Origin of the sequence: Streptomyces sp. NPDC051104 (assembly GCF_040682835.1) — a bacterium.
GTDB classification, from domain to species: Bacteria; Actinomycetota; Actinomycetes; order Streptomycetales; family Streptomycetaceae; genus Streptomyces; species Streptomyces cynarae.
Genome location: NZ_JBFBBS010000015.1, coordinates 57,672 through 115,342, shown reverse-complemented (window position 1 = coordinate 115,342; position 57,671 = coordinate 57,672). Strand labels below are relative to the sequence as shown.

48 protein-coding genes, 1 tRNA gene and 1 pseudogene (2 of these 50 cut by a window edge) are annotated in these 57,671 nt (G+C 70.1%); 27 read left to right on the top strand and 23 right to left on the bottom strand.

The features are described from left to right. The 3 genes from AB0N14_RS21935 to AB0N14_RS21925 form a co-directional block, all read left to right on the top strand. Window positions 1–1,436, top strand: the final stretch of a protein-coding gene (locus tag AB0N14_RS21935; RefSeq protein WP_366027377.1) for a type I restriction endonuclease subunit R. The gene continues 1,831 nt to the left of window position 1, outside the view; only the last 1,436 of its 3,267 coding nucleotides appear in the window; its start codon lies off the left edge, out of view; it ends in the stop codon at window positions 1,434–1,436. A 248-nt stretch (window positions 1,437–1,684) separates the two neighbouring features. Further along, on the top strand, window positions 1,685–2,908 hold the full coding sequence (locus AB0N14_RS21930) for a hypothetical protein (RefSeq protein WP_366027376.1): 1,224 nt from the start codon (window positions 1,685–1,687) through the stop codon (window positions 2,906–2,908). A gap of 249 nt (window positions 2,909–3,157) precedes the next feature. Next, complete coding sequence (locus AB0N14_RS21925) at window positions 3,158–6,679, top strand: helicase-related protein (protein ID WP_366027375.1); 3,522 nt, start codon at window positions 3,158–3,160, stop codon at window positions 6,677–6,679. A gap of 17 nt (window positions 6,680–6,696) precedes the next feature. Here the strand turns inward: AB0N14_RS21925 and AB0N14_RS21920 are convergent, their stop codons facing one another. The 6 genes from AB0N14_RS21920 to AB0N14_RS21895 form a co-directional block, all read right to left on the bottom strand. Continuing rightward, entirely contained in the window at window positions 6,697–8,367 is a 1,671-nt protein-coding gene (locus AB0N14_RS21920; RefSeq protein WP_366027374.1) for an Hsp70 family protein, read from the bottom strand. 68 nt (window positions 8,368–8,435) lie between these two features. After that, window positions 8,436–10,541, bottom strand: coding sequence for a hypothetical protein (locus AB0N14_RS21915; RefSeq protein WP_366027373.1), 2,106 nt, complete (start codon window positions 10,539–10,541; stop codon window positions 8,436–8,438). A gap of 149 nt (window positions 10,542–10,690) precedes the next feature. Then, complete coding sequence (locus AB0N14_RS21910) at window positions 10,691–11,011, bottom strand: helix-turn-helix transcriptional regulator (RefSeq protein WP_366027372.1); 321 nt, start codon at window positions 11,009–11,011, stop codon at window positions 10,691–10,693. Window positions 11,012–11,178: 167 nt separating this feature from the next. Continuing rightward, window positions 11,179–11,643, bottom strand: a complete 465-nt coding sequence (locus AB0N14_RS21905) for a hypothetical protein (protein WP_366027371.1) — start codon at window positions 11,641–11,643, stop codon at window positions 11,179–11,181. A gap of 84 nt (window positions 11,644–11,727) precedes the next feature. Next, window positions 11,728–12,189, bottom strand: coding sequence for a hypothetical protein (locus tag AB0N14_RS21900; protein ID WP_366027370.1), 462 nt, complete (start codon window positions 12,187–12,189; stop codon window positions 11,728–11,730). A gap of 601 nt (window positions 12,190–12,790) precedes the next feature. After that, complete coding sequence (locus AB0N14_RS21895; RefSeq protein WP_366027369.1) at window positions 12,791–14,563, bottom strand: acyl-CoA dehydrogenase; 1,773 nt, start codon at window positions 14,561–14,563, stop codon at window positions 12,791–12,793. 315 nt (window positions 14,564–14,878) lie between these two features. On the opposite strand from AB0N14_RS21895, the gene AB0N14_RS21890 reads away from it, so the two are divergent. From AB0N14_RS21890 to AB0N14_RS21880, 3 genes are all read left to right on the top strand, one after another. Next, complete coding sequence (locus AB0N14_RS21890) at window positions 14,879–15,580, top strand: ScbR family autoregulator-binding transcription factor (protein WP_366027368.1); 702 nt, start codon at window positions 14,879–14,881, stop codon at window positions 15,578–15,580. Window positions 15,581–15,651: 71 nt separating this feature from the next. After that, window positions 15,652–16,884 carry a cytochrome P450 gene (locus AB0N14_RS21885; RefSeq protein ID WP_366027367.1) on the top strand — a complete coding sequence of 411 codons (1,233 nt, stop codon included), beginning with the start codon at window positions 15,652–15,654 and terminating at the stop codon, window positions 16,882–16,884. A 118-nt stretch (window positions 16,885–17,002) separates the two neighbouring features. Further along, entirely contained in the window at window positions 17,003–17,635 is a 633-nt protein-coding gene (locus AB0N14_RS21880; protein ID WP_366027366.1) for a ScbR family autoregulator-binding transcription factor, read from the top strand. Between the two features lie 75 nt (window positions 17,636–17,710). On the opposite strand, the gene AB0N14_RS21875 is transcribed toward AB0N14_RS21880, so the two are convergent. Next, the gene (locus tag AB0N14_RS21875) at window positions 17,711–19,375 is read right to left on the bottom strand and encodes an IclR family transcriptional regulator C-terminal domain-containing protein (RefSeq protein WP_366027365.1); all 1,665 of its coding nucleotides are present in this window, start codon (window positions 19,373–19,375) and stop codon (window positions 17,711–17,713) included. A 101-nt stretch (window positions 19,376–19,476) separates the two neighbouring features. Further along, window positions 19,477–20,751: a M6 family metalloprotease domain-containing protein gene (locus AB0N14_RS21870; protein ID WP_366027364.1), complete on the bottom strand. Its 1,275-nt coding sequence runs from the start codon at window positions 20,749–20,751 to the stop codon at window positions 19,477–19,479. Window positions 20,752–21,059: 308 nt separating this feature from the next. Between AB0N14_RS21870 and AB0N14_RS21865 the strand changes: the two genes are divergently transcribed. Together AB0N14_RS21865 and AB0N14_RS21860 are read left to right on the top strand one after the other, a co-directional pair. Further along, complete coding sequence (locus tag AB0N14_RS21865) at window positions 21,060–21,704, top strand: TetR/AcrR family transcriptional regulator (protein WP_366027363.1); 645 nt, start codon at window positions 21,060–21,062, stop codon at window positions 21,702–21,704. A 141-nt stretch (window positions 21,705–21,845) separates the two neighbouring features. After that, window positions 21,846–23,378 (top strand): MFS transporter, encoded by a 1,533-nt coding sequence (locus tag AB0N14_RS21860; protein ID WP_366027362.1) that lies wholly within the window; start codon window positions 21,846–21,848, stop codon window positions 23,376–23,378. Window positions 23,379–23,582: 204 nt separating this feature from the next. Here the strand turns inward: AB0N14_RS21860 and AB0N14_RS21855 are convergent, their stop codons facing one another. Then, the gene (locus AB0N14_RS21855) at window positions 23,583–24,086 is read right to left on the bottom strand and encodes a MarR family transcriptional regulator (RefSeq protein WP_366027361.1); all 504 of its coding nucleotides are present in this window, start codon (window positions 24,084–24,086) and stop codon (window positions 23,583–23,585) included. A 136-nt stretch (window positions 24,087–24,222) separates the two neighbouring features. On the opposite strand from AB0N14_RS21855, the gene AB0N14_RS21850 reads away from it, so the two are divergent. Beyond that, window positions 24,223–25,029, top strand: a complete 807-nt coding sequence (locus tag AB0N14_RS21850; RefSeq protein ID WP_366027360.1) for a class III extradiol ring-cleavage dioxygenase — start codon at window positions 24,223–24,225, stop codon at window positions 25,027–25,029. A 13-nt stretch (window positions 25,030–25,042) separates the two neighbouring features. Here the strand turns inward: AB0N14_RS21850 and AB0N14_RS21845 are convergent. Then, a pseudogene (locus AB0N14_RS21845) lies at window positions 25,043–25,581 on the bottom strand (N-acetyltransferase family protein). A 174-nt stretch (window positions 25,582–25,755) separates the two neighbouring features. Here AB0N14_RS21845 and AB0N14_RS21840 point away from each other — a divergent pair. Beyond that, the gene (locus tag AB0N14_RS21840) at window positions 25,756–26,757 is read left to right on the top strand and encodes a sigma-70 family RNA polymerase sigma factor (RefSeq protein ID WP_366027359.1); all 1,002 of its coding nucleotides are present in this window, start codon (window positions 25,756–25,758) and stop codon (window positions 26,755–26,757) included. A gap of 362 nt (window positions 26,758–27,119) precedes the next feature. Beyond that, window positions 27,120–27,719 (top strand): TetR family transcriptional regulator, encoded by a 600-nt coding sequence (locus AB0N14_RS21835; RefSeq protein ID WP_366027415.1) that lies wholly within the window; start codon window positions 27,120–27,122, stop codon window positions 27,717–27,719. A 50-nt stretch (window positions 27,720–27,769) separates the two neighbouring features. Here the strand turns inward: AB0N14_RS21835 and AB0N14_RS21830 are convergent, their stop codons facing one another. Then, complete coding sequence (locus AB0N14_RS21830; RefSeq protein ID WP_366027358.1) at window positions 27,770–28,732, bottom strand: YafY family protein; 963 nt, start codon at window positions 28,730–28,732, stop codon at window positions 27,770–27,772. A 61-nt stretch (window positions 28,733–28,793) separates the two neighbouring features. Between AB0N14_RS21830 and AB0N14_RS21825 the strand changes: the two genes are divergently transcribed. The 5 genes from AB0N14_RS21825 (at window position 28,794) to AB0N14_RS21805 (ending at window position 34,874) form a co-directional block, all read left to right on the top strand. Further along, entirely contained in the window at window positions 28,794–30,353 is a 1,560-nt protein-coding gene (locus AB0N14_RS21825) for an MFS transporter (RefSeq protein ID WP_366027357.1), read from the top strand. Between the two features lie 137 nt (window positions 30,354–30,490). Then, window positions 30,491–31,252 (top strand): DeoR/GlpR family DNA-binding transcription regulator, encoded by a 762-nt coding sequence (locus AB0N14_RS21820; RefSeq protein ID WP_366027356.1) that lies wholly within the window; start codon window positions 30,491–30,493, stop codon window positions 31,250–31,252. Further along, on the top strand, window positions 31,249–32,202 hold the full coding sequence (pfkB, locus tag AB0N14_RS21815; protein ID WP_366027354.1) for a 1-phosphofructokinase: 954 nt from the start codon (window positions 31,249–31,251) through the stop codon (window positions 32,200–32,202). Before AB0N14_RS21820 ends, pfkB begins: the two co-directional genes overlap by 4 nt. 175 nt (window positions 32,203–32,377) lie before the next feature. Beyond that, window positions 32,378–34,408 carry a fructose-specific PTS transporter subunit EIIC gene (locus AB0N14_RS21810; RefSeq protein ID WP_366027353.1) on the top strand — a complete coding sequence of 677 codons (2,031 nt, stop codon included), beginning with the start codon at window positions 32,378–32,380 and terminating at the stop codon, window positions 34,406–34,408. A 199-nt stretch (window positions 34,409–34,607) separates the two neighbouring features. Then, window positions 34,608–34,874, top strand: coding sequence for a hypothetical protein (locus tag AB0N14_RS21805; RefSeq protein ID WP_366027352.1), 267 nt, complete (start codon window positions 34,608–34,610; stop codon window positions 34,872–34,874). Between the two features lie 19 nt (window positions 34,875–34,893). On the opposite strand, the gene AB0N14_RS21800 is transcribed toward AB0N14_RS21805, so the two are convergent. The 3 genes from AB0N14_RS21800 to AB0N14_RS21790 all read right to left on the bottom strand — a co-directional run bounded on the left by AB0N14_RS21800 (window position 34,894) and on the right by AB0N14_RS21790 (window position 38,283). Continuing rightward, window positions 34,894–35,667 carry a DUF6227 family protein gene (locus AB0N14_RS21800; RefSeq protein ID WP_366027351.1) on the bottom strand — a complete coding sequence of 258 codons (774 nt, stop codon included), beginning with the start codon at window positions 35,665–35,667 and terminating at the stop codon, window positions 34,894–34,896. A 191-nt stretch (window positions 35,668–35,858) separates the two neighbouring features. Next, complete coding sequence (locus AB0N14_RS21795; protein WP_366027350.1) at window positions 35,859–37,070, bottom strand: Ig-like domain-containing protein; 1,212 nt, start codon at window positions 37,068–37,070, stop codon at window positions 35,859–35,861. Between the two features lie 175 nt (window positions 37,071–37,245). Next, on the bottom strand, window positions 37,246–38,283 hold the full coding sequence (locus tag AB0N14_RS21790; RefSeq protein ID WP_366027349.1) for a P1 family peptidase: 1,038 nt from the start codon (window positions 38,281–38,283) through the stop codon (window positions 37,246–37,248). A 141-nt stretch (window positions 38,284–38,424) separates the two neighbouring features. Here AB0N14_RS21790 and AB0N14_RS21785 point away from each other — a divergent pair, with 141 nt between their 5' ends. Further along, on the top strand, window positions 38,425–38,631 hold the full coding sequence (locus tag AB0N14_RS21785) for a hypothetical protein (protein ID WP_366027348.1): 207 nt from the start codon (window positions 38,425–38,427) through the stop codon (window positions 38,629–38,631). A 100-nt stretch (window positions 38,632–38,731) separates the two neighbouring features. On the opposite strand, the gene mscL is transcribed toward AB0N14_RS21785, so the two are convergent. The 6 genes from mscL to AB0N14_RS21755 all read right to left on the bottom strand — a co-directional run bounded on the left by mscL (window position 38,732) and on the right by AB0N14_RS21755 (window position 44,573). Beyond that, window positions 38,732–39,202, bottom strand: coding sequence for a large conductance mechanosensitive channel protein MscL (gene mscL / locus AB0N14_RS21780; RefSeq protein WP_366027347.1), 471 nt, complete (start codon window positions 39,200–39,202; stop codon window positions 38,732–38,734). Between the two features lie 150 nt (window positions 39,203–39,352). Then, on the bottom strand, window positions 39,353–39,928 hold the full coding sequence (locus AB0N14_RS21775) for a hypothetical protein (RefSeq protein ID WP_366027346.1): 576 nt from the start codon (window positions 39,926–39,928) through the stop codon (window positions 39,353–39,355). 193 nt (window positions 39,929–40,121) lie between these two features. Next, window positions 40,122–40,955 carry an S-methyl-5'-thioadenosine phosphorylase gene (locus tag AB0N14_RS21770; protein WP_366027345.1) on the bottom strand — a complete coding sequence of 278 codons (834 nt, stop codon included), beginning with the start codon at window positions 40,953–40,955 and terminating at the stop codon, window positions 40,122–40,124. A gap of 130 nt (window positions 40,956–41,085) precedes the next feature. Next, window positions 41,086–41,394: an FmdB family zinc ribbon protein gene (locus tag AB0N14_RS21765; RefSeq protein WP_366027344.1), complete on the bottom strand. Its 309-nt coding sequence runs from the start codon at window positions 41,392–41,394 to the stop codon at window positions 41,086–41,088. 68 nt (window positions 41,395–41,462) lie between these two features. Beyond that, window positions 41,463–42,734, bottom strand: a complete 1,272-nt coding sequence (locus tag AB0N14_RS21760) for an MFS transporter (protein WP_366027343.1) — start codon at window positions 42,732–42,734, stop codon at window positions 41,463–41,465. A gap of 276 nt (window positions 42,735–43,010) precedes the next feature. Beyond that, complete coding sequence (locus tag AB0N14_RS21755; RefSeq protein WP_366027342.1) at window positions 43,011–44,573, bottom strand: potassium/proton antiporter; 1,563 nt, start codon at window positions 44,571–44,573, stop codon at window positions 43,011–43,013. A 220-nt stretch (window positions 44,574–44,793) separates the two neighbouring features. Between AB0N14_RS21755 and AB0N14_RS21750 the strand changes: the two genes are divergently transcribed. Further along, window positions 44,794–47,595 (top strand): penicillin acylase family protein, encoded by a 2,802-nt coding sequence (locus AB0N14_RS21750; RefSeq protein WP_366027341.1) that lies wholly within the window; start codon window positions 44,794–44,796, stop codon window positions 47,593–47,595. Between the two features lie 67 nt (window positions 47,596–47,662). Here AB0N14_RS21750 and AB0N14_RS21745 read toward each other — a convergent pair whose 3' ends face one another. Further along, a complete protein-coding gene (locus tag AB0N14_RS21745) occupies window positions 47,663–48,247 on the bottom strand; it encodes a 5-formyltetrahydrofolate cyclo-ligase (protein WP_366027340.1) in 585 nt (194 codons plus the stop codon). Between the two features lie 134 nt (window positions 48,248–48,381). Here AB0N14_RS21745 and galU point away from each other — a divergent pair, with 134 nt between their 5' ends. From galU to AB0N14_RS21710, 7 genes are all read left to right on the top strand, one after another. Further along, window positions 48,382–49,284, top strand: coding sequence for a UTP--glucose-1-phosphate uridylyltransferase GalU (gene galU, locus AB0N14_RS21740; RefSeq protein WP_366027339.1), 903 nt, complete (start codon window positions 48,382–48,384; stop codon window positions 49,282–49,284). Window positions 49,285–49,288: 4 nt separating this feature from the next. Beyond that, window positions 49,289–50,611 carry a gephyrin-like molybdotransferase Glp gene (gene glp, locus AB0N14_RS21735; RefSeq protein ID WP_366027338.1) on the top strand — a complete coding sequence of 441 codons (1,323 nt, stop codon included), beginning with the start codon at window positions 49,289–49,291 and terminating at the stop codon, window positions 50,609–50,611. 184 nt (window positions 50,612–50,795) lie between these two features. Beyond that, the gene (moaC, locus tag AB0N14_RS21730; protein WP_200420720.1) at window positions 50,796–51,275 is read left to right on the top strand and encodes a cyclic pyranopterin monophosphate synthase MoaC; all 480 of its coding nucleotides are present in this window, start codon (window positions 50,796–50,798) and stop codon (window positions 51,273–51,275) included. After that, window positions 51,272–51,853: a MogA/MoaB family molybdenum cofactor biosynthesis protein gene (locus AB0N14_RS21725; protein WP_366027337.1), complete on the top strand. Its 582-nt coding sequence runs from the start codon at window positions 51,272–51,274 to the stop codon at window positions 51,851–51,853. The genes moaC and AB0N14_RS21725 overlap by 4 nt, the downstream gene beginning before the upstream one ends. Window positions 51,854–51,879: 26 nt before the next feature. Further along, entirely contained in the window at window positions 51,880–52,488 is a 609-nt protein-coding gene (locus AB0N14_RS21720) for a GNAT family protein (RefSeq protein ID WP_366027336.1), read from the top strand. 184 nt (window positions 52,489–52,672) lie between these two features. Further along, complete coding sequence (gene glpR / locus AB0N14_RS21715; protein WP_366027335.1) at window positions 52,673–53,854, top strand: gephyrin-like molybdotransferase receptor GlpR; 1,182 nt, start codon at window positions 52,673–52,675, stop codon at window positions 53,852–53,854. A 218-nt stretch (window positions 53,855–54,072) separates the two neighbouring features. Beyond that, window positions 54,073–54,146, top strand: a tRNA-Ala gene (locus AB0N14_RS21710). 91 nt (window positions 54,147–54,237) lie between these two features. Here the strand turns inward: AB0N14_RS21710 and AB0N14_RS21705 are convergent. Both AB0N14_RS21705 and AB0N14_RS21700 read right to left on the bottom strand, forming a co-directional pair. Beyond that, complete coding sequence (locus AB0N14_RS21705; protein WP_366027334.1) at window positions 54,238–55,167, bottom strand: NAD-dependent epimerase/dehydratase family protein; 930 nt, start codon at window positions 55,165–55,167, stop codon at window positions 54,238–54,240. A gap of 37 nt (window positions 55,168–55,204) precedes the next feature. Further along, the gene (locus AB0N14_RS21700; RefSeq protein ID WP_366027333.1) at window positions 55,205–56,167 is read right to left on the bottom strand and encodes a ScbA/BarX family gamma-butyrolactone biosynthesis protein; all 963 of its coding nucleotides are present in this window, start codon (window positions 56,165–56,167) and stop codon (window positions 55,205–55,207) included. 413 nt (window positions 56,168–56,580) lie between these two features. Here AB0N14_RS21700 and AB0N14_RS21695 point away from each other — a divergent pair, with 413 nt between their 5' ends. Continuing rightward, entirely contained in the window at window positions 56,581–57,360 is a 780-nt protein-coding gene (locus AB0N14_RS21695; protein ID WP_366027332.1) for a response regulator transcription factor, read from the top strand. 95 nt (window positions 57,361–57,455) lie between these two features. Next, window positions 57,456–57,671 carry the 5' portion of a ScbR family autoregulator-binding transcription factor gene (locus AB0N14_RS21690; RefSeq protein ID WP_366027331.1) on the top strand. It continues 432 nt past the right edge of the window, so the window shows 216 of its 648 coding nt (coding positions 1–216); the start codon lies at window positions 57,456–57,458; its stop codon lies off the right edge, out of view.

Genomic DNA, 57,671 nt, shown 5'->3' with positions numbered 1-57,671 from the left:
CCATGAAGATCGTCTTCTCGTCGAACTCGCGCAAGGATCCCAAGCACTACCTCCCCCATGTCCTGAGCGACAGCCGCCGCAAGGCGGTCATCAATCGAGCCAAGGACCCCAACGACGAGCTGCAGCTCCTCATCGTCAACAACATGCTCCTGACCGGCTTCGACGCCCCGCCGGTCCACACGATGTACCTGGACCGGCCGCTCAAGGGCGCCAACCTCATGCAGGCCCTGGCCCGCGTGAACCGCCGCTTCCGTGGCAAGGAGGACGGTCTCCTCGTCGGATACGCCCCGCTCACCGAGAACCTCCAGCGGGCGATCGCCGAGTACACCGACGCCGACCAGGACGACCGGACGCTCGGCGACGACCTGGACCGGGCGCTGGATGAGCTGCGCAATGAGTACGACATCCTCAATGACATGCTGCGCGGACTCGACTGGCGGGCGCGGCTGTCTCAGCCGACGAAGACCGCCTTCATCGACGCGGCGCGCAAGGCCACCGCGTACCTGAGGGACCCGCGCACCCCGGGCAACGACCCCGACAAACTCGACGACTCCCGCCAAACGCTCGGCCGCCGCTACCGCGAGCACGCCCACCGCCTGGAGCGCTTCTACGCGCTCTCCGCGAGCGCCAAGAACATCGCTGAACGCTTCCCCGACACCCCGACCTGGCGCCGGGACATCCAGTTCTTCGTCGAGGTCCGTGCCTACATGGCGAAGTACGACGCGATGGAGCGGGAGGCCCGCGGTCTGCCCATCGCCCGCGACGTCGAGCTGTACCTCGCCCAGCTGACGTCCTCGGTCGTCGAGACCGGCGGCGTCACGGACCTGTTCGCCGAGGCCGGCCTGGAGACCGCCGACCTGACCCATCTCAACGACGCGCTCGTCGCGCAGCTCCAGAACAGTGAGACCCCGCACCTGGCGGCAGAGGCACTGAGGCGGCTCATCGAGCGGAAGATGCGCGAGGTGACGCGTCACAACGTCGTCCGCCGCACCACGTTCTCCGAACGGCTTCAGGACCTCATGGTGCGGTACATGCGACAGCAGTACACCAGTGCCGAACTCATCGCCAAGCTGGTCGAGATGGCGAAGGAGGTCATGGAGGACGCTCGGCGTGGCGAGAAGTTCAACCCGCCGCTGGACTGGCGCGAGCTAGCCTTCTACGACGCCGTCGCCGACCACGGCACCGCACGGGAGCTGATGGGCGACGAGGTACTGGCCGGCATCGCCCGTGAGCTGGTCGCGGAGGTCCGCAGCAAGCTGAAGCCGGACTGGATCGCCCGCGAACCGGTGCGCGCCCGTCTCCGCAGCGCCATCAAGCGCCTTCTGGTCCGCAACAACTACCCGCCGGACAGGGAGAAGGCGGCCATCGACCTGGTCATCAAGCAGATGGAGTACTTCGCCAACGAGTGGTCTGCAAAAGGCTCTTCGGGTGCCTGATTCGGGTTGGCTGTCAGGGTGTCCGATTGCTTCGACGGCAAGGTTTGCCGAGCCGAAGAGGCCAAGGGTTCGAATCCCTGACAGGTGTTGGGTTTCAACGGCTCTTCGCATTTGAGGGTGTAGCCGCAGGACGTGTGGTGCGCGCGTCGGTGGCCGGGGTGGAAGAGCGACGCCTTCCGATGATGGAAGCTCTTGCACCGCTCACCCCACCTATCTTCAACTGCGAGGAGTCACTACAGGAGTGAGCGATGGATAACGAGATTCAGCTGATCAGTGACGGCGATGGACTTGCGGTCATCGGGGACCCGGCGGATGTCGAGCGCTTCCTCGCATCAGAGGGACTGTTGTCGTTGTCGAAGGACCTCGCATTGCGACGGCTCGGCCCTCTCCTCCGTGCCGCGGCTGGAGTCGCACAGGCGGGTTCTGACATTGCCGCCAACTCAGGTCGCTGGCTGAAGCTGACCGAGGAGTCCGCGCGTCTTTACAAGAAGCACGGACTGATGGAAACCAAGACGCCTGGCATCAGCTACGCGATGGTGGGGAAACGAGGCTCAATCGAGTCATGGCTCCAGGTGGTGGAGCGGTCAGGCTCACTCCTGACCAACCCGGCGATTCTTGCTGGTGCCGCAGGGATCATGGCGCAGCTCGCGAGGCAGCATGAGATGAACGAGATCAAGAGCTATCTCGCGACGATCGACAAGAAGGTCGACGACGTGATCCGCGCCCAGAAGAACGTCGAGCTGGGGAAGGTGTTCGGAGCGGGCCTCGACATTGAGTCTGCCATGACCGTTCTGGACCGGGAGGGCCAGGTCGACGACGATACGTGGTCGACCGTTCAGGCCAGGACCCATACGATCACGGACGCCTTGGGGTGGGCGCTGGGTCGACTCGACGCACTCGCGGAGAGGGTGGAGAGCACGACCAAGATCGGTGATCTCGCCAAGATGGCCAAGGAAGCAGAGTCCCAGGTTCAGGAATTGCTCGCCGTTGTGGCTCGTTGCTTCGAACTGCAAGACGCGCTCGACGTGCTGCGACTGCAGCGGGTACTGGACGAGTCTCCGGACAAGCTGGACGGGCGTCGGCTAGCGCTGAAGGATGACCGGCAGAAGCGGCGGGAACTCATCTCGCAGAAGATTGAGCACCTGATGGCACGCATGGATGCGGCTGCCGGCACGGCCAATTCCAAAGTGCTGTTGCACTTGCCCGCGCACCGGACTGTGGTGGGCTCGATTAACCATGTCGGCAGCGCCGTCGATGAATTCCACAGGCCGCTCGGAATCGAGTCTGGCCGACGTTCATTGGAGGCGAAACGATGGTGGGACGCGGCCCGGGACCCAATGCAATTGAAGAACGCGGCCGCAGAGGCTGGGCGTGTAGCGGCCGTAGGAGTGGGTGTGGCGGTCATGGGGGTTGCGGGGGTCTGGGCGAGCCGTGCCGCCCTCACCAGCAAAGATGACGGCGACGAGGAGTAAGCGAGGCCGTCAGCCGTGGGGGCTTTTGGGCTGGACTGGGCAGCGAGTACACCATGGGTTGAGACCCCCATTGGTGGTCCCGCTACCCCGGTTGGTAAGTCACCGGTTGCAAGGTCCCAACGGGGCCTGGTCGTTACTGTATTGCTCTACTGCTGAAGGCAGGCACGGCGGGGGTGGGACGTGAACGGATCTTCGGAATCCGGTGGCGGGGACTCGGTGGCGTCGGATGGTGTACCGATCGACGACGACATGGCGAGACTTCAGTACAGCCCCTGGGGAGACACGAGCGTCCACCGGGAGTCGCTGGGGCGGGCCACCGAGATCTTCTACGACGCGCCGGAAGCCGCTGACCGGCTCGGACTGCCTCACATGCGGCCCATCCCCTTGGGTTCGGCGGGCCACAGTCTGCCGTCCGGGCTGTATCTCTTCGAGTCACGCCGGTCGGTCGGCTGCGTCGCGGCCCTCGCCCTGATCGGAGGGGCACCTCCGGTGCCCGCCCAGCGCAAACGGCTTCGTGATGTCGAGGACGGGCACCCGCTGCACCGCGCCCTCCTGCTGTACCGGCAGTGGCGGGCATGGCGGGAGCCCGAGGTCGCGCCGACCAAGGCCCTGTACTCCGTCGGCGATGTCGTCCGGGTCGTAGGACGGGGCGGTACCTGCACCGTCACCCGTGTGCGTCGCGTCGGCGATATCGGATTCCAGTACACGCTGCAGGGCGCCGACGGGCGGCCCATCAAGGTCTTCGAGGAGGACCTCGAACCCGTCGCCGCCGTGTGTGACGACCCCGAGCAGTGGATTCTCGGTGTCCCCGCCCCGGCGGCCGAGACCGCGCTGACGCTGACCCTGGCCAAGCTCAGCACGCCGCTCACGGACACCGTGTACTCCTTCCAATCGAGCCGGACGGTGTTCCGGCCGTACCAGTTCCGCCCAGTTCTCAAGCTGATGAACTCGGACCGGCAGAGGTTGCTGATCGCGGACGAGGTCGGCCTGGGAAAGACCATCGAGGCGGGCCTCATCTGGAACGAGCTGGAGCAGCGCACCCACCTGCGGCGGGCCGCGGCGCGGCTCGGTGGGACGCACTTTCGGGGCCTGGTCGTCTGCCCGGCCGCACTGGTGCACAAGTGGCAGAACGAGATGGACCAACGCTTTGACCGCAAACTGCGTGTCCTCGATAACGACGGCATGGAGGAACTCCTCAAGCTGCTGCGCCGAGGGGACAACGAGCAGCCCTTCGCGGGCGTGATCTCCCTGGAGCGTCTGCGGCGGGAGGGGCAACTGACCGAACTCGCGGAACTGCAGCCCCGTTTCGACCTGGTGATCGTCGACGAGGCCCACTACGTGAGGAACGCGGCCACCCGGAGCCACGCGGCGGTAAGTCAACTGGCTGACTGGGCCGACGCCCTGGTCCTCCTCTCGGCGACGCCGCTCAACCTCGGCAACCAGGATCTCTACAATTTGGTCCACCTGCTTGACCCCGGCTCGTTTCCCGATCCTCGTGTCTTCGAGAGCCAACTGGAGCCGAACCGGCATCTGAACACCGTCGCGGCCCGGCTGGCCGACGGCACAGGACGCACCCCAGGGGGCGCGCGTGGCCTCCTGCCGACACTGGACCGGGTGCCCGGCTCCAGGTTCGGGCAGTTGGTGGCGCAAAGGCACGAATACAAGCGCCTGCGGCAGATCCTGAACCACCCGGACGTCTTGTCGGCGCACCAGCTCTCTGAAGCCAGGCGGTGCATTGCCGATCTCAACGCTCTGGCCGGCATCGTCAGCCGCACCCGGAAGGCCGACACTCCTGATGCCAAGGCCCTGCGCGTGCCAGAGGATGTGAGGGTCACGTGGACCAGGGCCGAGCGCGAGTTCTACGAGAAGTTGCATGCCTGGTGCCTACGGCGTGCCGCACGCAGTGGGACCGCTGCCGGTTTCGCCGCACAGATGTGGCTACGCCAGGCCGCGAGTTGCATCCCCGCCATGCAGCAGCGGCTGCGGGAGCGCTTCTCCGGGGCCGTCACGACACGCACTCCCGACAGCCGGACGGATGCCATGGATGGGGAAGCTTTCGTCCGCGACGAGGAGATCGTCCCGGACGAGGACACCGAGGGCGAGTTCTCACCGGAGGATGTCGCGCAGGTGTCGGACCACGACGCCGAGGAACTGGCACAGCTCCCCGAACTCCTGCGGCCGCTGCCGCGTGACACCAAGTTCGAAGCTTTTGTCGGCATGCTCCGCGACGCCAGCGCCAAGGGGCTCCGCCAGGCCATGGTGTTCTCCTTCTTCACCCGCACCCTGGAGTACCTGGAGAGCAGGCTCACCGACGAGTTCCGGGTCCGGGTCATGCACGGCGGCGTACCGCAGCAGGAGCGCACTCGCATCATGGCGGACTTCCGGGCGGGGGAGTTCGACCTCCTCCTGGTGAGCGAGGTCGGAAGCGAGGGCCTGGACTTCGAGTTCTGCAACGTTCTGGTCAACTACGACCTGCCGTGGAATCCCATGCGCGTCGAGCAGCGCATCGGCCGGCTGGACCGGTTCGGACAGAAGCACGAGAAGGTCTTCGTCTTCAACATGCAGGTCCCCGGCACCATCGAGACCGACATCTTCCAGCGTCTCTACCAGCGCATCGGTGTCTTCCAGGACTCCATCGGAGAGCTGGAGCCGATCTTGCGCGGCCGCCTCCGCGAACTTCATCGAGTCGTACTGGATCCCCGCCTGAGCGAGGAGGAGCGCCGACGTCAGGTTGACCGCATCGGCGTCGCCCGTGTGGACCGGGACAAGGACATCGCATCCCTGGAAAAGGCCCGGGAAGTCCTCACGGGTCTCGACGACCTGCTCATCGAGGGCTTCGACCAGCACAGTCCCGGCCGAGGCCGCTACCTGGGGCCACGGGAGATCCGTGGACTGGTGGGGGCCTTCCTCCGGCAAGCCGGTCACGGACGGATGGAACCCGTCCCCGGTACCGACGACATGGTGGACATTACCGGCAGTCGCCGGCTGCGCCAGACCATGGCCGAGGCCATGTATGCGGGAGCCTTTTCCGCCCCCGGAGGCAGTGACCTGCTGGCGAGGCTCGGAGGCGTGTACCAGCCGCTGCGTGCCTGTTTCACCGCCCAAACCTCCACGGAGACCGGTGCTCCGCTGCTCAGCGTGCGGCATCCGCTCGTGCGCGCTGCCCACTGGTGGTTCATGGAGCAAGCCGAGACGCTCGGCCGCTACGGCCGGGTACGGGTGCCCGGACTCCCGCCAGGATCCCGCTACCTGGTGGAGGTCAGGCTCGCTCAGGTGGACGGCGCGCGTCCGCGCCGGGAGCTGTGGACCACGGCTGTCGACACGGCCACTCTCAAGGAAGTGCCGGAGGTGGGCACCGCGCTGTTGACCTCGCTCGCCGGCGGCGACCTCGCGGACCCGCCGCAGCCCCTTCCGGACAGGATCTCGGCGTCTCTCCCGGAGATCCTCGAGATCGTGCACGATCTGGCGGCCGAGAGGGAGTACGTGGCCAAGCGCAGCTACCAGGCGGAGAACTCGACACTCGCGGCCGGGCGGCGCGCGACGGTGGAGGACACGTTCCGCCACAAGATCGAGCAGGCGCGCCGACTCGCTCAAGAGGTGGACAGCACGTCGATCAGGCGTCTGCACACCGCCCGGGTGGGACACTTGGAGACTCAGCGCGACGCCCGCCTCGCCCAGATGGACCGCGACTCCCGCTTCAGTCTCTCCACCGAGACGGTGGCCCTCGTACTGGTTGAGGGCGGAGCCAGGAGCGCGGTGTCCGTCCGGTGACGGATACCGGTTCTCTGTCACTGATGCGGATGCGAGTAGAAGTCGGTGAACGTCGTGCTCCGTTGTATCGGGAACCCGTTGCGTACGGTGCTGAGACTCACGGAGTTCCGCTCTCCCCCTCGCAGGATCGGCCAGCGCTCCACACGGAAGCGCGCCTCCTGGTAGGCACAGTCCCTTACGTAGATGTCCCCAGAGACCTTCAGCTGGAACGTGAAGTTCGTGAACCGCCGCAGCCTTACCGGCAGGTGAGGTATCGGACGGCCGTCCACCACGAAGTCGAGCGGCTTGCCGTCCACGGAGACGGCGCGCAGCGCGGCCGTGGCATCCCCGGTGAGCCCAGGGACCTGGGCGTCGTACCGGTGCCCGAGGCTCCCTTCCCGACGGAAGACCTGGTCCGCCGTGAAAAGCGGCTGGAAGGCGGGGTAGAGCAACTCACGACATGTACGACCGTCCCGGTCCTGCCATTCCAGCACGAGGTCGAATCCCGGCCGTGGGAGGGAGAGCCGGTGGTAGCGGTCGGAACGCACCACGAGGCCGGTCGCCACGGATTCCTCCGGTGTTTCCAGCGACTGGTCGTACTCCACCCGAGCATGGGGAAAGAGGCGCAGGAACTCCTCACGCACCAGGGGTATCTGTGACATCCCACCCGCCAGAAGCACGTACTCGACGTCTCTCGCCAGCTCCTCGATGGGCATGCGTGCGAGAGATTCAAGGTCGGGCGTAGTCCGGCGGCGCAGTCGGGCCTCGCACAAGGCCGCTCGCACATGTTGAAGGGCGCGGTCCAGCTGAGGGGAGAAGGCTTCTTCCAGGCGCTGTCGCGTGTACTCCAGCATGGTGGTGTGGCCGCCGCCGAGCGGCACACTCTGTGTGTCGAAACGGGTGTCCGACAGCAGGACCTTGAGGCGGCGGGCAGCCGACAGCAGGAGGGATCGCACCGTTCGCGGGGAGGGCATGCGATCGACGTCGAGGCCGGCGGCTCGCATATCGCGTTCCAGGTCCTGTGCGATCCGTAGGTCCAACGCGTCGCCGGCTTCCGCGACGCCCCGGGCCGAGAACACCGTGAGCTCCGGTTCCAAATCGTCCAGATCCTCGCCCACTGACATGAGGGCGATGTCCAGCGTGCCCCCGCCGTAGTCGAAGACCAGGACGGTGCCCTCGGGGGGTTCGCCGTCGCGGTCGTGACAGCCTTCCGACCAGGCCAGCCCGGCCGCGATCGGTTCGTCGACGATGTCGGCGACCGTGACGGGGATTCCGGCCTCATTGGCGAGGGAAGCCAGTCGCTTGCGGCGCGGTCCGTCCCAGATCGCCGGGCAGGCGAGGCGGAAGGCGGCGTCGTCGGTCTCTGCCTCGTTGGCCTTCGCCAGCAGCACCACATGCCGCAGCAGGGCCACGATCAGCCGGTCCGGCGTGAACATCTGCGTACCGCGATGTGCCCCGAGCGAGAGTGGCGCGTATCTGTCCGCGGTGATGTACTGCTTGACGGAGCGCACCGCGCCGGGATCGCCAATCGCCTCGGCCGCCTCTCCGAATACGAGATCGCCCTGTGGTGAGGCGGCGACGGTACTGGGGAGCCAGGCTGTGCTGATGCCGATCGGCACGGTTTCGGCGTAGCTGTAGGGAAGTCGCTGGGTCACCAGCGTGGTCGCCGTGCCGAAGTCGATGCCCACCAGGGGTCTTTCCTCATCCACTCATGTCCTCCTCCAAGGGAGGGTCGCCCGAGGACGGCGAGCCTCTGATCGACCTAGACGATGTTCCTTCACTCGTGTTCTGCCGGCCGAACCAGCGCCGGTACCAGGACGACTTCCTGCGCGGTTCCGGCCTGCCACGCGAAACCCGGTCGTTCCACGACCACCCGAGCGGCCGAACCGGTCCGTGACTGGTGGCGCAGGGGGTCGAAGTCCACCTCCTCGTCGACGGTGCCGATGTCCGCGAGATCGGCCACGGATGCCTGCGCTAGGACCCGTCGGTAGAGAGCATGAGCGGAGGAGGACTCGTCCGGTGTCGTGTGCATCGCCTGGTCGGCGACCTCGGCCAGTACGGTCGCGAGCACCCTGAGCCCGTCGATCCGGGCCTGTCGCAGTTGGGACTGCGAAGCGGCGCGCCCCGCCTGGCGGCCCTGCCGCAGCTCGTCCTCCTGCCGTTGCGCCTTTCGGTTTAGGGCCTCGGCGCGCCGGGCGACGTCCGCGAGCTCTGCGGAGGCGTTGCCAAGCTGCTCACGCAACGTGCTGATCTCCTCGTCGGCTCGGTCGTACCGACTCTGTAGGGTGGCCAACTTCTGCCTCAAGTCATCCCGTTCACCTCGTAGCGCCCACGCCACGGCACGTTCCTGGTCCAGGGCGGCCTCATACCGGGCGCGCTCCTCCTGAGGGAACAACTGGGCGAGCCCAGCTGATTCAGGGGTGTCTGCACCGCCGTCGCTCGTATCGGTTTCCCGTACTGAACTTGCAGCGGGAGCCGGAGCAGGTGATGACTGGTCTTCTGGCTCAATGGCTTGCCCGGGCTCTTGGTCAGGTGTCTCACGGCCGCCACCGGTACCGGCTTCGGGTGTTTGCGCGGAATCCCCCAGAGTCTGGACGGCTGGGTCGGCCCCATCCGGCAGGGCCGAGAGAGAGGTCATGAGACGTGTGGCTCGCTTTCGGCCACCGTTCGGACGGGCGGGCAGCGTCTCCAACGCCGCCTTCAGGTCGTCGCTCACGGTCGTGGCGATGACGTGCTGGACTACGTGATCGGGTACCGCAGCGAGTACCAGATCGACCCACTCGTACAGAGGGCCCTGAGGCTGCGCCAGCTCTGCCGGTCGCAGCAGGAGACGCAGAGCCCGTGAGCAGAGCTCTTCCTCGAACGCATCACGCTGCTCGGCAGTTACCAGGGAGTTCTCGGCCACTGCCCACTTCAGAAGCGCAGCGCCACGACGCAGAAGGTGCTCACTGCCAGCAGGATGATCTGTCTCGTCGACCCTGGCCATGACTGCCATGACGCATTCCTGTGCGGCGAGACCACGTGGCAACTTTGCTGCCTGATCCGCTGCGGCGCTTTCTACCGGGATCGTCACTAGACCCACCAGGAGGGGCGTGACGGCATGGGGTGATGGAGCACCCGGTTTGCTCAGCTTTGATGACGGGTCGGCCACCGGGTTCTTGGCGCGGCGCTGGCCTGTCGTCACCTCGGCAAGGAACTCCACAACCGCTGCTAGCACTTTCTCGGAAACGCCCTGCGCTGTGAACGCCGTCTCGTCGAACGGCCATGACCGTAGAGCCACCCCGAGTGCGTGGGCGGCGACATGCTCGTACGCGCTCAGCTCCGATGCTCCCGATGCGACCGCTTTGCGCAGAGCCTGCTGGCGTCCCTGCACCCGCTTGGTGGCAGGCGTCGCCAAAGCCTCCAACGCCTCCTGCGCCGACAGCGCTCGTTCTTCGACGAACGGATCAGCCGACTCATCGAGAAGCTTGAGGGGTGCTCCCGGCTTGGCTTCCGCGACCCGCGGATGCGCGAGCAGCCGCTTTCGCATACGGCCCCACCAGGTGCTGTTGTGCTCGCCCGCCAGCCCTAGGTTGCGTGCCTGGCTGTGCAGCTCCTTGAGAGACGCTTCCCCACCCATCTCACCAAGAAGCTTAATCAGGACGGAAACGGGCGACTCCGCGAACTCTTTTCGCAGCGCTGAGGCATCGCGTAGTGAGCGATACCGCAGTGAGTCGACCGGCACCACCGTGATGTCGGAAGGAACGGGCAACGGAATCCGGGTTCGCAGGCCTCCTGGCCACTGGACGACCGCATTGTCGTCTTCGACCTGACAGACCGTCCCGATGCAGTCATCGCCCTTGCTGTTGCCTTGGCGGCGTATGACCAGGTATCCGCTCTCCACGGCGGCACACTACCGGTCCGGCGCCGCACTGGGCAGTCCGATCCGGTGCCAGCCGTTCGGCTGCCCGGCGCTGGGAGGGGAGTCCCAGGGCAGGACGATCTGTGGGTGGGGCGCTGAAACGCGAAGCTCACGGCATCGGTCTGTCTCCGTCAGGAGAGTTGGCGTTTGGTCCACGCCGCCAGGCCTGGCCACAGGCTGGTACCCAGCGCCACCTCAAGGCGGGCGAGGGTTCCCATGTCGGGTAGGACCATGCCTCGTAGCAGTCGGCTGATGGTCGCGTGTGATACCCCCGCTTTGTCACCCAGTGCCCTCAACCCGACCTCGGAGGTCTCCATCGCCTCTGCCAGGTTTCGCGCGAACGCCTGCCCATAGTGCGCGCTGACAGGAGCCTCCTCGACGAGCCGGGCATACGGCCAATTGCCGGACGCGACGTAGGTCGCAGGCAGCTGGTCGTTGTTGCTCCGGGGCATGCCGAGATGATCCCACGTCCCCATGGGTCCCGTCCCTCCGTGCCGAGTGAGTCGGCACACGCCTCCGTGGTGGTGCAAGTACACACCAGCCTAGAGGATGGAGGGCTCGGCTGTGTTGCAGTAATAGCTCTTCAGGCGCTCGTGTCGGCTGCCGGCGTGGATAGAACTCAGGGTGACGGGGGAGAACCTTCCGTTCCTTCCCAGTGGTCATGTAGCTCGGCCAGCATCCGCTTGAGGTCCGCGGCCAGAGTCGTCGGTGTGGAAGCCTGGCCGGCGTGGACGGACAGAGCGCCGAGGGCGTCCGCGGGACGGGTCTCTACCAGGTACCCAACTTCCGACAGAATGCCGAACAGGGCGGCGTGCAAGTGACGTCGAGCGGCTTCATGTGCGCGGTCCGCCGGGGCCATGGGCAAGCCCCGCATCTGCTCATCGGCGGCGGTGCGGCGCAGGCTGCGAGAAACGAACCACTCCACGCGGACCGATTCACCGAGATCTGTCACTACAACACCGTGCGCGCGATAACGGTCGCTGTCGTCTGCTTCAGGTAGGCCGACGGCTGCCAGAAGCGTCTGAATTTCCAATCCCAGCGGACCGCGATGCGGCGGTCGTCGTCGGTGCTGAGAACTTGTCACTGGCCTGCTCCTCGGTGAGGGAAGGGCAACTATCCGCGGCGGGCTCTGCTCTCGATTCCTATCGCGACTCGTGAGTGTGCGTTGTCACTCGACGAGGGTGATGAAGCCGTCGGGAATCCAGCCCTCCAGATAGCCGCGCAGGAAGGGGCCGAGCTCGCGTGGATGCACATCGAATTGCTCGCCCTCGACATCGGAGAGCGGATGCCAGACAAAGTCGATGTCCGGAGAAGTACGGGTACGAGCGCGAAGGCTGATCGTACGCATCCTGCGGTGACGGACGACGAAGATGCGCATCGCACCCGACCGACAGTCCCGATCTGTCACGGGATTGAACCTGCCGATCACTGGGGTGGGGGCAAGGAACCAATGAGAAAAGAGCGGGTCCAGCACGTGAATGACAGAGAGGGCGCTGGGTCGGAGGCAGAGCACGCCCGCTTTTACCGGCTGCCAGGTGGGCTCGCCCTGAGGGCGACATAGCAGCACGCGCTCTTGGTGGTCGATCACCGCAAGTGCGGTGGACGGCATTTTCTTGCGAAGGCTTCTCATGAGTCGAGAATCCTTCAGTGTCAATTGCCGCGCCTCCGCTCAGTTGCAGGAGGCTGAAAGCGATAAAGATGACTGGATACGCTCAAGCGGAGACACCATGAAGTGGCCACCACGTATGGCCTACGCGATGCGGCGCACCTCGCGGCTCATGGCTGCAGGCTCTGTGGCAAGAGGGGACGATCACGCCGTTCGAGGGAGGACGAGGGCGTCGGCCGCTCCGATGTCAAGCTGCTGACGACGCAACAGGCGCTGGCCTGCACAAATGCGTTGGGCGTTCCCAGATCACCTTCGGTGCGTTTTGGGTGTGGTGAGCGCCCCTGCTCTGACCTGTGGCGGAGGACTTCCGTGCAAGCCCCACGAAGGCAGAGTCGAAGGCGTGAGAACGCGTGTCGACCGCTCACAGCCTAGCGGATGCGTTCGCTCGTGGGCGCCCCCGTTCTACCGCAGTCGTGTCCTCGAGGGGCCGCGCCCGCCCGAGGCCGTTCCGGTCGAGGTGAGGCTGGGCGGGCCGCGGGCATTCGGGCATCGACGTGGGGTAACCAAGCGGTTGCCTACGGCTATGTCCTGACTCGGGCGGTGGCTCCCGCGTGGCCGGCTGGAGCTACTCGGCCGGCTCCGGCGGTCCGGCCGGATTCCCACCGGCTATCGGTATCCGCGACAGCATCTCCGGTGGGAAGTAGAACGCGTCGGCCAATGTCGTCATCTGCGGTGCCAGTTCGGTGATGAGCGTGTCCCGTGCCTTGGGCAGCGACCGTACGTGGTCCGGTGACAGGTGGCCCTCCGCGAGCAGGTCTCCCGTGTGAGCGCGCAGGTGGCGGAGCAGGAACAGGCTGCACAGGTGGCGCAGCAGCCGCCGGGCCCTCGGGTCCGTCGGCCGTTCCGACGCCGTGGCGAACGCGTTCGCCGCCTGCAGTTGGGCGTGGGCCGAGACCATCTCCAGGGCGGCTTCCGAGGTGGCGTTCCAGCGGCCGACCGGGTCGCCGGAGGGGCCTTCGCGCAGGGCCGTGCGAGCCCGTTGCTGCCAGATGGCCTCGACCCGGGCGAGCAGGCCCCGTAGGAAGACGAGGTCTGTCAGGTCTGCGTCGGCCGGTGGTGCCTGCGGGGGCCTCGGATCGTGGCCGAAGACCATCTCGGAGGCGGCCTTCACCCAGATCACCAGGTTGTCGCCCTCGGCGGTGATGCCGCCCTCGATGTTGCCGGGCAACTCCGAGATGCCGTTGGCGGGAAACAGACCCTGCGCCCCGCACCGTTCGCGGCACTCGATGGTGATCGTGCGTGCCTGCCAGGTGATCCAGCCCTTGGCGATCGCCGCGAGCCGCTCGACCTCCTCGCGGTCCTCCTCGGTGTGTGCGGCGAACCGGTCCACGACGGTGCGGTGCAGGAACGTCATCGCGTACGCCGTCGCCATGCCGTCGAGCAGCCGGCTGTGGTGGCTGCGGTGGGCGGCGACGGGTATCCGCTCGCCGGCCCTGGGGCCGGCGATCAGACGGCTGTGGGCGTGGCGGACCGCGATGGCGAGCGCGGCGCGGGCCATGCCCAGGGTGCCGGCGCTCATGCAGAGCTTGCCCATGGTGACGCGGTTGATGGAGCGCAGGAACCGCTTGCGCTTGTTGCCGAGGTTGCTGGTCAGCGTGCCGTCCGGGGCGAGGCGGCCGTGGTCGGCCTCCAGGAGCGCCTCGCGCGGCAGCCACACGTGGTCGAAGGCTGTGAGGGCGTGGTCGACCGGGGTGCCGGTGCGCTCCGGCAGTCGGCGGACCGTCACCCCCGGAAGGTGCCCGGTCTCGTCGCTGAGCGGGGTGAGGAAGAGGAACACGCCCCGGTCCTCGTCGTCCACGACGAGCCGGGCGGCGACGACCGCCGTCTTGGGGCCGCCCGTCAGGGTCGTGTTGGGCATGAACTTCTGTGCGCCGGGCGTCGGCGTGTGCAGATGGAAGCCGCCGCTCGTGCGGTCGAAGACGGCGACGGTCTCCATCGCGGCCACGTCGTTGCCGTGCTCCAGCTCGGTACACAGAAACGTTCCTGTGTTGCGGAGCGAGCTGAAGGCGGACAGGTCGCGGTCCCCGTGGTCGTGGTCGACGAGGCTGCCGAGGAAGAGGTTGTAGTGGATGCTCGCGAGGGTGGTCAGCCCACCGTCCACCGGTCCGATCCACTCGTGCAGCGCGGCCAGCCGGTGCGGGTCGGCCGCGAACCGCAGTGGATCGTCGAGGGTGTCGTTGATCAGACGCAGACGGTCGTAGGAAAGGGCGGTCCGCTCGGCGGCGGACAGACCGGGCCGGTACGCGAACGCCCGGCCGGAGATCGCCGCACGCCAGACGCCGTGGGTACGATCACGACGAGCGCCCTCGAAGAGAAGGCGCGCCAGATCGTCGGCCACCGGGTGTGCCTGCTCCCCGGCTTCCGTTCCTGACGTTGCTTCCGTCCCTAACGTCTCGGACGTCATGACAGTCATGGAGCTTTCCCCTGCTGTGGGTCTGGGTCTCGTCTGGGTCTCGAGTCAGGCGCGAAGCAGGACCGAAGATACGTACCGACCGGTTTTCTTTTCAAGTCCCCCACGGGTCTCTTGGGGCCCTCTCCGGCACCACCCACGCCCCTTTCGCTCGCGATTGTCCGTTTATCGAGGCGGTGTATCACGGTTGTCAAACCGTTTGGCTGGTTTTATTGTCCGGTGCGACGGGAGAGGGGACTGTTTGTGGCGCGGCAGGAGCGGGCCATTCGCACGCGGCGGGCGATCCTGGTCGCCGCGGCGCAGGTGTTCGACGAGGTCGGGTACGAGGCGGCGACGATCTCCGACGTACTGAACAGGTCGGGGGTCACCAAGGGCGCCCTGTACTTCCACTTCACCTCCAAGGAAGAGCTGGCCCAGGCGGTGCTGGCCGAGCAGGTCTCCTCGCTGCCGCGCGTGCCCGAGCAGGAGCTGAAGCTGCAGGAGTCGCTGGACGAGGCGCTGCTGCTGTCGTACCTGCTCCGCAGCGACACCGGCGATCCGATCGTCCAGGGAAGCGTGCGCCTGACCGTGGACCAGGGGTCGCCCAAGGACCACCTCAACCGCCGGGTGCCGATGCAGGAGTGGACCGAGCACACGCAGGCCCTCTTCGAGGAGGCCAAGCAGAGGGGCGAACTCCTCCCGCACGTCGATGTCGCCGCGCTCGCCAAGCTGTTCGTCGGCGCGTTCACCGGGGTCCAGGTCCTGTCGCGCATCATGACCGCGCGGGTGGACCTGGCCGAGCGCGTGGCCGATCTCTACCGGTTCCTGATGCCGTCCGTGGCCGTGCCGGGGATCCTGGTCCGCCTGGACTTCTCTCCGGAGCGGGGGCCGAAGGTGTTCGAAGCCGCGATGAGGCGCCGCACGGAAGAACTCGGACAAGAACGCGAGGAAGAAAAACGCGGGTGATGCCTCCGCCGGCGCACCGCGTCGAAAGCCGAAGGGCCGACCGACCGACCGATCGAACGGAGTGCACCCCCATGGACATGACCGCGTGCCCGTACGCGCTTGATGTGACCGGACGTGACCTGGCGGGCGAGACCGCGCGGTTACGGTCGCAGGGACCCGCCGTCGAGGTGGAGCTGCCGGGCGGGGTGCGCGCCTGGGCCGTCGTACGGCAGAAGTACGTCAAGCGCCTTCTGACGGATCCCCGGGTCTCGAAGGACGCCCGCCGGCACTGGCCCGACTTCGTCGCCGGCCGCATAGGCGAGGACTGGCCGCTGTACCCGTGGGTGGCGAACGAGAACATGCTCTTCGCCTACGGTGACAGCCACGCCCGGCTGCGCCGGCTGGTCGCCGCCGCCTTCACCGTCCGCCGTACCGAGGCGCTGCGGCCCCGCGTCGAGCAGCTCACCGGAGAACTGCTCGACGAGCTGGAGGCGCTGCCGGAGGGCGAAGTGGTCGACCTGCGGGACCGGTTCGCCAAGGTGCTGCCGATGCGCGTGATCTGCGAGCTGTTCGGCGTCGCCGAGGATGCGCGCGAACCGCTCTGCGCCGACCTGGAGTTGGTGTTCGGTACGGCCGTGCCCGGGGCCGAGATGGCCGCGGCGCAGGTGCGGGTCTTCGGGATGCTCGGCGAGCTGGTCGCGGGGAAACGAGCCAGGCCCGGCGACGATCTGACGACCGCGCTGATCGAGGTCCATGACAGCGACGACGGCCGGCTGACCGAACAGGAACTCCTCGGCACGCTCTACCTGATGATCGCCGCGGGCCAGGAGACGACCTGCACGCTCATCACCAACGCCGTCGGCGCGCTGTGCGCCCACCCGGAGCAGCGGGCGCACGTCCTTCAGGGCCGCGCGGACTGGGCCGACGTGGTGGCCGAGACGCTGCGCACGCACGCGCCCGCCGCGTACTCGCCGATGCGGTTCGCCGTCGAGGACATCGAGCTCGACGGGGTGCTCATCAGGAAGGGCGATCCGATCCTGGTCTCCTTCGCGGGTGCGGCCTCGGACCCCGAGGCGTACGGGGACGACGTGGGCGTCTTCGACGTGATGCGGCCCGGCCGGAGGGATGACCTGGCCTTCGGACACGGTGTCCACCGCTGCCTGGGAGCACCCCTGGCCCGGTTGGAGGCGACGTCCGCCCTGGCGGCGCTCTTCACCCGCTTCCCGGACCTGGAGGCGGCGATGCCGCTCGACGGGATCGAACCGGTGCGGTCCTTCATCGTCCATGGATACGGGGCACTGCCCGTCGTGCTCCGCCCTGACTGACCGAGCCGGTCGAGCCGCCGAGACGGCCAAGCCGCCCGGTCGGCCAAGCCGAGCGAGCTCAGAAACCGCACGGACGGTTTGTTATCCTGAGCGTACCCGCGCAGCAACGGAGCGTCTGATGGCCAAGCAGGAACGTGCTGTCCGCACGCGCAACGCCCTGATCGAGTCCGCCGCCGAACTGCTCAGCCGGGACGGCTACGAGGTGGTCTCGCTGTCGGCGATCAGCGCCAGGGCCGGGGTCAGCAACGGAGCGCTGCACTTCCACTTCCCCAGCAAGGCCGACCTCGCCGCGGCGGTGCGGGGCGCGGCGGCCGAGCGGTTCGACCGGATCGTCTCCGCCGAGCGACCGCCGCCCCAGCTCGGCGGTTCGCTGCAGGCGCTGGTCGACACGAGCCACGCACTGCTGCTGAGCCTGCGTCAGGACCTCGTGCTGCGCGCAGGGTTCTGCCTCGACGGTGTCGCGGAGGACGCCGGTCGCGGTGTGAGCCTCCACGAGCGGTGGCACGCCTGGGTGGAGGACATCGTCGCCCGGTGCGCGCGGGAGGGGATCCTCTCGGACGTCGCACCCCGGGACCTCGTGGCCACGGTGGTCGGTGCGACCGTCGGTTTCGCCGAGCTGGGCGGGCACGACGTGCGCTGGCTGTCCCGTATCACGCTCACCCGCTTCTGGTCGCTGCTCCTGCCGCGCATCGCCACGGCGCCGACGCAGCGCAGGGTGGTGGCCACGGGGAGACAGGTGGAGGTCGTCTGATCGGTGCCCCCGTCCCCCTGGTCGCGAGGACGCGCGCGAGGACGCGAGGACGCAGGGTCGCAGACCGTCGCCCCGTCAGCTGTTCGGCACCCTCCGGAACCGCCCCGCCACCCGCAGGTCCGCCTCGATCCGCGCCGCCGTCGCGTGCAGCTGCGGCAGGATGTCCGTCACGCACTCCCCGGGCGTACGGCGGCTGCTGTGCATGGCCACGTTGACCGCCGCCACCACCCGGCCCCCGCGCTCCCGCACCGGGACCGCGATCGACCGCAGCCCCTCCTCCAGCTCCCCGTCGACCAGGGCGTATCCGTCGCGCCGTACGCGCTCCAGCACGTCCCTCAGCTCGGCCGGGTCCGTGACCGTCAGCCGCGTCAGCGGGGCCGGCTCGGGCAGCGGCGGCTCCGGCAGATCCGCCAGCATCACCCGGCCCAGCGAGGTCGCGTAGGCCGGCAGCCGGGCGCCGACCGTGATGTTGACGCTCATGATGCGGCTCGGGGCCACCCGGGCCGTGTACTGGACGTCGTCACCCGTCAGCACCGCCAACGACGTCGACTCGTGCACCCGGTCGGACAGGGCGGTCAGATGCGGGGTCGCGATGTCCGACAGGGTCGTCCGCGACAACGGTGGGAAGCCGAGGCCCAGTACGCGCGGGGTGAGCCGGAAGAAGCGGCCGCGCACGGTGACGTAGCCCAGGTGCTCCAATGTGATGAGCGCCCGCCGTGCCGTGGCCCGTGCCAGCCCCGTCGCCTCGGCCACCTCCGTCAGCGTGAGCTCGGAGCGGCCCTCGCCGAACGACGTGATCACCGTCAGCCCGCGGGCCAGCGACTCCACGAACTCCCGCCCCAGCTCCTGCTTCGAGGCCCTCGTCCAGGCCGCGAGCCCGGACGGCGCCGTGGGCACGGCGGGCGGCGCCTCGCGCAGCTCCCGCTCCATCGCCCCGACCGCCGTGCGCAGCCGCGGCAGCAGCGCCCGGCGCAGATCGTCCGCCGTGTGCCGGCTGGTGTGGCTCACCACGCTCACCACACAGGCGATCCTGCCGTCCTCCTCCCGCACGGGCAGGGACAGCGCCACCAGACCCGGCTCGATCAACTGGTCGTCCAGCGCCCATCCCTGTGCCCGCGCCCGCCCGGTCCGCTCCTCGAAGTCGTCGCCCACCGAGTGGTCGGAGCCGTCGAGCGGGCGGCTGCGCGCCGGCACCGCCGGGAAGCGGCGGTCCTCGGGGTCCGCCGCCCGCCGCGCGTGCCACCGTGCCCAGTCCTCCTCGTCCCACTCGGTCGCGAAGAGCGGACCCGGAGCGGTGCGTTCCGCGGGCAGCAGATCGCCGATGCGGAAGCTCAGCGACATCGCGCGGCGCCGGGTCGCCTGGTGGATGAAGCGGATGCCGTCCCGGTCGGGGACCGCGAGCGACACCGACTCGTCCAGCTCGTCGGCGAGCGCGTCCGCGTGCGCGTCCAGCAGCTTCGGCAGCCGCAGCGCCGCGAGGTAGGCGTTGCCCAGCTCCATCAGCCGCGGCGCGAGCACGACGTCCCGGCCGTCCAGCCGGACGTACTCCATACGGGCGAGGGTCGCCGCGATCCGGTCGACCGTGGACCGGGCGAGCCCGCTGGCCCGCTCCAGGGCGCTGAGGCTGCAGCTGCCGTCGGCGTCGGTGAGCCGCCGCAGCACGTTGAGACCGCGCATGAGGGGGGCGACAGCTTCGGCGGGGGCGCTGGTGTCCGAGGCCGGGGGGACGTTCGGGAGCATGGGGTCACGGTAATGCGGGGCCGGCCGCCTGCGCCGTGTTCACATACGGCGCAGGGCGCCCCGACCCCCCGTATGCCTTCGACGGGACACCTCCGGGTGCGTCAGCGTCGCGTCACCCGGACCCGGTAGTCGCCGGAGGGGTCCTTCGCCTCGACGGTGATGACGATCCCCTCCTTGGGGTCCGCGAAGTTCTGCCCGGGCACGAACGGCGCGTCGGACAGCTCGGCCTGCACGTTCGGGCTGCGGGTGCAGCCGCCGCTGTCGCGTGTGGAGTCGTACACCTGGATGGGGCCGTTGCCGGTGTCGACGTCCGCGTCGACGCGGTAGACGAGGATGCCGGGCCGGCACACCGCCGCGTCGTTGCCCTCGCGGGTGCGCAGTTCCAGGGCGTAGCCCGCCCTGGAGCTGAGCGGCAGGAAGACCAGTTTGCGGCCGCCGGCGCGGGCCAGCGGGGTCAGGGTGTACTGCCCGGAGCCGCGCGCGGTCACACAGGCGATCTGGGAGTCGTCGAGCCAGCCGAGCTTCCACTTGTGCCAGGCCAGCATGTCGTTGTCGGCGCCCCAGTCCTCGCTCATGATGTCCCAGTGCCCGACGGCGGCGCCGCCCTCCTGGGTGTAGAGGTCGGGCAGGCCGAAGATGTGGCCGTTCTCGTGGGGCAGGACCCGGAAGCCGGTCTGTGGGTAGGAGCCGGAGCCGTCGTCCTGGCGGCTGTAGATGAAGGAGGCGTTGGAGACGGGGACGCCGTCGGCGACCGGGGCCTCGGCGTTGCCGGCGAAGGTCACCGACAGGACGGTGTCCAGGGCGGAGGGGCCGGCGTTCGGGGTGACGAGTACGTTCACCAGGTCGTAGTGGCGGAAGTCGACCTCGGGGTCGGCGGCGGTCACCATGTCCTGCACCAGTTCGCGGTAGCCGGGGTCGAAGGGGGCGCCGCGCTGTACGCCGTACGCCCTGAACGGCTTGGGCATGCGCAGCCAGTGGCGTATCGGGGCCTCGGTGCGGTAGTCGAGGCGGCCGTAGGAACTGGTGGTGAACCACTGGCGGGTCTGCGGGACGAATTCCGCGAGCCGGTCGAGCGCGCTGCCCTGGCCGGGCGCGTCGGAGAAGTCGATCATCAGGTTCAGGGCGTGGACGGTGCCGATGGAGCGGGCGTAGCCGGAGGGGGTGGGGATGCTCTCCGGCATCAGCACGCGGTTGTGACCGTTGAGCATGCAGGGGCGCAGCGTCGTGGAGCGGGCCGGGGCTATGGGGCCCGCCGTCGTGGAGCCCGCCGTCAGGTGAGCCGTACCGGCGGAGGTGGAGACCGCCAGCGTCAGGACGGTGACCGAGGCGAGCGAGGCGGCGCGGCGCGGGCGTATCCGGCGGCGGGACGGCTGCATGCGGTGGCCCTTCGCTCCACGGCAGCCGCGCCTCACCGGCTGCACCCTTGCGATCACCCTGTGCCGGGGGGTGCGGGGACGCGCGTTGAGAGAGGCCGATCGAGGGGTTCGGGGGCGGGGGAGGGGTGACGGTGGGGGCGGGGAGGTGTGGGGCCACCCAACATCGATGTGCTGTGACTCAGATCACATGAAATTCCTCGTGTTGGCGAAATAACCGGGGACCGATTCCCCGTTTAGCCCAGTGTCCGAGCGAAACGGGGACTGAATCCCCGGATCGCGATCACTCAGCCCCTCCCCAGGAGTACGCCGTGCAGACCGCCACCCCCGTGCAGCGTCGGGCGTCCCGGCCCCGGGCCGATGCCCTGCGCAACCGGGAGCGGATCGTCACCGCCGCCCGGGAGATGTTCGTCGAGTTCGGCCCCGACGTGCCGTTCGACGAGATCGCCCGCCGGGCCGGCGTCGGCAACGCCACGGTGTACCGCAATTTCCCCGACCGCGACGCCCTCGTCCGCGAGGTCGTCTGCTCGGTCATGGACCGTACCTCCGAGGTCGCCGAACAGGCGCTGGCCGAGGAAACCGACCCCTTCGAGGCGCTGGAGCGCTTCGCGCACGCCGCCGCCGACGAGCGGATCAGCGCGCTGTGCCCGATGCTCTCCGGCACGTTCGACAAGCACCACCCGGACCTGGAAGCGGCCCGCGAGCGCATCGAGCGGCTCGTTCAGGCGCTCATGGACCGCGCCAAGGCGGCCGGCACGCTCCGTCCCGACGTGGGTGTCGGTGACCTGATGGTCGTCGTGGCCCAGCTCAGCCGGCCCCCGGCCGGTACCGCGTGCTTCAGTGCCGACCGTTTCGTACACCGCCATCTTCAGCTGTTCCTGGACGGTCTGCGGGCTCCGGCCCGCTCCACGCTGCCGGGCACGGCCGTGACCGTGGAGGAACTGCGCCAGTCCTGAGCGACCAGTAGCGATCCGCAGCGATTAGTTCCGCGTTCCACCCAAGTCATCCCTCACAGCAGAGCTTCCGGCCGTCAACGAGGACGAGCCGTCACGTACCGTCACCGTTTTCCTCTACGACGTCCCGGAGTGGGTACCCCCATGTCTCAAGCAGCCTCAACGGCCCCCGGCGTCCCTGACGCCAACCGCTGGAGGGCGCTCGTCTTCATCGCGCTCGCCCAACTGATGGTCGTCCTCGACGCCACCATCGTGAACATCGCCCTCCCGTCCGCCCAGCAGGACCTCGGGATATCCGACGGCAACCGGCAGTGGGTCGTCACCGCCTACGCCCTCGCCTTCGGCGGTCTCCTTCTCTTCGGCGGCCGGATCGCCGACCTGTGGGGCCGCAAGCGCGCCTTCGTCGTCGGACTCACCGGCTTCGCCGCGGCCTCCGCGCTGGGCGGTGCGGCGACCACCGGCGCCATGATGTTCGGCGCCCGTGCCCTGCAGGGCGTCTTCGGCGCGCTGCTCGCTCCCGCCGCGCTGTCCCTGCTCGCGGTGATGTTCACCGACGCCAAGGAGCGCGCCAAGGCCTTCGGCATCTACGGCGCGATCGCCGGTGGCGGCGGCGCCGTCGGCTTCATCCTCGGCGGCGTGCTCACCGAGTACCTGGACTGGCGCTGGACGTTCTTCGTGAACATCCCCTTCGCCGTGATCGCCGCGCTCGGCGCGTACTTCGTCATCCGTGAGCCGGAGGGCGGCCGCAACCGCAATCCGCTCGACATCCCCGGTGTCCTGCTGTCCACCGCCGGCCTGGTCTCCCTCGTCTACGGCTTCACCCGCGCCGAGTCCGACGGCTGGGGTGACACCACGACCGTCTCCCTGTTCGTCGCGTCGGCCGTCCTCCTGCTGGCCTTCGTCGCCACCGAGGCCAAGGTCAAGGCCCCGCTGTTGCCCTTGCGCGTGGTCACCGACCGCAACCGCGGCGGCATCTACCTCTCGCTCGGCATCGCGATCATCGCGATGTTCGGCACGTTCCTCTTCCTGACCTACTACCTGCAGGTCATCAAGGGCTACTCGCCGATCAGGACCGGCTTCGCCTTCCTGCCGATGATCGCGGGCATGATGGTCGGCTCGACGCAGATCGGCACCCGGCTGATGACCCGCGTCCCGGCGCGGGCGCTGATGGGCCCCGGCTTCCTGGTCGCCGCATCGGGCATGCTGCTGCTGACGCGGCTGGAGATCGGCTCGTCGTATGCCTCGACCGTGCTGCCGGCGATGCTGCTGCTCGGTCTCGGCATGGGTACGGCGTTCATGCCGGCCATGTCCCTGGCCACCCTGGGCGTCGAGCCCCGGGACGCCGGTGTCGCGTCCGCGATGGTCAACACCTCGCAGCAGGTGGGCGGCGCCATCGGTACGGCCCTGCTGAACACGATCGCCGCCTCCGCGACGACGTCGTACATCAGGGACCACATCGCCTCCGCGACCTCCAAGTCGCAGGCGCAGCTGGTCCAGATGCAGGGCGCGGTGCACGGCTACACCAACGCGATCTGGTTCGCCGTCGGCATGCTGGTGCTGGCCGCCGCGGTCGTGGTGACCTTCGTCAACGCCGGCCGCCCCGGCTCCGCCCCGGTGGCGTCCGGCTCCGGCGAGGCCACCGAGGAGGAGCTGCAGGTCCCGGTCGTCGCCCACTGAGGCACGTGGGCAGGGGTACCCGTAGAGCACCGAGCCCGTCGGTAGGGACGAGGAAGGGGACGTCTCGTCCGTACGCCTGAAGGGGGTCCGCCCCGGCTCCGCCGATCCGGTGGGGCCGGGGCGGACCCGTGTCCGGTGCGGGCGGGGCGGTCCCGTGTCCGGTGCGGGCTGAGGCGGACCGTCTGCGCGCGTCCGCCCGGCGGCTCAGCGGAGCCAGGGCAGGTCCGCGCTCGCGTCCTTGGGCTGCAGTCCCTCGGCGATGATCGACATGATCTCGCCGAGGGACTTCTGCTGCTCGGGGGTGAGCCGGTCGAACAGGGCCTGGCGCACGGCCGCCACATGACCGGGCGCGGTGCGCTCCAGCACCTCGTACCCCTCGTCCGTGAGGACCGCGAGCTGCCCGCGCTTGTCGGAGGGACACTCCTCGCGCCGCACCCAGCCGCTCTTCTCCAGGCGCGCGACGGCGTGCGAGAGCCGGGAGCGCGTGATCTTCGCCCGCATGGCCAGCTCGGTCATCCGCAGCCGCCGCCGCGGCGCCTCGGCGAGCTGGACGAGCAGTCCGTAGTAGACGTGCGGCATGCCCGCGTCGCGCTGCAACTGGCGGTCGAGGTGGTCCTCGAGAAGGGTGACGGCGTGCATGTACGCACGCCAGATGCGCTGTTCCTCGTCGGTGAGCCAGCGGGTGTCCTCAGCGGGTGCCGTCTTCATGACTCCACTGTACGAGGCACCTTCTTGAAATTTAAACAAGTGCGGCGTAACCTCATCGGCGAGAGAGCTTGAGCTTTCAAGCAGTCGCGTCTTCAGGGGCACGCCGCACCGTTGCCGCACGAAGGGAGCCGCCGCCATGTCCGCCGCAGTCGAGGAGCGCACCGCGCCCCAGCGCATGCCCGCCCTCTACCTGAGCCACGGTGCGCCCCCGCTGGCCGACGACCCGATCTGGCCCGGCCAGCTCGCCGCCTGGTCCGCCGACCTGCCGCGCCCCAAGGCGATCCTGATGGTCTCCGCCCACTGGGAGGAGGCCCCGCTCGCCCTCGGCGCGACGCGCACCGTTCCGCTGGTCTACGACTTCTGGGGCTTCCCCGAGCACTACTACCGGGTGCGGTACGAGGCCCCGGGCGCCCCGCAGCTCGCCGACGCCGTCCGCAAGCTGCTGCGAGCCCCCGGCACCCCCGTCCAGGACATACCGGACCGCGGCCTGGACCACGGCGCGTACGTCCCGCTCGTCGAGATGTTCCCCGAGGCCGACATCCCGGTCCTGCAGGTCTCCATGCCGACCCTGGACCCGGTGAGGCTGATGGAGATCGGCCGCAAGCTGGCCCCGCTGCGCGACCAGGGCGTCCTGATCGTCGGCTCCGGCTTCTTCACCCACAACCTGGCCGCCCTGCGGCACGCGGGCGGGGGAGTGCCCACCTGGTCCTCGGAGTTCGACGACTGGGGGCGCCGCGCCCTGGAGACGCGCGACTGGGACGCCCTGCTGGACTTCCTGAACAAGGCCCCGGCCGGCCGCTACGCGCACCCGCGCACCGAGCACTTCGCCCCGCTGTTCGTGACGATGGGCGCGGCGGAGGCCGGCGGTGAGCTCGACGCCCAGAAGTCCGTGATCGACGGCTTCTGGATGGGAATGGCGAAGCGGTCGGTGCAGTTCGGATGACGGCGGCGGGACGCTAGACGCCCTGCCGGAGGCCCTGCTGGAGGTCCTTCTCGTACCAGGCCACGTCCCAGTACCGCCCGAACTTGCGGGCCACCTCCCGGTAGGTGCCGACATGGCGGAAACCGAAGCGTTCGTGCAGGCGCACGGACGCTTCGTTGGGCTGGGCGATGCCCGCGTACGCGCGGTGCAGGTCCTCGCCTCCAGGGCTTCGAAGAGGGCCCTGTAGAAGTGCCCGCCGACACCACGGCCGGTCGCGTGCGGGGCGAGGTAGATCGTGACCTCCACCGAGGTCGAGTACGCCGGCTTCGGGCGGAAGGCGCTGGATGTGGCGTACCCCAGGATCTGCTGTGACTCGGCGTCCGCGGCAACCATCAGCCGGTGCGGCCCGTCTTCGGGGTGGGAGAGCAGCCAGGGGCGGCGCTCCTCCGCCGTGAAGGCCGTGGTGTCGAATGTGATCGGCGTCTCACGCACGTAGTGGTTGTAGATGTCCGTGAGAGCTTCGAGGTCGCTCTCGGCTCCCGGCCTGACCTGTACGTGGCTACGCTCTGCCATTGCCCCGCCTCCCAGTGTGGCGGGACAGGGTACTGCATGATCAGAAAAAATGAGGGGCGGGTTGGGAATTCTGTCCGGATTCCAGTCGTTGTTTCCTTCGGATGCCGGGCACCCGGAAGGGTGGCCGAATCGTTACCAGACCATCCGCTAGCCCACCATCGCAAGGGAGCACGCATGGCAACCCGTGCCGTCGCCCGTCGCCAGGCCGCCGAGGGCGAAACCATCGACGCCGCGGCAAGCAGTGTTCGCGCCCAGAGCGGAGACATCGCCGACCGCGACCTGGTCGGCATGTACCTCGACGAGATCGCGCGTACGCCCCTGCTCGACGCCGCCAAGGAGGTCGAGCTCTCACAGATCATAGAGGCGGGCGTGTTCGCACGGCAGATCCTCGACGGGGAGGAGGAGGCCAAGGCGGATGCCACCCGTGAGGAGCTCGAGGCCCTGGTCGCCGAGGGGGAGCGGGCCAAGGACGTCTTCATCCGCTCCAACCTCCGACTGGTCGTCGCCGTCGCGCGCCGCTATCCGCGCAGCGGCCTGCCGCTGCTCGACCTGATCCAGGAGGGGAACGCGGGCCTGGTGCGCGCCGTCGAGAAGTTCGACTACCGCAAGGGCTTCAAGTTCTCCACCTACGCCACCTGGTGGATCCGCCAGGCGATCACGCGATCGATAGCCGACCAGTCGCGGACCATCCGGCTGCCCGTCCACCTGGTCGAGGAGCTGGGCCGCATCCGCCGCGTCCAGCGCGAGTTCAACCGTGAGAACGGCCGGGACCCCGAGCCCGCCGAGATCGCGGCCGAGCTGGACTCCTCGGCGGAGCGCATCAGCGACGTCCTCGACTGGGCGCGTGACCCCGTCTCCCTGAACATGTCGGTGGACGACGAGGGCGAGACCCAGTTCGGCGACCTGCTCGAGGACACCTCCGCGGTGTCGCCGGAGCAGTCGGTGCTCACGCTGCTGCGCAGCGAGGAGCTGGACGACCTGATCGGCCGGCTCGACGACCGCACCGCCTCGATCATCAAGATGCGGTACGGCATCGAGGACGGCCGGGAGCGCACGCTGACGGAGGTCGGCAAGGAGCACGGCCTGACGCGTGAGCGCATCCGCCAGATCGAGAAGCACGCCCTGCTGGAGCTGAAGAAGCTGGCCCGCCAGACCGGCTTCGACGCGGCGGCGTAACGACGGTGCAGTCGCCCCGCATCGAACACGCGGGTCCGGGGCACAAGACCTCCGGGCCCCAGCACAAGACCTCCGGGTCCCGCGACCCGCACGGTCCGTACAGCCACAGAGCCGAGTCCCGACGCACTCCCCCCGGCGCCGGGACTCTCCCCGGGCCGGGCCCCGGCGCCGCTCCCCCCTGGCGCCGGGGCCCGGCTCTTTCGTATGTCCGGCCACGGCAGGGGCACGTCGGCGGGCCGCCCCGGACCTGAACCCCGGGGCGGCCCGGATGGCAGATTGTGTCACAGCGGCATAACCTGCCGTACGTGAGCAGTACCGCACATGGCGCGTCCCTGACCGAGCGGCGCAAGGCGGCGACCCGTATGGAGATCGCCCGGGCCGCCGCGGGACTGTTCATGGCGAACGGCCTGCGTGCCACCCGCGCCGAGGACATCGCCCGCGCGGCCGGGATCGCCCCGCGCACCTTCTACCGCTACTTCGCGACCAAGGAGGAAGCGCTCGCGCCGCTCTTCACCGCGGGCGCCCACCGGTGGACCGACGCCGTCCGAGACACCCCCGCCGGCCTCACCGTCGCCGAGGCCCTGCGTCACGCGGTGCGGCACACCCTCATCCCCGGCACCGGTGTGTCCGCCACGTCGCTGGAGTGGGTCCGCACCCTGCTGCGCCTCACCGAGTCCCACCCCGCGCTCACCAAGGTGTGGGCGGAGATCTGCCAGGCGGCCGAGCGGGAGTTGGCGGAGGTGCTCGTGGCACGGGCGGGTGGCGGGACGCCGGGTCAGGTCACCCCGTCCCTCCGGTTCGCCGCCGCCGTCGCCGGTGCGGCCGTCCGCGTGGCGGTGGAGAGCTGGGCCGCGGGCGACGCACCGGCCGGCGGCCCGGGCGGGCCCGCCGCACTCGCCGTACGCAACCTGGACGCCCTGCGGGACTTCCCGTGGACAGCGGCCGAGCCGGACTCCCCGTGAGAGAGCGGCCCAGCCGCGGCCTCACCCGGTCGCCCGGCTCAGCCGCGGCCTCACCCCGCCGCCCGGCTCAGCCGCGCTCCCAGGTCCCGTACCGAAGCGACGAGGTCGGCCGGACGGTGCACCGTGAACTCGCAGTCCACCAGCGCGAGCCGTACTGCCAGCCACTCCACCGAGTCGCTCGCCACACCCCGCAGTCGGCAACTGTGCTCGTCGAGCGGCTCGGGGGCGCCGACCCACCGGGGTACGCGTGCCGCGACGAAGTCGGCGGGGGCGGCGAAGGTCGCCTCGAACTCGTAGGTCTCCTGCCGCCGGTACACCGACTGCCGCAGATACTCGGCCGCGCTCCCGTTCGGCAGCTCCCGCGGCGCGAACCGGGCACCCGTCGCGAACGGCTCGGTGACCCGGTCGACCCGGAACGTACGCCAGTCCTCGCGCTCGAGGTCGTAGGCGACGAGGTACCAGCGGCGCCCCGTCGACACCAGCCGGTACGGCTCCGCCAGGCGCCGCGACGGTGTGCCGTCCCCGGAGCGGTACGCGAACCGCAGCCGCTCCCGGCCCGCGATCGCCGAGGCCATCACGGTCAGCGTCTCCGGCGCGATGCTCGCCCCGTCGCCGCTGGCCAGGGCGGTGGTGGCGGCCTGGAGCGTGGTGACGCGGTGGCGCAGCCGACTCGGCAGCACCTGCTCCAGCTTGGCCAGGGCCCGTACCGAGGCCTCCTCCACGCCCTCGACGGCGTGCCCGGCGCCCGCCCGCAGCCCGACCGCGATGGCCACGGCCTCTTCGTCGTCCAGAACCAGCGGTGGCATCGCCTTCCCGGCGACCAGTCGGTAACCGCCGTCGGCACCCTTGCTGGCCTCCACGGGGTAGCCCAGCTCGCGCAGCCGGTCGATGTCCCGCCGCACGGTGCGCCGGGACACCCCGAGCCGCTCGGCGAGCTCGCCGCCGGGCCACTCGCGCGGTGTCTGCAGGAGGGACAGCAACTGGAGGAGCCGGGCCGGAGTGTCGGTTGTCATGTGTCGAGGATGCCGGAGAAGTAGGACGTGATCTGACCTAATGGGCTCTTAGTTTCGGGGCATGACCTCCACCGAGACACTCGGCGGCCGCACGGCCGCCGCGGGCGACCGCCGACGCTGGTTCGCGCTCGCGATCGTGATGACCGCGGCCTTCATGGACCTCGTCGACGTCACGATCGTCAACATCGCCATCCCGTCGATCCAGCGGGACGCGGGCGCCTCGTTCAGCCAGATCCAGTGGATCACCGCCGGTTACGCCCTCGCCTTCGCCGCGGGACTCATCACCGGCGGTCGGCTCGGCGACATCCACGGCCGCAAACGCCTCTTCCTGATCGGCATCGGCGGCTTCACGCTCGCCTCGGCGCTGTGCGGCTTCGCCGCGAACCCGGAGATGCTCGTCGCCTCCCGGATCCTGCAGGGCGCGATGGCCGCGATGATGGTGCCGCAGGTGCTGTCGATCGTGCACGCCACCTTCCCGGCACACGAGCGGGGCAAGGTCTTCGGCCTGTTCGGCGCGATCGTCGGGCTGGGTGCCGTCTCCGGGCCGCTCCTCGGCGCGCTGCTCACCGAGTGGAACCTGTTCGGGCTTCAGTGGCGGCCCATCTTCCTGATCAACCTGCCGGTCGGCGTCGCCGCGTACCTCCTGGGCCGGCGCTTCATCACCGAGTCCAAGGCGCCGAGGGCCCTGCGCCTCGACCTCGTCGGCGTCGCCCTGGTCACGCTGGGCCTGCTGATGCTGCTCTACCCGCTCACTCGTGGCCGGGAGCTGGGCTGGCCGCTTTGGGGGTACGCGTCGATGGCGGGCGCGCTCGTCGTCTTCGGGGCGCTGGTGGCGTACGAGAAGCGCAAGACCGCGCGTGACGGTTCCCCGCTGGTCGAACTGTCCCTGTTCCGGGTGAAGAGCTTCTCGGCGGGCATCGCGGTGCAGACGGTGTTCGGTGTCGGGCTCGGCATCTTCTTCCTGGTCTGGACGCTGTACATGCAGGTCGGCCTCGGCTGGAGCGCGTTGCGGGCCGGACTGACGGGCGTACCGTTCTCGATCGCGGTCTCCACCGCGGCCGGGATGTCGGTGCAGAAGCTGGTCCCGCGCTTCGGCCGCAAGGTGCTGCAGGCGGGCGCGCTGGTGATGACGGCGGGCGTGCTCCTCTACATGGCGGAGGCCCACCGGTACGGCCAGTCGATCGCCTCCTGGCAGATGGCGCTGCCGCTGGTGGTCATGGGCGTGGGCATGGGCCTGATCGTCGCCCCGCTGACGGACGCGATCCTGTCCGAGGTGCCCCGCGAGCACTCCGGATCGGCGTCCGGCCTGATCAACACGGTGCAGCAGATGGGCAACGCGCTCGGCCTCGGGCTCGTGTCGGTGGTCTTCTTCGGCGAGATCGGCGACCGGTTGCCCCCCGCACAGGTGGGCCCGGCCTTCGTGCACGCCTTCCAACACGCGCTCGGTTGGGTGGCGGCGGTGATGCTGGTGATCTTCCTGCTGATGTCCGCGCTGCCCAAGCGGCCGGCGCAGCATGTCGAGGGCGATGCCGCGGGGCGCTCCGACAGTGGCGCGCGGAACGGCGCGAGCAACCACACACAACCCGCAGACGGCGCACAACCCGTCGGGGCAGCGCGGTAGCCGAACCGCCACGCCGGCGCAGCACACCGCGCCCGTTCGTGTCCGTTCTGTAGCCGCAACCTGTTTACTTTCCGGAAATTCGGACGTAGCCTCCGACCTGAAACCACACGTTCGGGCATGGTCGGAGGTGAACAGACATGTACGCGCCGGAGCGACAGCAGGAGATCCTCCGGCTCGCCCGTGACGGCGGCCGGGTCGATGTCGTCTCGCTGGCCGAGGAGTTCCAGGTCACGGCCGAGACGATCCGCCGCGACCTGAAGGCCCTCGACCGCGCGGGCCTCCTGCGCCGGGTGCACGGCGGTGCCATCCCCGCCGGGCGCCTCGACTTCGAGCCGGACCTCGCCGAACGGGAGTCCACCGCGGCCGACGAGAAGGACCGGATTGCCAAGGCGGCCCTCGCCGAGCTGCCGAGTGGGGGCACGACGATCCTCGACGCCGGTTCGACGGTCGCCCGGCTGGCGGGGGCGATCCCGCTGGACGCGCAGCTCACCGTCGTCACGCACAGCCTGCCCACTGCGGCGCGCCTCGCGGACCACCCCGGCATCCAGCTCCATCTGGTCGGCGGGCGCGTCCGGCACCGTACGCGCGCCGCGGTGGACGCCTGGGCGCTGCGGGCCTACGGAGAGATCCGCGCCGACGTCGTGTTCATCGCGGCCAACGGCTTCTCCGCCGACCACGGACTGACCACGCCCGACCTCGCCGAGGCCGCCGTCAAGCGTGCGGCGATCCGCGCCGCGCGCCGGGTGGTGCTGCTCGCCGACTCCTCCAAGCACGGCCAGGAGCACTTCGCCCGTTTCGGCAACATCGGTGATGTGGACCTGCTGATCACCGACAGCGGGCTGAGCCCCGAGGACGCCACCGCGATCGAGCGCGGCGGCACGGAAGTAGTGCGCGCATGATTCTCACCGTCACCCCGAACCCCTCCCTCGACCGCACGTACGAGGTCCCGTCCCTGGACCGCGGCGAGGTCATCCGGGCCACCGGCGAACAGGTGGACCCGGGCGGCAAGGGCGTGAACGTCTCGCGCGCGGTCGCCGCGGCCGGGCAGCGCACGATCGCCGTCCTGCCCCTCGGTGGTGCCCCGGGCGCGCTCGTCGCCGACCTGCTGCACGCCCAGGGCATCGACGCCGCACCGGTCCCGATCGCCGGAGCCACCCGCTCCAACATCGCGGTCGCCGAACCCGACGGCACCCTCACCAAGATCAACGCGCCCGGTCCGGAGCTGTCCCCCGCCGAGGCCGAACTCCTCCTGGAGACGGTCCGCGCGCAGTACCAGGCGGCCGACACCACCTGGATCACCTGCTGCGGCAGCCTCCCGCGCGGCCTCGCCCCGTCCTGGTACGCCGACCTGGTGGCCCGTGCCCACGCCGCGGGCGCCCGGATCGCGCTCGACACCTCCGGTCCCGCGCTCCTCGAAGCACTGCGCGAGCGCCCCGACGTCGTGAAGCCGAACGCCGAGGAACTCGCGCAGGCCGTCGGGCGCCCCCTCGTCACGGTGGGCGATGCGGCCAAGGCGGCCGAGGAGCTGCGCGCGATGGGCGCGGGCGCCGTGCTCGCGAGCCTCGGCGCGGACGGACAACTGCTGGTCAACGCCGCCGGCACATGGTTCGGTAGCGCCCGCGTCGATGCCGTACGCTCCAACGTCGGGGCCGGCGACTCCTCACTCGCCGGTTTCCTGATCGCGGGCGGCAGCGGCCCGGAGGCCCTGGCCTCTGCCGTCGCTCATGGCGCCGCGGCGGTCCAGCTGCCCGGCAGCGTGATGCCGACCCCCGCCGACCTCGACCTCTCCGCCGTCACCGTCACGTCGGACGTACCCGTGGACCGCGTGTTGACGGAGCCCGCCTCATGAGCGCGCAGCCGACGCGGCGGAGGGCGGCCGCGCCCGCCGCAGCCATCCGGAGGCGGGGTTTCCCCGGCCCTGCCGCCCCAGAAGCCCCCTTCCTCCCCGTAGCACCTCACCTCACCCCCGTCCCCACCACCGCCCACCACAACCCCCGGGCGATACGCGTGCGAAGGAGCCCGCGATGAGCGAGATGATCACCGCGGACCTGGTCGACCTCGACCTGTCCGCCGACACCAAGGAAGCGGCGGCCCGTGCCCTCGCCGAGCGGATGGTGGCCCAGGGCCGGGTGACCGACCTGGAGGGCTTCCTCGCCGACGTGGCGGCCCGCGAGGCGCAGATGCCGACCGGCCTCGACGGCGGCATCGGCATACCGCACTGCCGCAGCGAGCACGTCACCGAGCCGACCCTCGCCTTCGGGCGCAGCGGTCGGGGCGTCGACTTCGGTGCCGCGGACGGCCCGGCCGACCTGATCTTCCTGATCGCCGCCCCGGCGGGCGCGGACGACGCGCACCTGACGATCCTGTCCTCACTGGCCCGCCAGCTGATGAACACCGAGTTCACCTCCGCGCTGCGGTCCGTGAAGGACGCGGCGGCCGCGGCCGCGCTCATCCGCGGCGACGAGGCTCCGGCGGCGGCCGAGGCCCCGGCGGCGGCCGAGGAGCCCGTCACCTCCGCCGTCTCCTCGGAGGCGGCCGGTGAGGAGGCGGACGGGCGCCCGTTCCGTATCGTCGCCGTCACCTCCTGCCCGACCGGTATCGCCCACACCTACATGGCCGCCGAGTCGCTGGAGAACGCAGGCCGCGAGGCGGGTGTCGAACTCGTCGTCGAGACGCAGGGCTCGGCCGGCTTCACCCGGCTCGACCCGGCCGTCATCACGGCGGCGGACGCGGTGATCTTCGCCCATGACGTCCCCGTACGGGAGAAGGACCGCTTCGCCGGCAAGCCGACCGTCGACGTCGGCGTGAAGGCGGGCATCAACCGGCCCGCCGAGCTGATCGCAGAGGTGCGCGCGAAGGCCGAGCGCGGCGAGGTGACCGCTCCGGCCTCGGGCGGTACGCCCGTGGAGCGCGCCGGTGAGTCCGGCGAGGGGTACGGCACCAAGCTGCGCAAGTGGCTGATGTCCGGCGTGAGCTACATGGTCCCGTTCGTCGCCGCGGGAGGTCTGCTCATCGCCCTGGGCTTCGCGATCGGCGGCTACAAGATCAACAAGGCGCCTTCGGTCATGGACCACTTCGTGTGGTCCCAGGGCGACAGCTGGGCCGCGCTGCTCTTCCAGATCGGCGTGGTGTCCTTCGGCTTCCTCGTCCCGGTCCTGGCCGGCTACATCGCCTACGGCATGGCGGACCGTCCCGGTCTCGTGCCCGGCTTCGTCGGCGGCTCGATCGCCCTCACCATCAACGCGGGCTTCCTCGGCGGCCTGGTCGCCGGTCTCCTCGCCGGTGGCGTGGTGATGGGGATTCAGAAGGTCAAGATCCCGCCGGCGCTGCGCGGCATCATGCCGGTGGTGGTGATCCCGCTGATCTCCTCGGCGATCGTCGGGTTCCTGATGTTCGTCGTGATCGGCAAGCCCATCGCCTCCGCGCAGAAGGGCATGACCGACTGGCTGAACAGCCTGTCCGGCACCAACGCCATCCTGCTCGGCGCCCTGCTCGGCCTGATGATGTGCTTCGACCTCGGCGGCCCGGTCAACAAGGTCGCGTACACCTTCGCCACCGCCGGTATCGCGGTCTCCAACCCGAGCGACTCCGCGATGAAGATCATGGCCGCGGTGATGGCCGCCGGTATGGTCCCGCCGCTGGCGATGGCGCTGGCCACCACCGTGCGCGGCAGGCTCTTCACGCACACCGAGCGCGAGAACGGCAAGGCCGCCTGGGTGCTCGGCGCCTCCTTCATCTCCGAGGGCGCGATCCCGTTCGCGGCGGCCGACCCGCTGCGCGTCATCCCCTCGTCCATGGTCGGCGGCGCCATCACCGGCGCCCTGTCGATGGGCTTCGGCGCCACGCTGCGCGCCCCGCACGGCGGCATCTTCGTGGTCCCGCTGATCGGCAACCCGTTCCTCTACCTGGTCGCCCTCGTCGCCGGCGTGTGCGTGTCCACGGCTCTGGTGGTGATCCTGAAGGGCATGCGCAAGCAGAGCCCCGAGGGCTCCGCGAAGGAGGCCGCGGGAGCGTCGGTATCGGCCCGTGACTCCAAGCAGCCCGTCGCCGCCTGATCCGGCGGTAGTGACAACGCGGTTGGGCCGCGCCCCTCAACAGGGGCGCGGCCCAACCGCGTTTGTGGCGCACTTACCTCGTCCTTTGCCCGTCTTCGCCTCGACTCGCCGTAGACGTCGCACTCATCACAGTGGTCGCACCTGCGAGATTGGTCACGGTCCGGTGCTGGAAGCCCGGTTGGTGGTGTCTACTGGAGGCATGCCCGCGCACGAGTCGATCCCTCTGGTGGTCTCCGTGGTCGTCGCCGCCGTAGCGACCGGCCTCTGGGTGATCGGCCTGTTCCAAATGCACCGCCAGTACCGCAAGGGCGTGACCCGGGGCGGAACCCTTCGCGGCGTTCCCCGGCAGCGATGGACGGCCCCCCACTGGGACTCGGTCCACCTCACCCCTGCCGAACGGGACGCCTTCGCCAACCTGGTACGGCGCTTCCGTGACGGCCGCTCCCAGGGGCACTCCGGAAGCTAGTGCCGCAACAGACCACCAACTAGACGGTGTCCGCCGGCTGGCCCAGCGTCGCCGCGCGGCGCTCCATCGCCTCCCGGGCCGTCTCCTCGGTCGCGTACACCTCGCACATGTGCCGGCCGTCCGGTGTCGCCGTGTGCTCGACCTCCCACAGGGACAGCTCCCTGCCGTCCCGCAGCAGGAACGCGTGCTCGTACAGCGAGAAGCACAGCGCCGCCCCCGCCCGGCCGGCCCGGGGCGGCCGTCCGAACGCCTGCGTGATCTCGTGTGCGAAGGCCGAGTCGAGCAGTAACGTCGACAGGTCCGCGCCCGGCCGGTCCGGGTTCTCCGCCCGGCGCAGCAGCCGGCGCGCGTGGTCCGCCGAGTCGTCGGGTACATACGCGTGACGGGGCTCGGGGACCGGAGACAGCTGCGCCGGCACCGGCAGTTCGAAGTCCGGTGTGTCCGACGGCAGCGGGAGCCGGGCCGTGGCGGTGCGCAGCTCCTCCGCGTCCACATACACCTCGTGCTCGAGATGGCCGCCCGGCGCCGTGTTGTGGACGAGCTCCCACAGGGTGACCGCCGTGCCGTCCGCGAGCAGCCAGGTGTGCCGGTAGGTCTCCCGGTGCAGCCCCGCGCTGTGGTGCGCGGAGTGCAGTGAACTGTCGTACGCCAGCGCGCAGTCCAGGTGCCCGATCGTCTCGTCGGGCAGCTCGAAGGAGTTCAGGGCGCGGCCGAGGAGTCGCGCGAGGTGCTGCTCAGGGGACTCCGGCGACTCGGCCGGCTCGTACGCTGCCGTCTCGTACGGAACGCTCAAGGTTTCTCCCGGCGTTGCTGCATGTCACCTTGTGGGTGCATACCGTAGCCCCTTGCTCGGACATCGTGCCTGAGAACCGGGAAAACCCGCGGTGGGAAAACGGACGGGCCGCACGGCGGGTTCCCGCGTCCTGATCCTCTGTCATATGCCTCTTGAGGAACGGCAGCTCACGGGGGCCGTCGGGCGGCCGGTCACACCATGCTTCCCGCGGTCCACTCGCTCCACGGCATGTTCCAGCCGCTGAGCCCGTTGTCCGGTGCGACCGTCGTGTCGGGGGAGTTCTCGACGATCACGACGTCACCGATGAGCGAGTTGTCGTAGAACCACTTGGCGATCGTGTTCCCCTGCGCGCCCTGCACGTCCTGCATGCCGACGCAGCCGTGGCTGGTGCCCTCACGACCGAAGGGCGGATTGCCCTGATTGTACCAGTAATTGCCGTGGATGAAGGTCCCGGAGGTCGTCAGCCGCATCGCGTGCGGCACGTCCGGGATGTTGTACTCGCCACCGAGGCCGACCGTCTGGCTGTTCATGCGCGTCTGCGGGAACTTCTCCGAGATCACCATCCGCCCGTTGTACGTCGTGTGCTGCGGGCTGCCGGTCGACACCGGAATCGTCCTGATGGTCCTGCCGTCCCGAACGACCGTCATGGTCTGGGTCTTCGCGTCGACCGTGGAGACCTGGGAGCGTCCGATGGTGAACGTGACGGTCTTCTTCTGCACACCGCGGACGCCGTTCGCGCCCTCCACACCGTCCAGGTCGATCTTCAGGGTGACCTTCGAGCCGGCCTTCCAGTAGTCCTCGGGCCGGAAGTCCAGGCGCTGCGCACCGAACCAGTGCCCCACCACCTGCCGGCCGCTGCTGGACGTCACCGTGATGTGCGACTGCACGGCCTTCCTGTCGGTGATCGCCTTGTCGAACGTGAAGGACACCGGCATACCGACCCCGACCGTCGCCCCGTCGTCGGGCGTGTACGTGCCGATGAAGCTGCCCGCCTGAGTGACCGTGGTGAAGATGGAGTTGGCGGCGGCGACCCGGTTGTCGGTGTCCTTGGCGGTGGCCGAGATCTGGTACTTCGTCCCGCGGTCCAGCTGCTCCTTCGGCTTCCAGGTCGTCCCGTCCGCGGAGATCTCCCCCGGCACCGCCGTGCCGGTTCCCGCCGCCGTCATCTTCACCTGGGTCAGCTTCCCGTCGCTGACCTTCACTCCGGTGGTGTTGATCGACGCGCCGGTCGAACCGTCCTTGGCGGAGATGGTGATCTTGGCGGCGGACACCTTGGAGTCCTTGCCGCCCTTGTCGTTGTCGGCGGTGGCGCTGCCGCCGCAGGCGGTGAGGGTCAGGGCGCCGACCATCAGGGCGGCACAGGCCCCCAGTGCGCGCCGCGCTCGCATGTCCGGCGTTGTCACAGGCTTCTCCAGGTCGTCGGGGTGTGCGTTCGGTTGCGTGATCCGCTCGAGTACGTGGAGAGAGAGCGAACGCCGCGCTGGAGGGTTCCCGTCCGCCACGCCGCACGCCCTTACGTGACAGAACCGGGACAATCGCCCACCACCCCGGGGCCTTTCGGCCTCTCATGCCCTTCCGTCACAGCGCCTCCGCCGCGCCGTACAACTCCCCGTACGACGGCCACGCCCCGCCCGGCCCGTCCACCGGCTCGGCGGCGCGTACCGCCCGCACGATCGCGCGCGTCACGAGGTCCGCGCCCGCCGCCAGCACCTCGTTGAGCGCGAGGGGGTCCGCGGCGGCGAGCGGACGGGCGCCGGTCGCCAGCGTGAACACCGTGTCCCCGTCGTGCAGCAGGTGCGCCGGCCGCACGGCGCGCGCCAGACCGTCGTGCGCCACGCCCGCGAGCTTCTGCGCCTGCGCCTTGGTGAGGTCGGCGTCTGTCGCGACCACGGCGAGGGTGGTGTTCAGCGGCGGGCGCGGGAGGCGCGCGGCGGATTCGGAGAGCCGTCGCCGCGCGGCCTCGTGCACCTCCCGCGCCGGACGGCCGACCCGGCCCTGGACCAACTCCCCGTACAGCGCGCCCGTCTCCGGATCCATCGCCGAGCCCACCGCGTTGCACACCACCAGGGCGCCGACCGTGATCCCTGAGTCCAGCACGGTGCTCGCGGTGCCGACACCGCCCTTGAGCCGTCCGACCGTCGCGCCGGTGCCCGCGCCCACACAGCCCTCCGCCACGGGCGCGCCCGGCTCGCTCGCGGCCGCCGCCTCGACCGCGGCCCGGCCCATGGCCGCGTCCGGGCGGGCCCTGAAGTCACCGCCACGCCCCAGGTCGAAGACGCAGGCGGCCGGCACGACCGGCACCACGTGGGACGGATCGGGGCCCACCCGCACCCCGCGGCCGTGCTCCTCCAGCCAGGCCATGACGCCCGACGCCGCGTCGAGCCCGTAGGCGCTGCCCCCGGTCAGGACGACCGCCTCGACCTTCTGCACCAGGTTGCGTGGATCGAGCGCATCGGTCTCCTTCGTGCCGGGCCCGCCCCCGCGCACGTCGACCGCCGCGACCGCACCGCCCTCCGGGGCTAGGACGACCGTGGTGCCGGTGAGCCAGCCGTCCCCGATCCGTGTGGCGTGACCCACGCGCAGACCGGCGACATCTGTCAGAGCGTCACGTGTCATGGACCCATGATCCTTCGCCGCACTCCGGTCGTGACACCGCGCCGCAGAAATCCGCCCCGTCGGTGCCACCCGGTGGCGAGCGCCCCTTCCTGCGAAGCCGCGACGCCGCGTCTTGATGCAGCGGAGACGTACGCTGGGGTTATGAGCGCCACCCCGACGTCCAGCCCAGACCGCGAACCGCGGGATGCGAAGCCCGAGCCCAAGGACGCCCTGGTCTTCGACGACCCGCTGAGCACGCAGTCGTCGGACGACACGGACCTGGGATGGGGCGAGCGGCCCCGCCCCAGCGGTGACAGCGCTGCCGATCTGGCGCGGTTCCTGGACGAGAAGCCGCCCCACCACCTGTGAGCCCGCCCCACCACCTGTGAGCTCGCCCCACCATCTGTGAGAGCCGTCACAGGGCCCGTTGTCGGCCCTGCCCTGCGTCCTGTGGTCGTCTTGGAGTGTGTCAGGCGTCGGTCCGGTTCGGGCTGCGCTGCGCGACGAGGGCGTCGCGGATCTCCTCCAGCACCTCCAGTTCGGTCACCTCGGACACGTCCTTGGTGCCGTGCTTGGCCTTGCGGCGGGCCTCCTGCCGGGCCAGCAACTTGGACATGGGCAGGACCATCAGGAAGTAGACGACGGCGGCGGTGATCACGAAGTTGAGCGTGGCGCCGAGGACCGAGCCCCAGAATATGTGGACGCCCGTCGCGTTGGCGCCGGTGCCCGTGCAGGGTTCCTTGATGCAGGAGCTGTAGCTGTCCAGGCTCTTGGTGCCGAGCGCCCCCACGACCGGGCTGATGACCCCCTTCACCACGGAGTTCACGATGTTGGTGAAGGCGGCGCCGATGACCACCGCGACCGCCAGGTCGACGACGTTTCCACGCATCAGGAAGGCCTTGAAGCCCTGCAGGACGCCCGGCATTTTGATCTCGCTCACCACTGGGACCCTTCTCTACTGCACACGCTTCGGAACGAACAGCTCCGCAACCTACGGCAGGGCGTACCACGGCTGTCCAACCGCATGCCGTGAGGAAGGGGACCGGGCTCAGCACAGCGCGACCGCCAGCAGTGTGAAACAGGGCCGGGCTCAGCACAGCGTCACCGCCAGTCGGGAGGTGGCGCCGGCGCCGGCCAGGCGCGCGGCTGTGGGGCGCGGCACGGACAGCACCAGCAGCGCGCCGTTCTCCGTCGGATCGACATCGGGCACCCGCGACACCCGGGCCCCGGCCGCGACGACCCTGGCCTGGCCGCCGCCGTCGGCCGCGATCACGTCGACGCGGTCGCCGGGCCGCAACAGCCGCACGGTCGCCGCGTCCGCGATCCGCACCGGCGCCGTCACCGTCTCCACCGGGCGCGGCTCCCGTACGGCCGCCGCGGTCGGGCGGCCCCCGGTGTCCGGATGTCCGCGTGCGCCCTCGGACCGGCCGGGCCCCGCCGCGACGAGCGCGGCAGCGGTGACGGCCAGTCCCGCGGCCACAGCCCGCCTCCGGCACCGCAGCACCCGCCTCAACCGCTGCCGCCCTCCTCGCACCCGTACGGGAGCGAAGTGGGGCACGGCACAGGTGGGAGGCGTGTCGGAACGGGGGGAGAGGCCGGCGGGCGGGTACGTGGGCGCGGGGACCGCCGCGTAGGGCTGAGGGGCGGAGGGGGAGATGCGGGGCATGCTGGTCACCACCTGCGTCGTGAGTGATCGGGTCGCGATCCACGATGACGCTTCGCGGTGGAGGCCGTGGACGCCTGTGGGTTACTCCGCGGTTGTGGACAACTCGCTCACCCGAACGGGACGTTCCGCACGGCCGACCCCACCACAGGCGACCCCGCCACAGCCACCCCCGCCACCGCCGCGGCGGCCCCCGTCACGGCAGCTCGAACCCCGGGTTCATCCCGCCGAGCGCGTTCACGCACAGGCAGTCCCGCTCCTCGGTGGCCGGCAGCGCGGCCACCGCGTCGAACAGCACGCCCCGCAACCGGTCCACGTTCGCCGCGAACACCTTCAGCACCTCGTCGTGCGAGACGCCGTCTCCGGTCTCCGCCCCCGCGTCCAGATCCGTGACCAGGGTCAACGACGTGTAGCACAGCTCCAGTTCACGAGCCAGCGCGGCCTCGGGATGGCCGGTCATGCCCACCACCGACCAGCCCTGTGCCCGGTGCCACAACGATTCGGCGCGGGTGGAGAACCGCGGCCCCTCGACCACGACCAGCGTTCCGCCGTCCACCGGCTCCCAGTCCCGCCCGCGGGCGGCCTTCAGGGCGACCGCCCGCCCGACCGGGCAGTAAGGATCGGCCAGGGACACGTGCACCACGTTCGGCACGGTGCCGTCCGGCAGCGGCAGCCCGTCGAAGTACGTCTGCACCCGGGTCTTCGTGCGGTCCACCAGCTGGTCGGGGACCAGCAGCGTGCCCGGCCCGTACTCCGGGCGCAGCCCGCCCACCGCGCACGGGCCGAGGACCTGGCGCACCCCGACCGAGCGGAGCGCCCACAGGTTGGCGCGGTAGTTGATCCGGTGCGGCGGCAGATGGTGGCCGCGGCCGTGGCGGGGGAGGAAGGCGACCCGCCGGCCGGCGATCTCGCCGAGGAAGAGAGAGTCGCTGGGAGCCCCGTACGGGGTGTCGACCTGGACCTCGGTCACCTCGTCGAGGAAGGAGTAGAAGCCAGAGCCGCCGATGACACCGATCTCCGCGTTCGTCATGGCGAGCACAGTAGCCGCCCCGTACGGGCGTGCGAGCCGGCTGGGGAGAACTCCGCAGCCGCCGCCCCCGGCGGGCCGGAAACCCCGAAGACCCCGCCGTCACACGACGGCGGGGTCCCACGACACGGACCTATGCGGCGGAGGAGCTGGTGCTCGACGACGAAGACGACGAGGACGACGAAGACGACGACGAGCCGGAGTCGGACGACGACGAGGAGGAGCTCGACGACTTCGACGACGCCGGGCTGCTGCTCGACGAGGAGCCGCGGCTGTCGTTGCGGTAGAAGCCGGAGCCCTTGAAGACGATGCCGACCGCGGAGAACACCTTCTTCAGGCGGCCACCGCAGTTGGGGCACTCGGTCAGGGCGTCGTCGGTGAACTTCTGCACCGCCTCGAGGCCCTCGCCGCACTCGGTGCACTGGTACTGGTAGGTCGGCACTTGTCTTCCTCCTGGCACTCTCACTCAATGAGTGCTAACGACGATCCATAGTGACCTATTCCGCGGGATCAGTCCACCGTCACCGGTGCGCGGTGACCGACGCCACGTGCCACGGTGCGGCCGTAAGGTCGCGTGACCAGCCACGACCGCAGGGACAGCAGGGTCAGCAGCGCCAGCACCGTACCGCCCATCGGGACGAGGAAGCCGGCGCCGGTCCACAGCCGGTCCTCCAGCTGTCCGGCCACCGTGACCGCCGCCGCCTGGCCGAGCGCGACCGCGCCGGTCAGCCAGGTGAAGGCCTCGGTGCGGGCGCCGTCCGGGACCAGGGCCTCGACCAGGGTGTAGCCGGTGATCAGGGACGGCGCGATGCACATGCCCACCAGCAGGCCGAGTCCGGCAAGCACGGCCACCGAGTGCGCGGTCCACAGGGCGGAGGCGGCCAGGGCGAGGGCCGTGCAGCCGATGACCAGGCGGCGCCGCGGGGCGGCCTTCCAGGCGATCGCGCCGCACACGACGCCGGAGAGCATGTTGCCCGCGGCGAAGACGCCGTACAGGACGCCGTTCAGGCCGGGCTCGCCGATCGACTGACTGAACGCGGAGAGCGAGACCTGCATGCCGCCGAAGACGGAACCGATGCCCAGGAAGGTCACGACCAGAACCCGCACCCCGGGGACGCGCAGGGCGGACGCGTGCTCCACGCGCGCGTGCGTGACGGCTGCGACGGCCGGCTGCGTACGCTTCTGCGCCGCGAACAGCACACCGCCCACCAGCGTCAGCGCCGCCTCCGTGAGCAGACCCGCGGCCGGGGCCACGGCGGTGCACAGGGCCGTCGCCAGGAGCGGGCCGAGCACGAAGGACAGCTCGTCGGTGACCGACTCGAAGGCCGCCGCCGTCGACATCAGGGGCGAGTCCTTCAACTTCACGCCCCACCGGGCGCGGACCATGGGGCCGATCTGCGGCACCGACGCGCCGGTCGGGACGGCCGCCGCGAAAAGGGCCCACAGCGGGGCGTGGGCCAGCGCGAGCGCGGTCAGAGAAGTGCCTGCCATGGCGTGCACCAGGACGCCGGGCAGCAGCACCGCCCGCTGGCCGTGGCGGTCGGCGAGACGGCCGCTGTAGGGCGCGAACAGGGCCATGGACACCCCGGTGGCCGCCGCGACGGCGCCCGCGGCCCCGTAGGAGCCGGTGGTGTGCCGGACGAGCAGCACGATGGAGAGGGTGAGCATCGCGAACGGCTGACGCGCCGCGAAGCCGGGGAGTAGGAACGTCCAGGCGCCACGGGTGCGCAGCAGCTGCCCGTAGCCCGGGCGGGACGCCTTCGAGGTGACCGTGGACTCCACGGCCCGTGCCTTTCTGCTGCCTGGTAGCGCGGATGCGCGCCGAGAGCTGTCCTCTTGCGCGGACTGCGGTAGATACCGGCCCCTACGAAGGAAGGGCGCCCGGCCGCCATACGGTCGCGCCAGCTCTGCGTCAGGCAGAGTTGGTTCGATCAGGGTGCGCCTGGATTGTACAGGGGTATCGCACAGGACGCCTGTGAAACAGAGCACCGTCCAGCGCTCGACCTGGGATTCCCGACGGTGTGAACGGTACGAAACGCGCCGTTCACCAAGGCGCCCTCAGCGTCCCGGCGCGCCGTTCCCGGTGGTCCCCAGCCAGCCCGCCAGCTTGCCGCCCTGGCCGACGGCCCGCAGACGCCTCTCCGCCGCGTCGCGGACCTGGTCCGTGGCGACCACGAGCAGTTCGTCCCCGCGCCGCAGCACGGTCGTCGGCAGCGGAACGAGCGATTTCCCTTCCCGGACGACGAGGGTGACCGCGGCTCCGGCCGGCAGCCGCAGCTCGTTGATCTCGACGCCGTGCATCCGCGAGCCCTCGGGGATCGTGACGGACAGCAGATGCCCGCGCAGCCGCTCCAGCGGCGCCGATTCGATGCCGAGGTCCGTGGCTTCGGGACCCTCGCCGAGGCGTAGCTGGCGGGCCAGCCAGGGCAGGGTCGGCCCCTGGACGAGGGTGTAGACGACGACCAGCACGAAGACGATGTTGAAGATGCGGCGGCTGCCGGAGACGCCGCTCACCATGGGGATCGTCGCCAGGATGATGGGCACCGCACCGCGCAGCCCGGCCCACGACATCAGCGTCTGCTCCTGCCAGGGGAGCCGGAAGGGCACGAGGCTCATCACGACGCTCAGCGGACGCGCCACCATCGTCAGCACCATGCCGATGACCAGGGCGGGCAGCACGTCGTCGGCCAGTTCGTGGGGGGTCACCAGCAGACCGAGCAGGACGAACATGCCGATCTGGGCGATCCAGCCGAGCCCTTCGGCGAAGCCCCGGGTCGCGGGCCAGTGCGGCAGCTTGGCGTTGCCGAGCATCATCGAGGCGAGGTACACGGCGAGGAAGCCGCTGCCGTGGGCCAGCGCGCCGCCCGCGTACGCCATGACCGCCATGGCCATGACCGCGATCGGGTAGAGGCCGGAGGCCGGCAGCGCCACGTGCCTGAGACCCCAGGAGCCGAGCCAGCCCACCGCGAGGCCGATGGCGGCGCCGATGGCCAGCTCCAGGAGTATCTTCCCGAGCAGCGTGTACCAGTGCTCGATCGGCCCGGCCGTGGAGAACGCGACGACGAGGATGACGACGGGGGCGTCGTTGAAGCCGGACTCGGCCTCCAGAACGCCCGCCACGCGCGCGGGGAGGGGCACTTTCCGCAGCACCGAGAAGACCGCCGCCGCGTCGGTCGACGACACCACCGCTCCGATGATGAGCGCCTGCCGCCACTCCAGTCCGCTCAGGTAGCGCGCGCCCGCGGCCGTGACGCCGACGCTCACCGCGACGCCGACGAGCGCCAGCGCGGAGGCCGCCGGCAGGGCCGGCTTGATCTGCTTCCACTTCGTGCCGAGACCGCCCTCGGCCAGGATCACGACCAGTGCCGCGTATCCGATGACCTGGGTCAGCTCGGCGTTGTTGAAGTGGATGCCGAATCCGTCCTGGCCCATGGCGATGCCGATGCCCAGGTAGACGAGCAGGCTGGGGAGGCCGCTGCGCGACGAGATCCGAACCGCTGCCACCGCGACGAGCAGAACGAGCGAGCAGAGGAGCAGGAGCTGGTTGAGGTGGTGGACAGTCAGCGGCCGTTCCCTTCTCGCCAATCCGTGGGCCGCGAGGCGACGCCACGATCCGAGCACGCGAAGCCCGGTGCTGGGGCGGACTTCACTTCGACTACTTCATTAGCTTACCTAACTCTTGACGCTTTCTTGACGCTTCGGGCCGCATGATCGAACTCCGGTCCGGGCTGGTTCCCGACTCCGCGTCAAGGCGGACCGGGCCCTGCGCCTATGGTTGCTCCAGCGCTCAGTAGAAAGCACAGCCCGCCCTGCCGCTCGTGTTAGGACAGCAAGGACAGCGATGCCCCCCAACACCACCGCCTCTTCCGGCCAGAAGCCCGGCAAGTCCGGCAGGAAGAAGGGGCGCAGAGCCCGACTGCTCGTGATTGTCCTGGTTGTGGCCCTTGTGGGAGGTTTCGGATACGGCGGCTACTGGTCCGTCAGCACCGTGCGCGCCTCCTTCCCGCAGACCAAGGGGACGATCACGCTCGAGGGCCTGTCGGGTCCCGTCGACGTCAAGCGCGACGGCTACGGGATCCCGCAGATCTACGCGTCCTCCGACGAGGACCTGTTCATGGCGCAGGGGTACGTCCAGGCGCAGGACCGGTTCTACGAGATGGACGTGCGCCGCCACATGACGTCCGGACGCCTGTCCGAGATGTTCGGCAAGAGCCAGGTCAACAACGACGAGTTCCTGCGCACCCTGGGGTGGGACCGGGTGGCGCAGAAGGAGTACGACACCAAGCTGTCGGCCTCCACGAAGAAGTACCTCCAGGCGTACGCCAAGGGAGTCAACGCCTACCTGAAGGGCAAGGACGGCAAGGAGATCTCCCTGGAGTACGCGGCGCTGGGCCTGACCAACGACTACAAGCCCCAGCCGTGGACCCCGGTCGACTCGGTCTCCTGGCTCAAGGCGATGGCCTGGGACCTGCGCGGCAACATGCAGGACGAGATCGACCGCTCCCTGATGACCAGCCGCCTGGGCCCCAAGCAGATCGCCGACCTGTACCCGGAGTACCCGTACAGCCGCAACAAGCCGATCGTCCAGGAGGGCGAGTACAACGCCCTCACGAAGGCGTTCGAGCAGACCGACTCGACGGGTACAACGGGTACGGCAGGCTCGAAGGGTGCGACAGGCACGACGGGCACGCAGTCGACGACCCGGACGTCGAGCTCGACGTCCACGTCGACCTCGGCCTCTTCGTCCCTGCGCAGCCAGCTGGCGGGTCTCACGAACGTTCTGGCCGACGTCCCGACCGCCGTCGGCGTGAACGGCCACGGCATCGGCTCCAACTCCTGGGTCGTCGCCGGAAACCACACCATCACCGGCAAGCCGCTGCTGGCCAACGACCCGCACCTGTCGGCCTCGCTGCCCTCGGTCTGGTATCAGATGGGCCTGCACTGCACGACCGTCTCCAGCAAGTGCGGCTACGACGTCACCGGCTACACCTTCGCAGGCATGCCCGGCGTGATAATCGGCCACAACCAGAACATCTCCTGGGGCATGACCAACTCCGGCGTCGACGTCACCGACCTCTACCTGGAGAAGCTCTCCGGCAACGGTTACCTGAGGGACGGCAAGGTCGTGCCGTTCACCACCCGCACCGAGACGATCAAGGTGGCGGGCGGCGACTCGAAGAAGATCGTCGTCCGTGAGACGAAAAACGGCCCGCTGCTGTCCGACCGCGACGACGAACTCGTCAATGTCGGCAAGAAGGCCACCGTCGACACCGTGGCACCCGACCGCGCCGACGGCTACGGCGTCGCCCTGCGCTGGACCGCGCTGGACCCCGGCAACACCATGGACGCCGTCTTCGCGATCGACAAGGCGTCGAACTGGTCCCAGTTCCGCCAGGCGGCCCGCTCCTTCGACGTGCCCTCGCAGAACCTGATCTACGCCGACACCCAGGGCAACATCGGCTACCAGTTGCCCGGAAAGATCCCCACGCGCGCGAAGGGTGACGACGGCTCGATCCCGGCGCCCGGGTGGGACTCGAAGTACGACTGGACCGGCTACATCCCGCAGGCCGCGCTGCCCTACGAGTTCGACCCCAAGCGCGGCTACATCGTCACCGCCAACCAGGCCGTGATCGACAAGGACAAGTACCCCTACACGCTCACCACGGACTGGGGCTACGGCTCGCGCAGCCAGCGGATCACCGACCTGATCGAGTCGAAGATCAAGGGCGGCGGCAAGATCTCGACCGACGACATGCGGCAGATGCAGCTCGACAACAGCAGCGAGATCGCCAAGCTGCTGGTGCCCAAGCTGCTCAAGATCGACGTCTCGGACAAGCACGTCCGCGCGGCGCAGAAGCTGCTGGAGGGCTGGGACTACACGCAGGACTCCGACTCGGCGGCGGCCGCGTACTTCAACGCGGTCTGGCGCAACATCCTCAAGCTCGCCTTCGGCAACAAGCTGCCCAAGGAGCTGCGGGTCAAGGGCCAGTGCCTGTGGGTGGAGCCCGCCGACTCCACCGGCCCGGCCGACGAGGACCGCAAGGTGCGCGAGTGCGGCCAGCGCGAAGCGGACCAGGCGCAGCCGGACGGCGGCGACCGCTGGTTCGAGGTGGTCCGCAACATCGTCGACGACGAGAAGAACGACTGGTGGCAGTCGCCCGCGACGCGCACCGACCCCGCCACGACGACGCGTGACGAGCTGTTCGGGCGCGCCATGAAGGACGCGACCTGGGAGCTGGTCGCCAAGCTCGGCAAGGACATGGACACCTGGAGCTGGGGCCGGCTGCACCGCCTGTTCCTGAAGAACCAGACCCTGGGCACCGACGGCCCGGGCATACTGCAGTACATGCTCAACCGCGGCCCCTGGAAGCTGGACGGCGGCGAGGCGACCGTGAACGCCACCGGCTGGAACGCGGCGGGCGGCTACAACGCCCTGTGGGTGCCGTCGATGCGCATGGTGGTCAACCTGGCCGACCTCGACAAGTCCAAGTGGATCAACCTCAGCGGTGCCTCGGGCCACGCCTACAGCGCCCACTACACCGACCAGACGGAGAAGTGGGTCAAGGGCGAGCTGCTGCCGTGGAACTTCTCGAAGGACGCGGTGGACAAGAGCACGACCGACACGCTGGTGCTCAAGCCCTGACGGGCACCGCACCGTGAGAACGGCCCTTCACGCGCGCGTGGAGGGCCGTTCTCCATGTGCGCGGCTCTCACGGCCGGCGGTGGAAGCGGCGTACCCCCGACGGGGTCACCACGGCGTGCACCGGGCGGTCGTGCGCCTCCTCGGGGACCCGCTCGACCACCTCCGGGTCGTACAGGAGCACCACCAGGGCGGGGTCGGCGCCCGCGCGCTCCAGGCGGGCCAGCACACGGTCGTAGGAGCCGCCGCCGCGCCCGAGGCGCATGCCGCGGGCGTCGACCGCCAGCCCGGGCAGCAGTACGGCGTCGGCCTCCCGGACGGCCTCCGGGCCCAGGCGCTCGCCCGCGGGTTCCAGGAGGGCCATCCGCCCGCCGTGCCGCACGCTCACCAGGGACTCCGGCCCGGCGTACGTCCCCCAGTCGAGGTCGTTGTCCGGCAGGAGCACCGGGAGCAGTACGCGCACGTCCCGCGCGCGCAGCGCGTCCAGAAGCGCGAGCGTGCCGGGTTCGCTCCCCACGGAGACGTACGCGGCCACCGTGCGCGCGTGCGCCAGCTCGGGCAGCTCCAGGGCCCGTTCGGCCAGCGCCGTCGCCGCATCCCGCACGTCATCGGCGGTCAATCCGCCCCTCACCGCGAGGAAGCCTCGCCGCAACATTCGCTTGCCAGGATCTGCCTGGTGTTCCTTGGGACCCACAGGTCAGTGGCCTCCTCGTTCACAATGCGCTCATATGAGAGCGAATTAACCGGAGTCACAGTTTCCGCACATACCCACCGGATATCGTTGCGGACATGACTCAGTCGCACCCCAGGATCACCAAGGCTGTCATCCCCGCTGCCGGCCTCGGCACCCGGTTCCTGCCGGCCACCAAGGCCACGCCCAAGGAGATGCTGCCGGTCGTCGACAAGCCCGCGATCCAGTACGTGGTCGAGGAAGCCGTGTCCGCGGGGCTCGACGACGTACTGATGGTCACCGGGCGCAACAAGCGCCCCCTCGAGGACCACTTCGACCGCAACTACGAGCTCGAGTCGGCCCTGGAGAAGAAGGGCGACGCCGAGCGGCTCGCCAAGGTCCAGGAGTCCAGCGACCTCGCCACCATGCACTACGTCCGCCAGGGCGACCCCAGGGGCCTCGGCCACGCCGTCCTGTGCGCCGCCCCGCACGTCGGCCAGGAGCCGTTCGCGGTCCTCCTCGGCGACGACCTGATCGACCCGCGCGACCCGCTGCTCAAGCGCATGATCGAGGTCCAGGAGCAGTACGGCGGCAGTGTCATCGCGCTCATGGAGGTCGCGCCCGAGCAGATCCACCTCTACGGCTGCGCGGCCGTCGAGACCACCGAGGACAGCGACGTCGTCCAGGTGACCGGCCTGGTCGAGAAGCCGGACCCGGCGGACGCCCCGTCGAACTACGCCGTCATCGGCCGCTACGTCCTCGACCCGCACATCTTCGGCATCCTGCGCAAGACGGAGCCGGGCCGCAGCAACGAGATCCAGCTCACCGACGCCCTCCAGCAGCTCGCCGAGGACGAAAAGGTCGGCGGCCCGGTGCACGGCGTGGTCTTCAAGGGCCGCCGCTATGACACCGGCGACCGTGGCGACTACCTGCGTGCCATTGTCAGACTCGCATGCGAACGTGAAGACCTGGGCCCTGGCTTCAGGACCTGGCTTCGCAGCTTCGTAGCCGAGGAGATGTAGCGATTTGAGCGCCGCCGCGACCCGCACCACCGGCCAGGACCGCCTGTGGTCGGTGGACGAACACCTGGAGGACATCCTCACCACCGTCCGCCCCTTGGAGCCGATCGAGCTGAACCTGCTCGACGCGCAGGACTGCGTCCTGGTCGACGACGTCACGGTGCCCCTGTCACTGCCGCCGTTCGACAACAGCTCCATGGACGGGTACGCGGTGCGGGTCGCGGACGTCGCGGGCGCGAGCGAGGAGTTCCCGGCCGTCCTCACGGTGATCGGCGACGTCGCGGCGGGCGCGGCCGACCTGCTGCACGTCGGGCCCGGCCAGGCCGCGCGCATCATGACCGGCGCCCCGCTGCCGCCGGGCGCCGAGGCCGTCGTCCCCGTGGAGTGGACCGACGGCGGGCTGGGCGGCGGCCCCGTCACGGGGATGCGCGCCCGCAGCCTCGCGCCCGAGGGAGCCGCAGGACAGGTGCGCGTCCACCGCCCGGCCGAGGCACGCGCGCACGTGCGCGCCGAGGGCAGCGACGTCCGGGCCGGCGACCTCGCCCTGGAGGCCGGCACCGTCCTCGGGCCGCCGCAGATCGCGCTGCTCGCCGCGATCGGCCGCGGCACGGTACGCGTGCGCCCGCGCCCGCGCGTGGTCGTCCTGTCCACCGGGAGCGAACTCGTCCAGCCCGACGAGGAACTGGCGGCCGGCCAGATCTACGACTCCAACAGCTTCGCCCTCACCGCCGCCGCCCGGGACGCCGGCGCCATCGCCTACCGGGTCGGCGCGGTCGCCGACGACGCGGACACGCTGCGCTCGACCATCGAGGACCAGCTCGTCCGGGCCGACCTCATGGTCACCACCGGAGGGGTGAGCGTGGGCGCGTACGACGTCGTCAGGGAGGCGCTGTCCTCCGTGGGCGACGCGGACGAGGCGGGCGGCGGCGTCGAGTTCCGCAAGCTCGCCATGCAGCCCGGCAAGCCCCAGGGCTTCGGCTCCATCGGCCCCGACCACACGCCGCTGCTCGCGCTGCCGGGCAACCCGGTGTCGTCGTACGTCTCCTTCGAGCTGTTCGTACGCCCGGCGATCCGCACCCTGATGGGCCTGTCGGACGTCCACCGCCCCCGGACCAGAGCCGTCCTGAAGGCGGACAAGGCGCTGACGTCGCCCGCGGGCCGTCGGCAGTTCCTGCGCGGCACGTACGCCGACGGCACGGTGACCCCGGTGGGCGGCGCCGGCTCCCATCTGATCGCGGCCCTCGCCCAGGCGGACGCCCTGATCGTGGTCCCCGAGGACGACACATCCATCGAGCCGGGCACGGAGGTCGAGGTGGTCCTGCTCGGCTGACGGCGGGCGCCCCGGGTGTCCGGGTTCGGAGGCTTCGCCCGGTCGGACAGGCCTGTCCGTCCGGTCCGGTCGCGTCTCCGTATCCGGTCCGTGGACCTTGGTCGGCTGATCCTGCCCGGTTGGCGGTACCGTGTCGCGCACAGCAGGTCCGCGTGCCGGGCCAGGACCGGGAGTGCCGCAGCACATGAGTTCGCAGGACAGACTGACCCATATCGATGACGCGGGGGCGGCCCGCATGGTCGACGTCTCCGGGAAGGACGTCACCGAGCGGACCGCGCGCGCCAGCGGCCGTGTGCTGGTCTCCCCGCGCGTGATCGAACTGTTGCGCGGGGAGGGCGTCCCCAAGGGTGACGCGCTGGCCACCGCGCGCATCGCGGGCATCATGGGCGCCAAGCGGACCCCCGACCTCATCCCCCTGTGCCACCCGCTCGCGGTGTCGGGTGTGAAGCTGGATCTGTCGGTCGCGGACGACGCCGTGGAGATCACGGCCACCGTGAAGACCACCGACCGCACGGGTGTCGAGATGGAGGCGCTCACCGCGGTCAGTGTCGCGGCGCTCACCGTGATCGACATGGTCAAGGCGGTCGACAAGGCGGCGGTGATCACGGACGTGCGCGTGGAGGAGAAGACGGGCGGGAAGTCGGGCGACTGGAGCCGGGCATGACGGCACCGGCCGAACCGCCGATCGGCGGTGCCCTCCCGGCGCCGTACGCGGCCCTGGTGGTGACCGCGTCGAACCGCGCGGCCGCGGGCGTGTACGAGGACAAGGGCGGCCCCCTGATCGCGGAGGCGCTCACCCGCTTCGGTTTCGCGGTCGACGGCCCGTGGGTCGTCCCGGACGGCGACCCGGTGGAGAACGCACTGCGGACGGGCTCGCGCGCCGGCTACGACGTGATCGTGACCACCGGGGGCACCGGCATATCCCCCACCGACCGCACCCCCGAGGCGACCCGCGCGGTGATCGACTACGAGGTGCCGGGCATTCCCGAGGCCATCAGGGCGTTCGGAAGGGAGAAGGTGCCCACGGCAGCGCTCTCCCGGGGACTGGCCGGAGTCGCCGGCGGGACGCTGATCGTCAACCTGCCGGGGTCCACCGGCGGGGTGAGGGACGGACTGGCCGTCCTGGAGCCCCTGTTGGTCCACGCCGTCGACCAGATCCGCGGCGGGGACCACCCCCGGGCCGACGCCGGCGGGTCCGCGGTCCGCGAGGACCGCCCCAGACCGAGTGGGGGTGCGAGCTGAACAGCCCATCCTGGCCCGTCGAGCTGGTGGACGGCGATGTCGTCCTCCGGCCGATACGGCTGCGCGACCAGCGGGCATGGCGCGAGGTCAACCGGCGCAACCGGGAGTGGCTGCGACCGTGGGAGGCGACCATTCCGCCGCCCGCGCCCGGCGGCCCGACAGCGCACCGGCCGACCTACCGGCAGATGGTCCGGCACCTGCGCGCCGAGGCCAGGGCGAGCCGGATGCTGCCCTTCGTCATCGAGTACCAGGGGCGCCTGGTGGGGCAGTTGACGGTGGCCGGGATCACCTGGGGCTCGATGTGCTCGGGGCACGTCGGCTACTGGGTGGACGAGGGGGTCGCGGGCCGCGGGGTGATGCCGACGGCCGTGGCGCTCGTGGTCGACCACTGCTTCCGCACCGTCGGGCTGCACCGCATCGAGGTCTGCATTCGCCCCGAGAACGGTCCGAGCCGCCGGGTCGTGGAGAAACTGGGATTCCGTGAGGAAGGGCTCCGGCCGCGTTATCTGCACATCGACGGGGCCTGGCGGGACCATCAGGTCTTCGCGCTCACCGCGGAGGAGGTGCCCGAGGGGTTGCTGGCGCGCTGGCACCGGGCACGCTCTCAACAGGCCCACCGCCACCCCAGGAAATAAAAAATACGTTCGAATTTGATCGGGTGGCGATCGTCTCGCGTTCGTCTGAGGGCAATGAATTAGCGGCCCCGTCGGTCTGCTGATCGCATCAGTCCCAAAAAAAGTTCGAAATATCAGCCAGATCGTGCGACACACCGGCTCAATTGGCAGATGGCCTCACGCAAACCCCTCTACCGTGTGAGGCGTGAGCAGCAGCGGCCTCATCTACGCAGTCATTGTCGGGGCCTGGGCCGCCTACTTGGTGCCGATGTGGCTCCGTAGGCAGGACGAGCTGAACGAGTCTCGTCCGACGGAACGCTTCAGCACCGCCATCCGGCTGCTGTCCGGACGGGCGGGCATGGAGCGTCGATACGCCAAGGACCTGCGGGCGCGCTCCGCCGAAGAGGGGGAGCCCGGCGCGCGGCCGGACGGTGTCACCGGCTCGGTGGACGTCCGGTCCTTCGCCATGCCTCCGACCGAGCGGCAGCCGCGGGCGCGGGCGGAGGCGGAGCCGGAGGGCCGGCCCCGGCGGGAGCAGGGAGAGCGGGCGGAGCCGGGGGAGCCGCGCACGGCCGAGCCGGGTGTACCCGGACAGGTGCTCCGGGCGCGGAAGGTCTCCTCGGCGGAGGCCATGGCGCGCGCCCGGCGCTCGAAGGTGCTCGCGCGCCGGCGGCGGACGACCGTGATGCTCTTCCTCGCCTTCACGCTCGGTGCGATCGTGGCCGCGGTCGGGGGGCTCGCGTTCCTGTGGGCGCCGGGCGTGCCGGCCGTCCTGCTCAGCGCGTACATCGCGTACCTGCGGGCGCAGGAGCGGAAGCGGTTCACGTACACGATGGACCGGCGACGGGCCGAGGTGGCGGCGCAGCGGTTGCGGGAGCGGCAGCCGAGGCGGCGGCCGCCGGTCGACTCCGAGGCGGAGGAGGCGGAGGACGGCCCCGAGCCGGAGAACGACCCCGGGCTGTCCGCGCTGGCCGCCGACCGACGCGCGCTCGTGGAGCAGACGGACCACGCGGAGTGGGTGGACCAGCAGCGGGAGCGGCAGCGCAGGCCCGGGCACGGGGAGAGCTGGGACCCGGTGCCGGTACCGCTGCCGACGTACGTGACCGCGCCGGTCGCTCCGCGGGCGACGCCGAGTGTCGACCTCGGGACGCCGGACGCGTGGAGCTCGGCACGGTCGAGTACGGCGGAGGCGGCGCCCTCGGCGGGCGGCGCGGAGCCGGGGGCCGGGGCGGAGCCGGGGGAGCGGGCGGAGGCTGCCGACGCGGATGCCTCGGACCGGAGCGATGCCCGGCGGGCGGCGTCGGCTCGGCGGTCGCGCGAGCGGGGGCGGACGCCGCTGTTCGACCAGTACGAGGAGGGGGAGCGGCCTCGGGCCGCGAACGAGTAGGGGGTGGCGCCGGGGTGCGGGGTGCCCGGACACCCAAGCGCCCACCCGTGCCGCCCCGGGGTCCCTCCAGGGCGTCAAGGCGCTGGGGGAGGTGCGACCGCCCGCAGCCGGGGCGGCTGCGGCGGCTGCTCCGGCGGCACGATTGCCCGCAGGTGGGGCGGCCGGGGAACGGATTTCCTGACCAGCCGATGGGGATGCTAGAGTTTCACTCGTTGCAAGGGCCTGTGGCGCAGTCCGGTAGCGCACCTCGTTCGCATCGAGGGGGCCAGGGGTTCAAATCCCCTCAGGTCCACGCAGCATGGAGGCCCGTCCCCTCAGGGGACGGGCCTCTTGCCGTGCGCGTCCCGCCCACGGCGGCGAGGTGCGCCAACTCCTCGTGCGCGTCAGGCGGGAAGCAGTGAGCGGCGGTACCACTGCGCCGACTCGGGGAAGTCGGCGGCGAATTCCGGGCCCGGGACCAGACGCAGATCGCGCCACAGCGGCATGCCGTCGAACCAGTGGTCGGTCCTCAGCATGTCGAGCGCGCGCGACGACTGACTGTCCGCCGCGAGAAGCTCCCGGGCCTCTGTCACCGAGAGCCGCCGCTGCGGCCAGGTGAGCGAGGCGCACACGGCCGCCGCGCGGAGCAGGGTTTCCGAGGTGACCGGCACCGGGTGCGCCGCGTGGTACGTGATCGACGTCAGGTCGGCAGCGGACGCGAGACCGGAACCGACCACGAGGCGGGCCAGGTCCCGTACGGAGATGACGGACATTCGGGCGCTCCAGCCCTCGACGGTACCGGGCAGGGCACGCAGGAGACGGACCATACCCGGTACCACCCAGGTGTCCCCCGGGCCGTAGACGAGATGCGGACGCAGGACCACGCCGCCCGCCTCGAGGACGGCGTCCTCGGCCGCGGCGCGGGACAGCGAGGTGGGCGATCCCGGATTCCGTACCAGCTGTCCGGGGCCGGCGCCCCGAAAGGTGCCCCGCCCGTAGACGGAGGCCGTGCTCACGTACACGATGCGGGGCACGCCGGCGCGGTGGGCCTCGGCGAGGAGGTTCCGCGTTCCCCGGGCGTTTACGGACTCGTTGGCCTCCGGCGCGGTGCCGATGTACGAGGCGCAGTGCAGCAGAACGTCCACACCCTCGCACACGCCGCGCAGCGAGTCGGGATCGGTGAGGTCGGCCGGCACGACGCGGCGACCGGGCCCCGCGGCGTGCACGGGCCGGCGGTGCGACATCAAGGTCAGGGCCATGCCCCGCCGCCCGGCTTCCTGGGCGACATGACCGCCGAGGAAGCCCGCGGCGCCGGTGATCAGGACGGTGCGCATGGGACGGCTCTCCAGCTCCTTCAGGCGGTACGACGGGTCAGGGCGCCGGACGCAGCACCAGCTCCGCGGCGAAGACCTGCTCGCCCTGCTGGGTGCCCCGCACGTGGACGCGGAGGTCCCCGCCCGCGTCGCGGCGCAGGACGTCGGCCTCCATCCAGCAGGGGGCGTCGAGCTCGGCATAGCGCCTGAACTTGCTTACCAGAGCGAGGAGGAGAGCACCGGGCTGCCGGGTCGCCGCGCGGGCCGTCTGCCGGGCGGCCTCGATCAGCAGCATGCCGGGGACGTGGTCGACCGGGTGGTCGAAGAAAATCGGGTGACCGGTGTCGACGCGCAGCTCCCACCGGTTTCCCCCGGTTGCCGCAGACGCGGCGAGCAGGACGTGCTGCGGGTTGGTGTGACCCACCTGGGCCGGGTCCACCGGCGCCGGCAGGGGGCGGTTGGTCGTGGTGGGGCGTCCGCCGCGCAGCCGCCGGTGTGCGCCGGGGCTCGTGCAGCTGAATCCGGCGCTGCCGGTCGCCACGGGGACCCCGTCGCGGTGCACGGAGACGTCGTAGCGCATACCCGCCAGGTTCCTGCCGCGTCGGACGATGTCGTGGCAGACGGTCCGCAACTCGACATCCGTCGGGCTGGAGTCGACGGTGAACGCCGAGGCGGTGGCGGCGAAGGAGAGGTCCCACATCAGGAACTGATGGCCGAACGGAACGCCGTACTCGGCGTGGGAGAGCAGGATTCCGGTCTGGCGTATCGACTCCAGCAGCAGCATCGGGTCCTGGTGGTTGCCGACCGGTGCGAACACCGCGTGGCTCCGGGGCCACTGCGCGCGGACCGTGTAGGAGTCGGACAGATGACCGGTCCCGTGGCTCGGGGTCTTCTCCCACCCGGTGAGGAGCACCTCGGCCACGGAGGCCCGATGGACGTATTCACGGGGAACCGTCGTGGTGAGCGGCGCTCCGGTCACCGAAGCGCTGCTGATCCCGGGAGTTACGACCGAAGTCAGCATCCGCGGCACTCCTGTCTGTGTGCGGACAGGGCGGACCAGACCGCGCGCCCGGACCCCCCGTCACTGATTGAACGCGTGTAGCAACCAACGTACAGGCAGCCCGGTCTGTTTTGCGAGTAAAGCAAGCGTAAAATAAGGTCTGCCTGCTTGGTTTACGGGCGGGTTACATTCACTTCTCGCATCCATGAATGAAGGAGGCGCCGCTTCCAGGGGGGCGCGGTGAGGTGAAATGCTGGAATTACGAAGGCTAAGAGAGATATGTCCGAAGCCGGTACTGTCGGTTTCGTGAAAGCACTGCCTGTCGGGGACCGGTTGACAATCAGACAACCTTGCCTGGTAACTTCCCAAGAGGTGAACGCTCAACAGTTCGATCTGTCGTGTCTGGGGGAGGGCGTTGGATGAAGGGGCAGGTCATGGATCCGGTCCGACCGCGTGTGGGGGAGCGCGGTCGGCAGTCCGGCGGCGTGCCGTCCGACGGCACTCAGCCGCAGGCCGAGGCGGAGGCGGAGCCCGTGAAGCCCGACGGCGGGCAGGCGCTGCGAGTGCTGGTCGTCGAGGACGCCCAGACTGCGGGCACCCTGGTGCAGGAACTGCGCCGACACGGCTACGCGGCCAGGAGCGTGGCCACGGGAGCCCAGGCGCTGCAGGCCCACCACAGTGTCGACCTGGTCCTGCTCGACCTCGACCTGCCTGATCTGGACGGACTGGAGGTGTGCCGCCGGATACGGGAGGTCGGCGACGTTCCGATCATCACCGTGACCGCGCGGGGAGCCGAACTCGACTGCGTGCTCGGATTGCAGGCGGGGTCGGACGACTACGTCGTCAAGCCGTACGGCCTGCGGGAACTGCTGGCCCGGATGGAGGCGGTGATGCGCCGGGCCCGTCCTCGGCGACCGGCGGGCCGGGTCATCACGTACGGGCCGCTGCGCATGGATGCGGACACCCGTGAACTGCTGGTGGAGGGTCGGCATGTGGAGCTGACCCCCAAGGAGTTCGACCTGATGCATCTGCTCGTCTCGGAGCCGGGCGCCACCCTCTCCCGCCGCCGGCTGATGAGCCAGGTGTGGGGGGACGACTGGTCCCACCGGGGACGCACGATCGACACGCACGTCAGCAGCCTGCGCAGCAAGCTCGGATCGAGCAGCTGGATCATCACCGTGCGCGGAGTCGGCTTCCGCCTCGGACGGCCGTGACGCGATGCCTTTGCCAGGGGGTGGTGGTCATGCCCGGGTGCCATACAATGCAGACAGGTTTGTTTGTTTCCTGGCGTGAGATGCGAGGTCTGGGGATGGCTCGGCAGGAGCGAGGGATCAGGTCGAGACGCTCGATCCTGGAAGCCGCCGCAGACGTGTTCGGCGAGCGGGGATACGACGCGGCGAGCACCAACGAGATCCTCGCCAGGGCCGGTCTCACGCGCGGGGCCCTGTACCACCACTTCCCCTCGAAAGAGGCGATCGCCATGGCGCTGGTGGAGGCGCAGGGCGAGGCTCTCGTGGTGCCGGAC

Coding starts and splice junctions, on each gene's coding strand:
- AB0N14_RS21930 (WP_366027376.1), top strand. CDS start 1,685: ATGGATAACGAGATTCAGCTGATCAGTGACGGCGATGGACTTGCGGTC.
- AB0N14_RS21925 (WP_366027375.1), top strand. CDS start 3,158: ATGGCGAGACTTCAGTACAGCCCCTGGGGAGACACGAGCGTCCACCGG.
- AB0N14_RS21910 (WP_366027372.1), bottom strand. CDS start 11,011: ATGCCCCGGAGCAACAACGACCAGCTGCCTGCGACCTACGTCGCGTCC.
- AB0N14_RS21900 (WP_366027370.1), bottom strand. CDS start 12,189: ATGAGAAGCCTTCGCAAGAAAATGCCGTCCACCGCACTTGCGGTGATC.
- AB0N14_RS21885 (WP_366027367.1), top strand. CDS start 15,652: ATGGACATGACCGCGTGCCCGTACGCGCTTGATGTGACCGGACGTGAC.
- AB0N14_RS21880 (WP_366027366.1), top strand. CDS start 17,003: ATGGCCAAGCAGGAACGTGCTGTCCGCACGCGCAACGCCCTGATCGAG.
- AB0N14_RS21875 (WP_366027365.1), bottom strand. CDS start 19,375: ATGCTCCCGAACGTCCCCCCGGCCTCGGACACCAGCGCCCCCGCCGAA.
- AB0N14_RS21870 (WP_366027364.1), bottom strand. CDS start 20,751: ATGCAGCCGTCCCGCCGCCGGATACGCCCGCGCCGCGCCGCCTCGCTC.
- AB0N14_RS21860 (WP_366027362.1), top strand. CDS start 21,846: ATGTCTCAAGCAGCCTCAACGGCCCCCGGCGTCCCTGACGCCAACCGC.
- AB0N14_RS21855 (WP_366027361.1), bottom strand. CDS start 24,086: ATGAAGACGGCACCCGCTGAGGACACCCGCTGGCTCACCGACGAGGAA.
- AB0N14_RS21850 (WP_366027360.1), top strand. CDS start 24,223: ATGTCCGCCGCAGTCGAGGAGCGCACCGCGCCCCAGCGCATGCCCGCC.
- AB0N14_RS21840 (WP_366027359.1), top strand. CDS start 25,756: ATGGCAACCCGTGCCGTCGCCCGTCGCCAGGCCGCCGAGGGCGAAACC.
- AB0N14_RS21835 (WP_366027415.1), top strand. CDS start 27,120: ATGGAGATCGCCCGGGCCGCCGCGGGACTGTTCATGGCGAACGGCCTG.
- AB0N14_RS21830 (WP_366027358.1), bottom strand. CDS start 28,732: ATGACAACCGACACTCCGGCCCGGCTCCTCCAGTTGCTGTCCCTCCTG.
- AB0N14_RS21825 (WP_366027357.1), top strand. CDS start 28,794: ATGACCTCCACCGAGACACTCGGCGGCCGCACGGCCGCCGCGGGCGAC.
- AB0N14_RS21820 (WP_366027356.1), top strand. CDS start 30,491: ATGTACGCGCCGGAGCGACAGCAGGAGATCCTCCGGCTCGCCCGTGAC.
- pfkB (WP_366027354.1), top strand. CDS start 31,249: ATGATTCTCACCGTCACCCCGAACCCCTCCCTCGACCGCACGTACGAG.
- AB0N14_RS21810 (WP_366027353.1), top strand. CDS start 32,378: ATGAGCGAGATGATCACCGCGGACCTGGTCGACCTCGACCTGTCCGCC.
- AB0N14_RS21805 (WP_366027352.1), top strand. CDS start 34,608: ATGCCCGCGCACGAGTCGATCCCTCTGGTGGTCTCCGTGGTCGTCGCC.
- AB0N14_RS21790 (WP_366027349.1), bottom strand. CDS start 38,283: ATGACACGTGACGCTCTGACAGATGTCGCCGGTCTGCGCGTGGGTCAC.
- AB0N14_RS21785 (WP_366027348.1), top strand. CDS start 38,425: ATGAGCGCCACCCCGACGTCCAGCCCAGACCGCGAACCGCGGGATGCG.
- AB0N14_RS21775 (WP_366027346.1), bottom strand. CDS start 39,928: ATGCCCCGCATCTCCCCCTCCGCCCCTCAGCCCTACGCGGCGGTCCCC.
- AB0N14_RS21770 (WP_366027345.1), bottom strand. CDS start 40,955: ATGACGAACGCGGAGATCGGTGTCATCGGCGGCTCTGGCTTCTACTCC.
- AB0N14_RS21750 (WP_366027341.1), top strand. CDS start 44,794: ATGCCCCCCAACACCACCGCCTCTTCCGGCCAGAAGCCCGGCAAGTCC.
- AB0N14_RS21745 (WP_366027340.1), bottom strand. CDS start 48,247: ATGTTGCGGCGAGGCTTCCTCGCGGTGAGGGGCGGATTGACCGCCGAT.
- galU (WP_366027339.1), top strand. CDS start 48,382: ATGACTCAGTCGCACCCCAGGATCACCAAGGCTGTCATCCCCGCTGCC.
- moaC (WP_200420720.1), top strand. CDS start 50,796: ATGAGTTCGCAGGACAGACTGACCCATATCGATGACGCGGGGGCGGCC.
- AB0N14_RS21725 (WP_366027337.1), top strand. CDS start 51,272: ATGACGGCACCGGCCGAACCGCCGATCGGCGGTGCCCTCCCGGCGCCG.
- AB0N14_RS21705 (WP_366027334.1), bottom strand. CDS start 55,167: ATGCGCACCGTCCTGATCACCGGCGCCGCGGGCTTCCTCGGCGGTCAT.
- AB0N14_RS21700 (WP_366027333.1), bottom strand. CDS start 56,167: ATGCTGACTTCGGTCGTAACTCCCGGGATCAGCAGCGCTTCGGTGACC.
- AB0N14_RS21695 (WP_366027332.1), top strand. CDS start 56,581: ATGGATCCGGTCCGACCGCGTGTGGGGGAGCGCGGTCGGCAGTCCGGC.